Source organism: Cohaesibacter marisflavi (assembly GCF_963665895.2).
Taxonomy (GTDB): Bacteria; Pseudomonadota; Alphaproteobacteria; order Rhizobiales; family Cohaesibacteraceae; genus Cohaesibacter; species Cohaesibacter marisflavi.
On record NZ_OY762534.1, the window covers coordinates 2,641,166 to 2,698,836 of the forward strand.

Sequence of the window (57,671 nt, forward strand, 5' to 3'; positions counted from 1 at the left end):
AATTCGCCAAAGTCGACCACATATTTGGAGCCGTCCTGGCGGGTTGCCAGATAGCCCTTGCTGGCAGCCTCTTGATAAAGCGGAAAGTCTTCGAGCACATAGGGATTGATATAGCCAAGAAAGCGAATGCCCTCGCGCTTCAACGCATGGATCTTGCTGTCTAGCTCAGGGTATAGATCCGGATTCCACTGCCAGTCCCATTGCAGGCGTTTGCCAAAGGACGTGATCTTGACGCCCTGCCAATCCTGACACCATGCGCCAGCCACCTTGATGCCAGCGGCCTTGGCCTTGTGCAATTTCTCTAGAGTGGTTTCGGTGCCTCCCTGAATGCCCAGAATGACCCCGTCATGAACCCAGTCAGGCATCTCGGGCTGGGTGCCGAATAGACCGTAAATATTATGCACCAGAGCCGGAAAGCTCTGCTCGCAATCAAAGAGCAGATAGTCGGGAATGGCCCAGCACTGCAATTCATGAAAGTCTGAGTGACGGAAGTCGAAATCGGCATAGGCCGTGGTTTGCAGATGCACGAAATAGCGGTCGCTTGAAACAAAGGTCGGCTGCGGATAGTTGGTGTTGTAGTAATCGCCCCCTGCCCGGTCTTTGACATCAGCCTGCCAGGTGATGTAACTGGCCTTATTGCGCCCCACGCCGGGCTCGGACGTCCAGAGCGGAAAGTTGTGACCTCTGAGATTGAAATAGGTGAGCTGTTCGCCGCAGCCGTAAATCTTTTCATCTTTGCTGGCGTCAAGCCTGATCCAGACCCTGTTGAGGCCTTCCTTGGCATCATGAAACCCAATTTTAAGGCGGCCTTGCGGCGTTTCCTCGGCACAGAGCGTGATCTGGAGTTCCCCTTCATAGTGGAACTCAACACGAACAGCCTGTCCATCGCCTTTTATTACGAAACAGCGTAAGGCAATCCGTTCGCTCACATAATCCTTGATATCGAAATTGCCGCGATACATGTCATAGGTCGCGTTCCCAGTTCCAACGAAAAGAATGGGGGAGCTATGAGAATGTCGGAGCACGATCTGCTCTTTGTGCGAGAGTATAAAGCCGGTCTCGGATCTTTCGAATTTCATGTGATTGTCCCTCGATCTACTCTTGTCAATGCTGATGGCAATCAGAATTAAGAAGGGTAGACCGCTGTGCGGTGTTGAAAGAGTGGCTGTTTTTCAGATTTGGGAAGATGGAGGGGAAACACGCCCCCTCCAAGAGTGTCAAAGGCGACTATTTGGATGCCTTGGTGAAATCTTCGTCCAGCTTGGCTTCGCACGATTTGATTTCATTTTCAAAGCGATCCAGCCATTCCTTGCCGGGCTCACCGACTTGATCGATAAAGAAGTCTCTGACCGGGGCGGTCGCATCCTGGAAGGCTTTCTTTTCCTCAGCGGTCGGCGTGTAAACCGTGCCGCCAGCCTTACGGAAGGTTTCGTAAGCATCAAATTCCTTCCATTTGGGATAGACGCGCAGGAACTGGTTCTGTGCGGCAACACCATCAATGATAACGCGCTTGAGGTCATCGGGGAAGGATTCAAAGCGATCATTATTCATGACCCAAACACCGCCCATATAGGCGTGGCCGTCCAAAATAATGTAGTTCAGACTTTCCTCGAATTTCATGGTCGTTATATCGACGATGCCATTCTTGGTGCCGTCAACAACGCCGGTCGAGAGAGCGGTATAAACTTCCGGCCATGAGATCGGCGTCGGAGCACCTCCAAGGGATTTGACCAATTCCTGCTGGGTTGGCGCAGGAACTGTACGGATTTTCAGTCCTTTGACATCTTCAGGGGATTTGATCTGCTTGTTGGTGGTGGCAAAATTACGCCATCCGCCCGAGTTGGAAACCATCATCAGGCGCAAATTGTCGGTTTCCTCAAGCAAATTGTCGCGCACATCAGAGAGGAAATCTTCGTTATCATAAACGCACTCGGCCACTCGGTCGTTGGGTAGCATGTAGGGCAGATCAAACGCCCCAACAGGTGCCCAATAGTTGGCCAGTTCCGGAATGGTGGTCTGGAAATAATCAAAGATGCCAGACTGCACGCCAGAGAGGCATTCACGAGCAGTGCCGCAAAGCTGTCCACTTGGATAGATGTCGACTTCGATCGCACCGTTGGAATGGTTTTCGACGAAGTTCTTGAACACCAGAAGCGATTGATGATTGTAGCTATCGATATTGGTCACATGTGGGACCGTCAGTTTGTAGTCTGCGGCCTGCGCTGTGGCAGAAAGCAGACCGGCGGTCAGCAGGGACAGACCAAGTGCTTTGATATTCATATGTTACCTCCACTGGTAAACGTTTCGCCGACAGAGCTTCCTCTTTTCACTGCCGGCCTCCTCCATAAGCCCGCTCACATCATTCCAAGCAGTTTCGGCAAGCCAATAACGAGTGACGGGAAGAACGAAATCATGAAAATCACCACAGCTTCCGCTAAAAGGAACGGGATGATCGCTTTTGAAATTTTCTGCAATGGCACACCGGATACGCCGGAGGCCACGAAGAGCACCAGCCCCATCGGCGGTGTTGCCAGCCCGATGGACAGATTGACCACCATGACAACGCCGAAATGGATCGGGTCAATGCCCACATTGGTCATGATAGGAGCCAGAATAGGCGCAAAGATCAGGATCGCAGGTCCTGCATCCAGGAACATGCCAACAAAGAACAAGAAGATATTCATGATGAAGAACAACAGGTAGGGGTTGTCCGTCACCGAATAAAAGAATTTCGTGATATGTTCCGCCACACCGGACAGAGAAATCGCGGATGCAAAGCCGCTTGCCGCAGCCACGATGATCAGAATTGCGCCTGCATTGATACCGATGCGCACGAACATCGGGAATACATCCTTGAGCTTTAGGATGCGCATGATGAAGACCGACAGAATGAAGGCATAGAAGACAGCTACAGCTGCGGCTTCGGTTGGCGTGAAGATACCGCCATAAATACCACCTAAAATGATAACCGGGGTCAGCAATGGCAGGATTGCCGCCTTGAATGCAGCGCTGCGCTCGGCGCGCGGGGCGCGTTCGAACTGTTCAACGGCGGGATATTTCTGGATCTGCCAGCGATTGATGAGCATCAATGCAAAACAAAGGATCAAGCCGGGCACAATGCCAGACATGAACATGGCAGCAACCGAAGTGTTCATCACAAAGGCATAGATCAACATGATGCCACTGGGGGGGATTATAGTCCCCAGCACGGTCGCCGCTGCGGTAATGGCTGCTGCATAAGTCCGGTCGTACTTAAAGCGCTCCATTTCCGGAATCATCATGTTGCCGATAGCGGAAGTGGCGGCCACGGAAGAGCCCGTAAGAGCACCAAACAGGGTCGCGGAGATGATCACCACATGGCCGAGCCCCCCACGCATATGCTGCACCATCTTCTGCGAAAAACTAATGATGCGCGTGGTGATGCCACCATTGACCATGAACTCGCCTGCCAGCATGAAGAAGGGTAGCGCGAGAAGTAGGAAATTGTCCAAACCAGCATAGAGCCGCTGATAGAGTAGGTTCATGAACAGCACCTTGTCGGCTTGCAACAAGGCGATGGCCGGGGAGAGCCCGAGCGCAAAGAGAACTGGAACGCCGATAACCAGAAGGATCAGGAAATAAACGGCAAAGATCGGAGAAACCATAACTATTTTCCTCGTTTACGTCCTCGCCCGTCAGGCTTTGGGCGCATCATCGGCTGGTATGAAGTGAAAAAACTGGCGCAGCTCGGAAACGATTTTCTGCAATGCCGAAAGCAGCGTGATAGCCATGAGAAGAGGCGGCGCGATATAGATGACATTCATCTTTATCGGCAAGCTGTCTGCATGACTGGTGCCGCGCAGGAAGAAGTCGTAGCCAAACTTGATCCAGACCAGAAATGTGAGGATAGCGAGAATATGGATCACGACCATCAACAGATGCCGAATCCGCGTGCCATGCAAAGCATCGAGCAGGAAAGTCATGGCAATATTCTTGTCCTGCAGATAGATTAGCGGCAGGCACAGATAGGTCATGTAGATCATCAGAAAGCGCGAGGCTTCATCGGTCCAGCTCAATGGCATATTCAGGATATAGCGGAAAAGCACCTGTAGCAGCACAATGACGGTCATGATGACCAGCATGATGCCCCCGACCCAACTGCCGAACTTACCCAAAGGCGCATTGATGGCATTGAGGCCCTTTTCAATTGTTGCCAACATTATTTTCATTCCTGTTTGAAAAAATCCGTTCTGAAACGCATACCGACAGGGTTTGCCAGCATGCATTGGCAGTGTCAGGTCAGTTCAACCACTTCAATTCCAAGGCGTTTGGCAATCGCACGCAAAACCGGACGATGGTCGCCATAGGTCAGCGCAGTGTGGTGCTCAAGCCCTTCAGAGATCATACGATCAAGGAACTCCGCCACCGGAATATCCGGTTTGGCTGTTCCCGCTGTGCCTGAGAAGGCAAGCGGCGCTTTGATCATTTCGGCTCCGGCCAGAATGAGGCGCAGTTTTTCATGTCCCTGAGAGAAGCGGGCGACAGTGATGCGCCCGGGTTTGAGAGCAAATTCGGACAATAATGGCAATTTTCGGTTGGAATGGATCGTGCCTTGTACGGTCTGTTCTCTGTCGGCCATATCGATCGGAGCCTGCCCGCAATGCCAGAAAACGATGGTGTCGTCTTCAAGATTGACATCGACAAGGTCGGTATTGAAAACGCTGCCGCCAGAGGCATTTTGCAACACGACAGATGTCAACACGCCAAGCATGTCAGCTTCACAGCCTCCCGGCGTATGATCTTCATTGAGCAGAGCCAGCGCACCGCAGGCTGCACAGCCATATTCAGTAAAAAAGTCTGGCCAGCAGCGCACGGCCACACCCTTGTAACTCCTGTCATCAGCTTCCTGACGCAGCTTGGAATAGACCTTAAGGGTCTTGCGGGTTGCGTCCTGATCAAGCTCGGCAAGATTGGGGAAGTCCTTGGCGCGCCGTTCATAGGGAGCATCCGCGACAGAATCTGGTAGCTCTCTGACTTCGTTGATAAAATCAAGGATCGGGGTCTGATCTACTTCAACGCCGAATATCGCCTTGAGCTGTTCAGCGTTGAAATTGCAGGCATCAAATCCATCTGGATGATGCCCGACCAGCTTCATGCGTGCTCCCTGAAGATCATTGACCACTGCACCGGCACGCGCCAGCACCATGAGGCGGTCTCTTGCAGCGGCGCTATCGGGCGCATCATGGATATAATCGATGCTGAGATTGTTGCGACTCAATGCATGACTGGCCAGATTGACACCACAGAAAGAATTGAGGCGCAGACGACCACCGGTTCTCGCCTCAGGGAAGGACCACATGACCAGAAGCCCATCAACCTCCTTGCCCAGCTCAACCGTCATTGTAGCATCGGTGAATGTCACCTGTAGCAACAGCAGCATATCAAGCTTACGCTCTTTGAGGGCAGGCAGAGCGGCGAGTACAGCATCGGCATCAAATAGCAGTTCGGGCTTGCCAATCAGCTCAACATCCAGTTTTTCGAGATTTTTCCAAGCCTTGGCCAGAATTTCTTCTGCATAGGGAACATCAAAAGTCGGCCTGCCAAGAGCGACGACTCCGACGCATGGTCTTTCAACGGACATCTTATTCCTCCACAATTCTGATTTCCTCTCAGCAAGCGAAGCCTGGTCTTGACTTCGTCCTGCCGGATACCTCCATATCTGGAAATCAGAAATTTCGTTATCGATCACAATAAGGCGACAAACGATCATATACCATAGGTTATTATACGTATAAACGGCTATTTCACACAAAATAGATCAAATTTTGAAACATAAATGTTTATTATATTCCAATTATGATCAACTTTACCCTCTAAAAGGCAACCCAAAATGCTCTCCGACTTGAAAGCCGGCAGAGTATCGGGGCGCAGGAATATAATCCTGTGCTTGAGCGCCTGAACCGACAATGAATTCAGAAAAACTCAAAGCCTAACCGTAAATCAGGGGGGAGGAAGAGGGGAAGAGAAATCATCGGTGGTGAGGAAGGTGTGCGCCTGTCCCTCGCCGGTGCGCAGGATAAGTTGGCGGTATGCGTGATGGACGGTCAAATCTCGCTCCCCAGAGCCGGCAAGCCGACAACCCATATCCTCAAGCCCTCTATTGAAGGGCTGGATGGCACGGTTGAGAATAAACTCTTCTGCATGCGTCTTGCAAACCGCGTCGGGCTACAGGCTCCACATGTCATCAAATCGTCAGCAGGAAACACCGACTTAATTCTGGTGGAGCGCTATGACCGCGTTCAGCAAGCGGACGGCTCCATTGCCAAGCTGCATCAGGAAGACTTCTGTCAGGCTCTCAGCGTGCCGCCCGAACTCAAATATGAAGAAGAAGGTGGACCGGGGATCGCACAGTCGGCTGGTTTGATCCAGAAACACACGCGTCGCCCTGCCGCTGAAAGGCTCGCTTTCCAGCGGATGGTGATGTTTCATTATATGGTCGGCAACGCAGATGCACATGGCAAGAATTTCTCTTTGCTCTATCACGCCAGCACACCGGATCTAGCCCCCCTCTATGATGTGGTTTGCACCGCGGCCTATCCACGTCTCACCAAGAAACTAGCCATGCAGATCGGCGGGCGAGGTCTTGCCGACACGATCACACTTGAACAATGGTACACACTTGCTGCTCCAACCAAGGCCGCACAGAGAGTGCTCCGCACCGAGCTGGCCACAATGGCCAACAGGATCGAAGAAGAAGCCGATGCTCTGCTCGTCGAGCTGCAAGCCGAAGACCTGTTTCATCCGATGCTGAAGACCGTCAGGACAATCATTGGCACGCGCGTTAAGCTCGTGAGAAACCAACTCGAGAAGGCATGAAGAAGGCTCCGGCGGTTGCCGGAGCCTTCGTGATTTCATTCGCCACGGTGCCCATTGGGACGAGACCAGATCAGGATGCAGCTCTCACCATCTTCATCGTCGAAGAGGTTGGCATAGATGGGAGCTGTAAAGCTGGGATCATCCAGTTTGAGGCCAAGATAGTCGCGACCTTCGCTGGATTGCTTGGACTAGGCAGCCTCAATTTCTGCACGGCCGACTAGGACACGGTGGCTGGGAGCGTTTTCACCAGTTGCGCGAATGTCGGGAATGATGCGGACGCCTTTTGCCTGGACGCTGAGAGTGACGATTTCACCAGTGTATTCGTTGGTGCCGTTCTTCTTGAAGGTGCCGATGGTAGCCATTTTAAAACTCCATTTTGTTTCCGATCCCGCACCATGCGGTCTCGATGGCGATCAAAAGGCCGAAGACGATTGCCGCCGCATCCTTGCGATCGAAGCACAGCGGAGGATGGAAAGGAGTGGCTTTGTTGTTTCGCGAGGAATGTCGGCTCGACGAAGGGGAAGAAAGCCAATCAGAACCATTGCGGCCTAGGCAATCGAGGCGGCAGCCGATCTTCGGCCAGATCAGGCCAGATCAAGAGACCGTTTGAGGCGATCGGGAAATGTTGGGGTTTCGAGAAAGCGCGAAGCGAGGGCTCAATGAAAACTGTACAAAAGAAAGAAGGTTTTTACAGTTACAAAAACAGCAAACGTAAGGCCAATGACGGCATCGTACAATGCAACGCCTGTGCCGCATCAAATGAGCGGCCACTGGTAAGCTTAAAACTAATCGTGCTTCCCCTGCCGAAGCATTTGGAATGACGATTGGTTTTATCCGCATCTACAGTTAACAGTTATTCTATGGAGCAAATCTGGTATATAGCCTCAACAAATGCGTGGTAGTTGTTCTCCGACCAGCATATCAACAATCCGCCCGCCCCCAAACAACGTTTGCATGATGACGCGTTTCGGATGGTCCTTCACGGCACGTCCTATGATCGCCGATTGATGTCCCGCAGATGTAGCTTTCATGGCACTGAGCGCGGCTTCGGCTTCAGCTTCAGGCACAAACAGAACCAAGGTGCCCTCGTTAGCCAGATAGAGAGGGTCAAGCCCGAGAATTTCGGAAACACCACGCACCTCAGAATGAATCGGCAAAAGCTTTTCCTCGATCTCGATCCCGACACCAGCCTCTTGAGCGATTTCATTAAGAGATGAAGCAAGCCCACCTCTGGTCGCGTCTCGCGCCGCCCTAACATGGGGAGCAACCCGTAGCACCGCTTCCATGAGGCCATTGAGCGGTTGGCAATCACTGGCAATGGAAGCCGATAGGGCAAGATCGCCCCGCGCTGCCAAAATCGCAGCGCCATGGTCGCCAAGCCGATGATTGACAATGGCCACGTCACCCGCCTTGACTGAAGAAGCAAGCAATTCCCTTCCCGGAGGGATCACTCCAACCCCTGACGTATTGATAAAAACACCATCCCCCTTGCCTTTGTCGACCACCTTGGTATCACCCGTAACGATTGATACCCCGGCTTCTTCAGCGGTGCAGACCATGCTCTCAACGATGCGCACCAAGGTCGCAATATCAAAGCCTTCCTCAAGGATAAAGCCAGCCGATAACCAGAGAGGCAGAGCTCCGCCCACGGCTAGATCGTTGACCGTGCCGCACACCGAGATCTTACCGATATCACCACCGGGAAATTCCAACGGAGAAACGACAAAGCTGTCAGTGGTAAAGGCCAGTTGCGCGCCCGGCTCTAACAATGCAGGATGCTTAAGGCGGGCCTGATCCTCTCGGCTTTGCGGCTTGAAGCGTGCAGCAAAAATCTGGTCGATCAGATCATGCATGGCCTTGCCGCCACCACCATGCGCAAGAGATATCCGCCCCGCAGCAAGTTTACTCATCTCATTCATTCTGCACCCTCCGGCCTCATATCGGCATATTGATAATAGGCTGCACAAGCCCCTTCAGATGAAACCATCAGCGCCCCAAGAGGATGCTCCGGCGTACAGCCTTTGCCAAATTCCGGACAAACGAAAGGCTTCATTCGCCCCGTCATCACCGCACCACAGGCAAAGCTCTCCATATCCGGTTGATGCGGTTTGGACGATCCATAGCCGATGTCGAATTTACGCTCTGCGTCATAGGAGGCATAAGCTTTGCGAATGCGCAGGCCGGACTTGTCAATTTCGCCAAGACCGCGCCACTCAAAGGTCGGACGCGGTTCATAGACTTGTGAAATCGCAGCCAAAGAGGCCGGATTGCCTTCTGCAGGCACGATCCGTGCGTATTGGTTTTCGATTTCGGCACGCCCTTCGGCCAGCTGCCTGAGCACCATAAGTATCGACTGCAAGAGATCAAGCGGCTCGAACCCGGCCACCACCAGCGGCTTGCGATAATCACGCGCAATGAAATCATACGGACGTGTGCCAATAACCATGGAAACATGCCCCGGCCCTATAAAACCATCAAGCTTCATTTCCGGATCTTCCAGCAACAGCCTGAGAGGCGGGGTCACTGTTATATGATTGCAAAAAAGTGAAAAATTGGAGATCCCTTCCTCAGCCGCCTGCAAAATTGTCAAGGCCGTAGACGGCGTCGTCGTCTCAAAACCGAGACCGAAAAACACAACTTCCCGATCCGGATTGGTCCGCGCCAACTCCAGCGCATCGAGAGGGGAATAGACCATGCGCACATCTGCCCCTTCAGATTTCGCATCAAGAAGCGATTTCTTGCGTCCGGGCACCCGCATGGCATCACCAAAGCTGGTGAAGATCACTTCCGGCTTCATGGCGATCTCCACGCATTCATCCACCCTCTTCATGGGCAGCACACAGACAGGGCAGCCCGGCCCGTGAATGAATTCCAGCCCTTGAGGGGTGAGACGATCCAGCCCATAGCGGAAAATTGCATGGGTGTGTCCGCCACAGATTTCCATCAGGCGCACAGGTTCTTCTGCCGTAGCCCCAATCTCGTCAATGGTTTTGCAGATCGCGCCAAGAAGGCTCTTTGCTGCTGTTGGATCGCGAAATTCAGTCACATATTTCATTACGAAGGTCCCTGCCCCGACTGAGTTTCCGCCCCCAGCATGGTCTTTGTTTCTTCGATGCTTTCCAGCGTGTCGGATACCTCATCCAGCTCATGCAGAGCCTTGAGAGTCAGGGCGGCCTCTGCTTCGTCAATCAGGCTCATGGCGAACCCCACATGGATGAGCGTCCATTGACCAACAAGATCTTCCAGAGCGTTGTTTATCGCTACGCAAGTGACATTGACCTCGCGGCGTACGCCGGAAATATCCACCATCGCCAGTTTTCGTTCTGGATCAGTGATCCCAACGATCTGTCCAGGAATTCCCAAACACATCTCGCACCCTTTCTTCTCTCAAGTCAGCCTCGCCAGATCAGCGCAAGACTGAAGCCAAATTTCACCCACCCATCACGTTCAGGCTACGCGCCACACCAATAGCGGCCTGCCCCAAAGACAATCCCCCATCATTACAAGGCACCTTGCTGTGACTCAGAATATGAAGCCCCGCATTTGCCAGACGATCATGCAAGAGAGCAAACAGTGTCGCATTCTGGAAGCAGCCTCCGGACAAAGCGACGATATTGATCCTCTGCTGATGCGCCAATATCAATGTCAGCCTTGCCAAAGCTTCTGCCAACCCAAGATGGAAACGCGCAGACAGCAATCCCGAAGAAGCGCCTTTCAGTCTGTCTTCAAGCATGGCCTCTAGCGCCGGAGCAGGATCAAGCTGCAGCGGAGTTCCGGCCCGGATTACAAAAGGATAGGCAGCCCTCTCCTCAACTTTAAGACATTGGCGATCGATTGCCGCTTCAAACAGCATGGCCGCCTCGCCCTCAAAGCTCTGCCGCCCCCATGCAACGCCGCAAAGAGCAGCAGCAGCATCAAACAGGCGCCCACAGGAGGAACTCAATGGTGCGTTGATGCCCTTGCGCATCATTGCATCCAAGGTGGCCAAAGGTTGCGCACCGAAACGCTCTTCCAGGTCAAGGCCAGCAAAACGATCAGCAAATTGTGGCCACCCCATGCTGGAAACCACATGCGCATACGCATTACGCCAAGGTTCGCGCACGGCCGCTGCCCCGCCGGGCAATGGCACTGGTTTGAGATGAGCCAGACGCTGATAGCCCTGGTAATCAGCAAGGAGAACTTCACCACCCCATATGGTGCCATCATCTCCCAAGCCAGAGCCATCCAGAGCCAGCCCCAGAATTGGTCCATCTGCCAGTCTTACCCCATTCTCGGCCATACAGGACGCAATGTGCGCATGGTGATGCTGCACCTCCGTAACGGGCCGTCCCTTAGCAATCTCATAGCCAAATCGGGTGGAAAGATAATCAGGATGCGCATCAACAATAAGGTGCTCCGCATGATGGTGAAAAAGGGCGCTGAACAGAGCCAGATTGTGCCGTTGCTCTTCGTTGGTGGCCGCATCTTCCAAATCGCCCATATGCTGACTGAGGATTGCCTGTCCTTTTTGTGTAAAACAGAAAGTGTTTTTCAGTTCCGACCCCATCGCCAAGATGCAAGGATCCTGAGGAAAATCATCCGGCAGAGTTATGGCCTGCGGCGCATATCCCCGTGCCCTGCGCAGAATGCGAGCCTCACCCAAGTCTACCGCCACCACACTGTCGTCAATCCGGTTCGCGATCTCCCGATCATGCATCAGGGCGAAGTCGGCAATGGCCGAAAGCTTGTCTCGGATCTCCTGGTTGGTTGTGCATTGGGGATGCCCCGAGATATTGCCAGAAGTCATGATAAGTGGCTGATCCAGATGCTCGAACGTAAGATGGTACAGGGGCGTATGGGGCAACATGAAACCAAGGCGTGAAAGACCGGGAGCCACGGCCTCCGGCAATGTTTCCCCTTGTCCGTAGAGCAACAAAATAGGCGCAGCCGGGCTGGTGAGCACGGCTGTTTCCACAGTGGAAATAGCCACATACCGCCCAATGACCTTCAGATCCCGTGCCATCATCGCAAAGGCCTTGGCCTTGCGTCTCTTGCGCATACGCAGCGCTTCGACCGTTTTGGCGTTGGTCGCGTCACAGGCCAGATGCACGCCACCGAGCCCACGGATGGCTACGATATGACCCGCAAGAATCAGATCAGCCAGCAACCGAGGGCTATCATCGGCTTCGACCCGCGCTCCGCTTTTCAAATCTTCGACCCAGACCGTCGGGCCACAGTGTGGGCAGGCCACAGGCTGGGCATGAAAGCGTCGGTCAGCGGGGTTTGCGAATTCGCCCGCACAATCCTCGCACATGACAAAGGGCGCCATGGTGGTTCTGGCCCGATCATAGGGGCCGGATTGAACAATAGTGAAACGCGGTCCGCAGTTGGTGCAATTGTTGAAAGGATAGCGATAGCGACGATCAAAGGGATCCCGGATTTCATCGAGGCAATCCGGACAGGTTGCCATGTCTGGCGTAACCGCCAACTGCGTTACGCTTCCCTCCTGACTGTTCACGATTTCAAAGCTTTGAGGAGCGGCTCCCGACAGAGAATGCCGAGCAATGCTGTCGATTCGTGCAAGCCCGGGCAGATTGGCCTTGAGAATGGCCTCGAACCTTTCAGCCATCTCCCCCCAAACCCGAACCTCTACGCCTTCGCCTGTATTCTTAACATCGCCCGTCAAGCCACACTCACGCGCCAAGCGCCAGACAGTGGGCCGAAACCCCACCCCCTGCACCTGACCGCGAATGATGAGCGATAGTGCCAACATAACCAGCCTTCCTCCAACACCTCATAGCAAGGGCTCTAGGGCCCAAGCCTAACCAGCTACAGACATGTCCCTTTTCAATTCTTTGAGAAAATCGATCCACTCAGCCATTCCCTCTCCTGTGCGCGCCGACAGCATAAAGATACGGGCCTGCGGATTGACTTGGCGGATATTTGCGGAAATCCGCTCTTCATCAAAATCCACGTAAGGCGCAAGATCGATCTTGTTGACAATCACCACTTCTGAGGCACTGAACATGTAGGGATATTTCACCGGTTTATCGTCGCCCTCGGTTGTTGAAACAATCGCGATCTTCATATGCTCCCCCAGATCGAACATGGCAGGGCATACCAGATTGCCGACATTTTCGATCATTACGATCGAACCCGGTGCAGGATTTAGTTTTTTCGTCGCGGCGGCTATCATGTCTGCCTCCAGATGACAGCCGGCCCCTGTATTGATTTGCAGGGCGCTGGCTCCGGCAGCGCGTATCCTGTCAGCGTCATTGGTTGTCATCTGGTCGCCTTCGATCACTGTGAGTTCCACAGTGGGAGATAAGGCCTCGATGGTCTTTTCTAGCAATGTCGTCTTTCCCGCTCCTGGTGAACTAACCAGATTGAGCGCAAGCACACCGCGCCCTTCAAACCAGCCGCGATTGCGCTGGGCCAGACGATCATTTTCCATCAGAATTGCCTGCTCCACAGAGATGATACGTCCGCTGTGTTCATGACTATGGTCGTGGTCATGATGATGACTGTGACCATGAGCATTGTGCACATGATGATGGTGGTGATGGGTATGGTCGTGATGATGGTGATCATGATCTGACCGCAAAAGGGACGCTTCACCAGTTTCAGGATCAATCATTGAAACCGCAGAGTTCGGATCGGAACAGCCACAGGTGCCACACATATTCATATCCTTTCAAAGCTGAACCTGCGCCGCGAGCGAAAGGGCGCACGGAGGCAGTTTCGTCATGTCGCATGCCCTGCCTTAACAGATCGGTCAACAATCAAGGCCGATGTCACAACAGGCTTTCAGGTCTTGCCAGAAGTCTTTTCGAGATTTTTCGAGAAGGCTTGAGAAAGAGGTATCTATTTCTTGTCCAGAAGGGCTTTGAGCTTGCCAAGATCCCTGACGAGGAACTCTTTTGAGCCAAGCCTTTCAACATAACCATCGCGGATCAGTCCTGCGATGGCGGTTGAAACCGTTTGTCGGGTCACACCAAGGCGCATCGCGATTTCTTCACCATTCGACTGCATCTGAACCGAAATTCCGCGCGCGGTCGGGCGCCCGGATTTCTCGACGCGATCGACCACCATCCGCACAAGCCTGAACTTGACGCTGTGAAAGACCATGTCCTCTATCAGTTCGATGGACTTTCTGAGCAGATGCTCAACAACAGGAATGACGGACAGGGCAAACTCGGTACTCATGCCAAGCGCTGTTTCAAATTCCTTGTGGCGCAAAATATAAACTTCGCCTTCCGTCCTCATTTCCATTTGCAGGTGATCGCGCAAGATCATGGCGTCGCCCGGTCCAAGCGAAAAAAGGGTCAGTTCCTTGCCCTCAAAGGAAGTGAAACAACGCACTTCGCCCTTGACCACAATGAGCACAGCTTCCCCGCTATCATCCCGCTCGTCAGAAGCTGTGAGCAGCGCTCCGGCATGAGGTTTGCGTCGTGAAATAGGGCCGACAATATTATCCTTCTGCAAATCATCCAGAATTTCATGAGGATGGCGCGGAAGATCTTTTACGTTTCTTTGTTGGCTAAGAGGTGCAGGACTAACGACTTGACGGCGCCGCTCCGACGTAGCCTGCACCATGCGGGCGAAGAAAGTCTGACCATTCAACGTCTGCACGATGCATTCGTCTGCAGAAGCAGTTCGGTTGACACTGCCATGCTGCACTGAGAAAAGATCATTGAAGCGCAAACCACCAATAGCGCTCCATGGCAAACCGAGCAGGGTCATCGCAATCCGGTTGGCCCCCACAAGCTTGTCTCCCTCAAAGGCCAGTACGCCTTCATGCGGACTGCCCAGAAGACTGGGATTGTTGTGAATGATCATTCGTTCCCAGCTATCGCTGTTATACTGGAAAACATTACGTTCAATATGCGTGACGGCGCGCCCGAGCAAGGCCAGCAAATGATCATGGGGAACATTGGCCGGTGTACTGAGATCAAGAGTGCCGAGGATGCTGCCTTGCGGATTGAGTATAGGAATTGCAGAACAGCTCAGGACACCATTGGGATCAAGAAAATGCTCGGTCCCACAAATAGTCAAAGGACTTTCTTCCTGAATGGCTGTACCGATGGCATTGGTCCCCATCAGACGCTCGTTCCAGGACGCCCCCGGCATCAGGGCGAGACGATTGGCCGCCTGCATGAAAGTATCATTACCGACCCGCATGAGGATCTGACCCTCGGGATCCGTCAGGATCACCACCCCTTCCGACTGCCCGATGTCGCGGCGCAAGGCCTCCACTTCCCCCCAAGATGCTTGCACAAGGGACTCATTGCGCTCGATCAGGGCGCTAAGCTCCGCCCGCGTGGGGATTTCAACCTTGGCGGGCGTTTCCATGGCAACGCCATAGTCTGCACTGCGCCGCCAAGATTGAAGAATGGTTACGGGTATATTGCCCTCAACATTCCCGGTATCAAGAAAAAAGCGGCGCGCACGAGCCATTGCGACATCATAGGATCCCGCAATCGAGTTCATTTGAGCCAGGTTGAATTTTTGCGTGGACGAGGACGCGCGATAGTCATCGCCGTCTTTGTCGTCATTCCCGGTTGTCATCATTGAACAAATTCTATGCCTCCAGCAGAACCCTGGTCCGGTTCTGTCCTCCCATTAAAGTAAATTGTCTCTCAGCCGTCCCCGAGCGCTTTGATGTAAAACAATTGATGGCGTTCCTCTGCCTCTTAAGGGCCGTTTCACTTTATTTCTTTAGATAAGCCATCAGATCATTCAGACTTTTGATTACCCTCCCTTCCGTTATTTCTTCGACAACACAGGGAACCGGCAAAATCTCCCTCTCGATTTTACTGCGCTTGATCAGAAGTGCGGGCATAGTGAGCCTTTGAGCCGCACTCCAATCTTCCGGTCCATCCCCAACGAAAAGACACTCCCCGACAACAAGCGACACATGGCGACAAGCCATCAGCAACAGGTCTGGTCTTGGCTTTGATGACAGCGAGGGTGTCTTTCCAACAATCGCGTCCAGAAACGCAGACAACCCAAGCCTTTTGACAAGCGCTTCCGCATCCCGCTGGCATTTGTTGGTCACAACCACGACGCGATAGGCCTCCTCGGTGAGCCTTTGCAAAACCGGCACCACATCAGGATAAAGCCGAGCCATCTGCTCTTCCATCATGGGATAGTAAGCCAGATAGTGGTCAAGCTGGACCTTTTGCTCCTCTTCTTTGATCTTTTCTCCCAAATGCTCCGCAATGGTGCCGATAAGCCGGAATGCTCCCCCGCCCAGAAGCCTTGCTACCAGATCCTCCGACACTGGAGGGCGCCCAAAAGAAGCGCGAGCACAATTCACCGCCGCATGCACAGCAGGCAATGTATGAGCCAGGGTACCATCCAGATCGAACAGCACCGCCCTCGTTCTTGACCCGCCATTCTGCCGGACCGGAACTCTTTTGCTTTTGTGAGGGAGCAAAACTGCATCTACCTGTTTCAGGTCGAGAGACAGGTGACCAAGACCAGCCGCCTGCTTGAAAGCAGGTAGCCTCTGCAATTCATTCAAAATACTTTGTTCCAAGCCATCCTTTTGCACAGTCGCAATGGAAGCGACATTCAGTTGCAATATCGCCTGCCCTTTACCATCGCTTGCCAAAGAGGCGGCGTAGTCGGTGACACCATCTGTCGCGAAAAGCGCTTCATCCAATGCACCACGCGTCAGCCTTTCGCTCCCGGGAAGTTCAAGGGCCGTGAGCAACCGGTCATCGGGGCCATAAAGACGTCGGGTGACATTGCCGCACGTGCACGGCTCGTCAACCAATCGCCCCAGATCTCCAGTCCTGTAGCGGATCAGTGGCAGCACTTCTCGGCGGAGCGTGGTAATCGTTATTTCGCCATAGCCCCCTTCAGGCAGAACAGTGCCGGTAAGAGGATCCACGATTTCCAGATAAAGATCCGTTTCCCTCACATGCAATCCATCATGGCAAACACACTCCAGCGCCCCGCCATAGCCGGTTTCCGTCATGCCCCAATGATTGAAGACAGATGTGCCCCACATGGTTTCAAGACCGCGAATTATTGCTTCGCAGGCATGGTCAGCACTGATAAGGATCGCACGAGGATGGGGCACCAGACCACCATCAGATAGAGAAAGACGAGCAACGGCAAAGAAGGGGACCGGAAGACCGAACAGCACATCAGGCTGTTCGGCACGAAGCCAATCAAGCAAGGCGTCCGCAGAAGAAACATCGGGCGCCGTCAGCGGTGTGGCGTTGAGGCGTCGCGCCGCTTCGTATAGTCCCTGACCGATACTACCAGACCGGGTCGCAGGAAAGGCGATTCCGACACGATCTCCGGCGTGGGTAAACTGGCTCATGCCACGGTGGAAATAGTTAATGGTGTTTTCCAAATCCGCATCCGAGAAGGCTATGCGCTTGGGAGCCCCCGTAGTGCCCGAGCTTTCCAGCGTTACCATACGCGCAACCAGATTGCGGGGCGCAGCGATGAGGGGTGGATCATTGCGCGCTAGATCTTCCGGCCATGTAAAGGGCAGACCTTGAACATCTGCAAGGCTCTGCGGCAGCCCTTCCGGCCAGCGGGGAAACTGGCGATAGAAACCACTGTTGGCGCGAGCATGCTCGATCGTATCGCGAACATGGGCAAGTTGATAGGCATCGCGCTCTTCTCGGGTTTCAAAAGGACAGAAGCCACGCTCGCATTGCCCAAAAACCTCACTCTGCATGAAAGTCTTCAGCATCCCTCCTCCTTCCGGTAGAGCGAACGCCCTTCCCGATCCGTAAGATTGAATGCACAAAAAGGCACAGCCTTCTGGTCAGGCATCATGACATGAATGTAGCATTGGCGCAGACGCTCCAGATCTAGCGTCCATGCATCCTGAAAAACCATCGCCGACAGTCCCAACGTGCGGGCACGCCGCTTCAGCACGGCATCAAAAGCAACAAAAGAGGGATCGTCGGTATCATCTTCCTCACCTGCACAGCTCCACTGGTCAGCAACATAGCGACGCGCGCGCGCCACATCGGCACCAGGCACAGCTTCTTTCTGAGCATCAGGGCCAGGACAACAACTGGACTTGGCAGGCTCCGGCTCGTTCCCGGACGAACAGCGACATCCTTCTTGCTCATGCTCGATTTCTGTTTCCGGCGGCCGGACGAGCAGATCCTCTCCCGGCACACCACACCCACAGGACTGGCTGGCTGCCCCACCCGTATCTTCACCTGCCGAACAGCAGGATGACTGAGCAACCTGATCAGGGACCAAGCGCCCATCCTCCTCAACGACAAAGCGACCACTGAAGGAACAGAAAGGATTTTCCGCAGATCCCGGATGGAAATCATAAAGAGAAATCCTACCCTTCTCATGAGAGATCAGTGCATCCATGACTTCCGGCAGCGTGAAACGGGTCTCCGGACGGGGAGGCTCCGGTGTCCGGCCAAAATAGCTCACAGGTTGAAAATGCACTGCGCGAACAGTCGGCATATGGGCTTTGGCATAGTCAACGATTACGCCAATTTGATCGGTATTGACACCCGGCACGAGTGTCGGCACCAACACCACGCCAATATGCGCCTTTTCACAAGCAGCAATGGCATCTTCCTTGATGCGTGCCAACTTTGCACCGCGCATGGCTTTGTGAACAGTATCAGACACGCCATCAAATTGCAGGAAGACACAGTCTAAACCCGCATCGGCCAGTGCTCTGACATAATTAGGATCCTTTGAAAGCCTTAAACCGTTGGTGTTGAGCTGAACAAAAGAAAAGCCCTTTGAGCGGACAAGCGCTATGATTTCGGGCAAATCGTCACGCACCGTCGGCTCTCCTCCGGAAAGCTGGATATGCACTCTACCTCCGGCCCGTTCCATCAGTGTGTCAAGCCACTTGTTTATGGTATGCATAGACACATCTTTGCCTTCCCGCTCTGCCGAAGCAAAGCAGAAGGGGCAAGCGATATTGCAGCGAGACGTCACTTCGAGCAAAACACAACAGCTTTGCTGCTGGTGGTCAGAGCATATGCCGCAATCATGGGGACACCCCTTATCAACCGACGTCGCCGGATTGAGAATCTGCGACTGGTTCCGCGGAGCTTTGTCCCAAAGGAAGTAGCTTTTGAGACCACGCCAGATAGGCGTGCTTACCGTTCCATGTTCTGGGCAGCTTTTCTCAAGATAGACGGTGTCGCCCTCGGCATAGCGGATCGCAGAAACGGTTTTGAGACAATCCGGGCAAACGCTTTCTGTTGTGCCGAGAACCATACGACTGTCGGAATAGGTCATGATGCAGCCTCCAACATATTCCTGATTTCAATCGGCACACCGGGAACATCGCCCCCCAAAGTATTGATGGCAGCCACAATGGCAAGGGCATCGCTGAGCCGCTTGCGCACACCAGCCAACGCGTCCGGTTGATCGGCAAATCGCGTAAATGCCGGAGCGAAGCGCTGTTCAAGGCCAACGATTTCCTCCCCGGAGACAAGCTTGTCAGCGAGATAGACCAGTGCGATTTCATCAAGACGCTGATATCCATTTGCCAAGGCCATGTGTTGCCCAACTATGTTATGGAGCGCGGGAAATCCCCATTCGGCGAGCAATTCCGCTCCTAGAGAAGCGTGTTGAGGTCGGCCCTTTGCTATATCATGCAACACGGCTCCAGCCGTGATCAGGCCAATGTCCAGATCCTGCTTATGTTCGAGAAGTCCGCTTGCCAGTAAATTGGCCAATTTGGCGACAGCTTGCCCATGACGACGGACGGATTGTGGCGTTCCAGCCGCATCAAACAGGGCTTCACATTCACGCTCATCGGGCAAATGGTGGTTTTGGAGAGCCGCCAGCTGTTCGGCATGCTCTTCGGGATAGTCCATGTCCCTGAGGCAACCACTATCAAATACGGCGATTGTTTCCGACGCATGGCGCGACAGGATCGAGGCTGCCCCCCCCTCTTGTCCATCCCCAACCAGCAGACCTTCAAAGAGGCCCCTAGCGATGAAAGGCGGGTGACCGATTAGGCCATCAAAAACCGGATGAACCAATAAAGCATCAGCATGGCGTGCTTTTGCCATAACCCGCTTCAGAGTGGTCGGCCTGACCAGTGGAATATCAACTGGCATCAACAGACAGCCAGCAACCATTTGGGGCAAGGACGCAATGCCAGCCTTGATAGAACTGAACATGTCGCTCTCATAATCCCGATTATACACCGCTACCGCCCCGATACTCTCGACATGGGAACGGAGTTCCTTGGCTTTATGCCCGATCACGACATGAACAGGTTCGGCTCCGGCTTGGCGCGCCACCTGTACAACATGACTGAGCACAGTGCCATCTCCAAAGGGCAACAGCGGTTTGAAAGCCCCCATGCGTGACGAAAGCCCGGCGGACAGAATGACAGCCGCAATTGGCACCTCATGTTTGTTTCCCAATGCAGGCCTTTCAAGGGTATCGGTTTGCGCAAGACCCATCATGACAGGAACTCCAATGCGCCAGTATTCTCGCAAGTCTCACTTCCGCGTGGCGGGTGAGCGATATCGACGTCATAGCGGTTGAGTATTTCGTTGAGTTTCTGCCAGCTTTCAGCGATCAGAGCGGGGCAACGCCGGGCTTTCAAATTCATGTCAAACTGCATGATGTCGCTGCAATTACAACCGCCATACTCCTCTGTGCATCGATGCTTGAACCAACCACCGAACTCTTCAAGAATATCGACAAAGCGACTGTCTTCACTTTCATCCTCACCGGCCTTACCCGCCAGCATGCCAACAACGCAAGAACCGGCAGAAAGAATGCCGCACGTCATGCCCTGCCCCATGCCAACAGCAAGGCCAGACATGGCGCGAACGAGATCTGGATCCTGTCGACCTGCGGCTTCCAACGCCAGTATCATCATGATGTGACTGCATTTGAGATCGGCGAGCAGCAACTCAGCTACGCGAAAGGAGTCTTCTGTCATGTTATTGCCTCCTGACTGTTGGCCCGATTGGTATTCGCAGGACGATCAATGGGCTTGACCGCAATGGCCATATAGTATCCGGGCTTCAAGGCATGCATCTGGGCACTGGTTCGAGCATCTCCCCACAAGGCGTCAAGGGAACCAAACCGGAAAATGAAACGGGCCACAAAGTTGCGCAGACATTCAGATCTGTCCTCAAAATACAGCAGCTGAAAGCCTGCCGTTCCGATGGCCTTTCTCACTCTATCCGCCGATAAAAGGCGAATCGCCCTTTCATCCGATCCGGACATGTCCGGATTTCGGGCATATACATCGCACAAGGCTAGTTTGCCCCCTGCTCGTAAAACCCTGAACCATTCAGCCAGCGCGGCCCGGTGATCCGGCATGACTGTCAACACGCATTCAGATAGCACCCCGTCCATGGCTTCGTTATCAATCGGCATGGCTGCACCACTGCAGCAGAACAGATCCACGTTGGGGAACAGATTGCGGGCCATCGCGAGCGGGGCCGCATCCGTGTCGACACCCACCACATTCAATCCGCGGCGGATCATGACTCCCAGACTGCGCCCCTGCCCGCATCCCACATCGACCACATGATCTGCGATAGCAAAGCCAGCCCGATCAAGAAGCTCACCAGTCATCCGCAGCCCACCAGGGCTTATTGGTTCGCCATTTCTGTCCGTGACAAGACCATAGCCAAAGAGGCCCGCGCACCCACTGGCATGCTGACCAGCAGCCTGTCTGGTGACAGAATCCATTACGCCATGAGGGCCGTTGATCTTCATTTGTCCTCCAAAGCCTGTTCGACTTTCAACATGCGGCCATAAGCCAGATCTTCAGAAATATAGACAAAGCCGCATGTTGGGCAGACGGGAAGATCCACCGGAAAGGTCTGCCCCATATAGCTGGCAATGACCTTTCCCTGCTGGAGCGGAGTTTCGCATCTCGCACAGAGTAGATCGTCCAAATGCGGGGTCTCTTGTTCCTTGGGAGAAGTCATTTTTGCACCTCCACATCCATACGATGCCCATAGGCGCGGTGGATGAGCGCCCCCTCATCTGTGAGTTCATATTCCACCCAAGTGCTTACCGGCCCTGTGCGCAGAGTCGCGATCATATGCCCGCTTTTCCTGTCCTTCAGTTTCTGTCCTGATGTTTCCGCATGAGCCACGACCGCGCGCACTTCGTCATCGAGGATCAGCTTTCGCTCCATATCAACCCGGACGTCATCTGAAATTAGAATAGTCCACTCAGGATCTTGCTCTTGCATGCTTTCCCCCCATAGTTCACGCAGCAATCTGGCCTTCAAGCGGGCTCTATTGTCCCGGCGATTGGAGAACCCCGGGTCTGGACGGGCCGCCGGATCGGCTCCATCTTCAGATGGAAACAGGAAATCGAGCAGGTGTGCAGATCTCTTCCCCCGTCGGGCAAAATTGTCCCGACACATGGCACAATAGGCCAAATAATCCTCGGAAAGCTCTGCAGCTCTTTGATCAACAATGGCGTCCGCTACCTCACGATTGGCAAAGGATACTAAACCGCCATACCCGCAGCAGGTCGTCTTTTCCGGACCAGAAATCTCTCGTATCGTCAGCCCGGTATCTGCAGCTAGGGAGCGCACAGCAGCATGGATTTCTGTCTCGTGACGCCCAGTGCAGGGATCATGAATGGCAAACACGGTGCCATCCGGCACAGCCCTTGCCTTTGTTGGCAACGGGCTTTTCGCGAGCAAAGGCCAGAGCGACCGCACAGGAAGGTCTGGCATGGCCTTCTTGAACATGGACAGACAGGTCGAGCAAGCCGTGATGATCTCCGGCTTGCCACAGCTTTCCCAGCTTGCACGCAGATGTGCCAAAACTTCCTCATGCAGTGCTGTGCGTCCAGCCCAGTAGGCAGGCGCACCACAGCAATCCATCATCAACCCAACCCCTCCGGACAATATTTCTCCAAGATGCAGATAAAGCCCTTGCACCTGATCAGGAGCGGAAGCGGCCAACTGACAACCGGGGAAGAAAAGATAAGCACTTTTGTCATTGCCGGGTTGATGGCGCATAAAGGCAGAGCGATGAGACCGGCTGTCGGCCATATCGCGCAAGGCGAAGTCGTGATGGGAAGCGGGCATGTGGCCGCTATCAACCATCTCACGACGCGCTTCAAGACAGACATCCCCCATAGCCAGATCCGTGGGGCACACCGTCTCACACAAGCCACAGAGCGTGCAGCTGTCAATCATCCGGTTGGCCTTACGGTTGCCCATGACGATGCTGAGATTGTTATGGATCTCGCGCACCGCTCGTTTGGGATAGGTCTTGTAGTAGGCAAGATAAGCGCAGGCTTTTGTGCATTCTAGGCAATTACACGGAAAACACCGTTCCGCCTCTGCTATGGCTTCATCAGGGGTGTATCCAATTATGCTGTTTGCGGCCTCGACGGGAGGAACGGGCGGATGTGCATCGACATTGACATAAAGGCAAGAGGTTGCCGCAGCCGTGCTATCTCGATTTGCCGTCAAGGAAGCCCCTTGCAGGAACCTGTCTATGGAACCAGCGGCCCGCCTTCCATCATAGATGGACCGAACAGGTGAATAGACCTCGCCCAACGCGCCATGATAGCCGCCACCGAAGACTTTCGGATGGCTGGTCGCACGGCTTTCGGGATCGATCTCAATGCGCCCATTGTCACTCAGTCGGATGGTCGGAGCAAAGGCCGTTGCGACTCCGGGTCCAAGAGCAAGCAGAACGGCGTCATGGTCTTCGATCAGGCTTGCAAGACCCATCGGGCCCTCTCCGCCAGTCACCCTGCAGCGGCAACGGATATCAACCCCGAGCGAAGTGAGACTGCCCAGATCAAGAGCAATAGCAGAAGGCGGGAGAATGGCGGGGTCATAATCATGATGCAACCGTTCGAGCGGATGGGCGTCCGCTTCCAGAACGGTGATCCTTTGCCCCTTCATAGCCAGATCGAAGGCAGCCGTCAGCCCCGACAACCCTGCCCCCACGATGGCAATCTTTTTGGGTTTGGCAATTCTTTGTGCCTGCCGACGCAAAGTGGAACAGCTTTCCTCGACAAGGGTCCGCTCAATCTGGGAAATGCGCACCGCCCCACCGGCTTCTGCCCGACGGCACCTTTCTTCACATGGATGATCGCATATATGTCCGAGAATGGCAGGAAAAGGCACATAGCGGCAATAAAGCGCAAATGCTGCGGGAAAATCCCCTTGTTTCACCTTGGCTAACATTGACCTCACGTCGACGCGTAGGGGACAAGTCACCTCGCAAGCAGGAGGTTGTTCCTCAATGCATCTTGCTTCCAGAAGCTTTACCTGATCGCTATCCATTTTGATGCCCCGTTCATCTGTCTCTATTGCCGGGCCCGAAGAATCCGGTCCAGCCAGTTTGATGTCAGAGGTGCAGGGCCGGATAAGAGGCATACCCGGTCCCGCGCCCACCAGAAGCATGCATGGCATTGTAAAAGGAAATGCCATGCTGCTTCGTTTCGGGCTCAGGCCAGCTCTTTAGGGGCTTTTTCCCTTGCGGCCTTTGCTTCGAGTTCCGTTCGGATAATTTCCGGCAAAGCCGGAACACGAAAGATGCGAACACCACAAGCATTGTAGATGGCGTTCAGTATTGCCGGATGGGCAGCAGTCAAAGGTGCTTCCCCGACACCTGCAGCGCCGAATGGTCCGTCAGGACGCGGCGTTTCCAGATACAAGATCTCGATATCATCCGGGATATCCTTAGGATACGGAATACCGCAATCCATCAGATTGGTATGGAGCTCCAGATCCTCGAAATCTTCGGATAGGGCCAGCCCGATCCCCTGAGCCAGACCACCATAGATCTGGCCATCAACGGTTGCCTTGTTGATGATTGTGCCGACATCTACCGAGGTGGTGAACTTGACCACCTTGACTTCACCGGTTTCAACCTCCACTTCAACCTCAGGCATGAAGACTTCATACATGTAGACCGGGAAAGGATCGCCCTGACCGGTTTCAGACGAACAGTCTGTACAGGCCGCAGCCACCCAGTTGCCGTCATAGACAAGCGGAATGCCATCGGCGACCATTTCGTCATAGGTGCGATAGCTACCATCCTCTTTTCTCATTGCATTGAGTAGCATTTCTGCTGCAACACGGGTTGCGTTGCCCGTAAAGACATTGGAGCGACTACCACCAGCAGGACCTGAGTTCGGGCCATTGGTGTCATTCATCACCAGAGAAATCTGTTCTGGTGTAATGCCGGTAGGACGCAGGACTTCATGCGCCATGGTCAGCGTACCAAGGTCAGCCCCCTGTCCGTGATCTTCCCAGGCATTGTAGATGGTGACGCCATCCTCGGTCAGTTCCGCGCGGGCATTGGAGCTGTCCGGACCATCCAGACCGCAGCCATATATACCCAGAGCAACACCGACCCCACGTTTTACCTCATCGGTAGAAAGCTCTACGCAGCGTTTCTTGGCTTCTTCATATTTCGGCCGCAGCATATCAAACAACTGAGGCAGAACCAGAACCTCGGGTTTCTGACCGGTTGGTGTGGTCGAATTTTCGCTGTAGAGGTTTTTATAGCGGAACTCGAACGGATCCTCACCCATCTTTTCAGCCAGAATGTCAATGGCGGTTTCAGATGCCAGGAAGGCCTGAGGAGACCCATAGCCACGGAAGGCCGAGCCCCATGCATGGTTCGTTGCCACGGTAAGTCCCTTGCCGCGGATATTCTCCAGATGATAACCCGCCCCGGTAAACTGGGCCTGACGCAGGGTAACCAGATCGCCAAACTCGGAATAAGGGCCGTGATCAAGCCACCAGTCGGTTTCCATGGCGGTTAGCTTGCCATTGTCGTCACAGCCCAATTTGATATTGATGTTAACCGGGCTGCGTTTACCTGTATATGTGATGTTCTGGTACTGGTCATACACCAAGGATACAGGCTTGCCGGTAGCTAGAGCTGCCGCTCCCAGAAGGGCCTCCATGGTGGGAGAGAATTTATATCCGAAGGTACCCCCGGTCGGGTTCTGGATCAGGCGCAGTTTTTCCGGCTCAAGACCAAGCCCCGGACAGATCATGGCATGATGCAGATGCACGCCTATGGATTTTGACAGGATGGTTAGAACGCCATCTTCATCCACATAGGCTTCACCGCAATCCGGCTCCAGATGCAGATGCGGCTGGCGGCTGCAATAGGTGGTAATATCGACAAGAGCGGAAGAGCTAGCCAGCAGCGGTTTGGTGTCTTCGCCTTTGACAACACCCTGCTCATAATAGGCGTTTGGTGTGCCCGGATGGATTTCAATGGCATCCGGAGCCAAAGCAGCAAAGCCAGACATATAGGCTGGCAGGGCCTCGACATCGACTTTCACCATTTTGGCCGCTGCACGCGCATGGTCTTCGGTATCAGCCGCCACAATGGCGATAGCGTCACCGAACTGGAAGATTTTATCCTTGCAAAGGATCGGACGATCCCATCCGTCACCCTTGTTATCGGGGAAGGTGATAAGCCCTGTGATGGCGTTACGCCCCTTGACGTCTTTCCAGGTAATGACCTTTTCGACACCCGGCATGGCTTCTGCTTCAGCAGTGTAGATGCCTTTGATCAAGCCATGAGGAATTTCGGCCTGGACCAGAGCCAGACGCAACGTACCTTCAGGCATCCGCAGGGCAATATCCGCACCGAAGTCCCATGTACCGGTTACCTTGGCTTCTGCCGATGGGCGGATATGGGAGGTCCCCAGAATGGAGCCGTCTTCCTTGGGCTTCGGCATAATCTGGGCAACGGTCTTTTCGCCACGCATGACGGCTGCAGCATCCATGACTGCATCAACAAGCGGCTTGTAGCCTGTGCAACGACAAAGGTTACGGTTGCGGTTGAACCATTTGCGCACTTCTTCCCGCGTCGGATTGATGTTCTTTTCCAACAAGGCCTTTGACGACATGATAAAGCCAGACGTGCAGATACCACACTGGGCGCCACCATGGGTCATCCATGCAATCTGGATCGGATGCAGGTTCCCCGGAGTGCCAACGCCTTCGATGGTCGTAATTCTGGCACCTTCGCGCACATCGCCGATTTTCTTGTTACAAGACCGGATTGGCTTGTCATCAATGATAACGGTACACGAACCGCATTGCCCATCATCACAGCAGACCTTGCAGCCGGTCAGCATCATCTGCTTGCGCAATACATCAGCAAGAGAGGCCTGTGGTTCGGCAACGACCCAGCGGTCCACTCCGTTGACGTTCAGTTGTATTCTCTTCATCACTCTTCTCCTAATCCTGCGGCTGGAAGCCTCCATCCGCCTGCTGATTCCCGAGTTCTAGGCACTGGCGTGCGCTAGCTCCTCCCCATCTTCGGCCCCTGAATTGGTCGTTAGGTACAAATCACCTATGGTCCTCGCTTGTCCGACCAATCCTTCAGCGCCCCGGACATGAGCAATCATTTGGGCAACCACCGAAACGGCGATTTCCTCGGGGTTGTCGGCACCGATATCCAATCCCACCGGTGCGTGAACTCGACTAAGCTGTTCGGCTGAGATTCCGGCCTCCAGCAATTTGCTATTGATCGTGCGGATCTTGCGCTTGGAGCCAATCATGCCGATGTAGCTCGCTGGCGTTTTGACCGCCCAGGCCAGTACGTCCTTGTCGCAAATATGTCCCCGCGTCGCGATGAAGATGATCGAGCTTGCATTCGGCTCAAGCTCCTCCATCCTTTCTTGCCATGATCCCGCCAGCGTTCGCTCGGCAAAGGGGAACCGTTTTTCATTGGCAAATTCAGCCCGGTCATCGATCACGACAACCTTGTAGCCGACGCGATGAGCCAGCTCGGCTGTTACCAGCCCCACATGTCCGCCTCCGAACATGTAGAGAGTTACTGCGGGCAGAAAGGGTTCGACGAAAATGTCAAGGCTCCCCCCGCAAACCATGCCGCTGTCCATCAGGGGATTGTCATGCAGGTTGAAAGAAATCATTTCCGACTTCCCATCCTCCATGGCCTTTATGGCCGCTTCGATGATCTTTCCTTCTGCCAGCCCCCCCCCCAACGGTTCCCACGATCGTGCGATCGGCGCAAACAAGCATTTTTGCTTTGTCCGACGCGGGAATGGATCCGTTTGTAGTGACGATCGACGCCAGGGCACATGGACGCCCAGCCTCATTCTCCCTGATCAATTCCTTGAACACCTTCATTGTTTTTGCCTTTCAAAATGGCCAGATGCTTCCCTCTAGGCCTGCCTCCAACTGGTTTTTCTGAGCCAACCACCAGAAGAAAGAAAACACACGGTTTCTCCTCCTTGACAGCCAGTCCAGCGAAGGCAGGTCTTCAGGAGACATCAAACGTGATAGACGGCACCCGACTGGCAGACTTCGACGCATTGCGGCTCATCGAAATCGCCTTCGCATTCCTTGCATTTGCTGGCGTTTATGGAATAGAGCTTGCCTTTGCGGGTGATGGCCTTGTTCGGGCATTCATCGATGCATGCACCACAGGCTTCACAGATGTCCTGATCGATTGCATAAGCCATTTTTTTCTCCTCTCAGTTATCTTTGGCTGAACCGACCTGCCGGTCCGCCGCTATGGGGGACACCCCGACCAAAATTTGGGCCGGAATGTGCCTGATCACTATTTCCCGCCGTGTCCTCCCTTGCTGTTGCAAGATGTAGCGGGGCATGCCTCAACGTTCCGTGCAGGAAATGCACGGGTCGATGCTATTCACGATGATTGCGATGTCGGCGACTTTGGCTTCCTTCAACATGAAGGTCAGAGCATCCCAGTTGGGATAGCTCGGAACGCGCCATTTCAGCCGCTCCGGTTCCGGTTCGTCATTTGTTTTCAGGTAGTAAACCAACTCGCCCCGAGGAGCCTCGGTGCGGGCGATCGCCTGCCCAGGCGGAATATAGGGATCACCGCCATCGTTGATCGGTCCATCAGGCAGATGATCGAGGCATACCCGCAGAATCTCGATCGAATTGATGGCTTCCTGAAGGCGGATCATGGCCCGCGACCAAACATCACAGCCATCCAGCACAGGAACCTCAACCGGCAGACGATCATAGACATGATAGGGCGCAGCCGTTCGCACGTCATACTGGATGTCGCTAGCCCGGGCCACCGGACCGACAACGCCGCAAGCAATCGCATCTTCGTGGGTGAGAATGCCAATCCCTCTGGTCCTGCGCAAAATGGAACCGTTGGTGCGGTAAGTCTTCTCCAGTTCGCGGACATCGGGTTCGATCTTGTCCAATGCAGTCCGCATGAAGGCAATGGCCTCGTCATCCATGTCGCATCGGGTACCACCGAGGCAGTGAGCCCCAAGATCCATGCGATTGCCATAAACTGCTTCCTTGAGGTCCTGAGCCACTTCGCGCACCTGCATGGCATGCATGAACAGGGCTTCAAAGCCGACGAGATGAGCTAGAATGCCCACATTGAACAGATGGGAAGCTACACGTTTGACCTCACCGGCGATAACACGCAGATATTGCGCCCGTTCCGGCACATCCACCGCACCGATGGTCTCAGCCGCCATGGCGAGGGCCTCGGGGTGGCTGTTGGAACAGAGCGAGCAGATACGCTCCGTCAGGATCATATTCTGCAGCAGAGTACGTTTGGTCGCCAGATACTCCACACCGCGATGTACATGACCAGCGTTGAGTTCAACATTTTCGATCGTCTCTCCCTTGACCGAAACACGAAAATACATAGGTTCTTCAAGCGCCACATGCAGGGGCCCAACGGGGATTTTATAGCTGCTGGCAACAGTATGCTCTGTCATGCTCATGCCTCCTTGGCTGCGGCCATGACCCGTGCCCATAACTCATCGGACGTGGACGCATTTGCCATCTGGGAGAAAGGGATCAACCGGTCGAGAACAGCCCCTTCGATGCTTTCGTCAAGGAACAGCCGTCTCGGATCGGGATGATTGGTAATGGTGACGGAATAGATCTCCATAATCTCCCGTTCTGGCCAATCGGCCGAGCGGAACAAGGGCGTGAGGGAGGCTATGGAACCGCCAGCGGGGAGAAAAGCGACGACATTCACATAGTCTCCACCCACGTCGAAGTGATAGACCAGCTCGTAGGAGGTGCCGTCTTGTGGCGTGCCCCCAAAACTCATGGGCTGCTCAAGCTCATTGGTTTCACCCGCAGCTGATTCATCCTCTTCGTCATCATTGTCGTCCTCCTCTTCTTCTGGAGCAGGAGGTTTGTTTGCCGAAACCATGGCCAGCCGGGCATGATAGCGTCGCAGGCATTCGCCCACGGATGTGAGATCATTCCTGTCGGCAAGTTCGCACCACATCACCGAAACGCCATGGGCGTCGGTCGTGGTGGTCAGGTTCACACCCTTTGGCGCGGCAGCGCTCAGACTGGTTTCAAAATTTTCAGGAAAACGTGTCATGACCGGCTCTTTCTTTCTCTGAGATATTTGCCTCGGCATTTCGGACAGAGCGAACGGAACTCGGCGACTTCTGCTTCGCTGAAGCCTTTGATCTTGTTAGCCGGAGCGGCGGTATAAAGAGCTGGCTTGCCACAGCTTGGGCATTCGTGACTTGGAATGACTCCATGTTCGACCATGCTGAATTTGTCTTGCTGGACATGAGCCAGATGCCAGTCCTGTGTTTGGTGAATGGCATTCGTCGGGCAGTGAAACTCGCAGTTGCCACAGAATACGCAGCTGTCATGCCAGCAATCGAATTCCAGACCATTGGCGGTCTTGGTGAAGCGAATGGCGCCTGCCGGGCAGACCTTTTCGCATTTGCGGCAACCTTCACAGGTTTCAGCATCAAACTCGATCTTGCCACGGAAGCGGTTGGCAGTTGGCGCAGGCTCAAAGGGGAACGGGTCTGTGAAGGGCCCCTTTGCCAGATTATGCGCAAATAATTGCAGAAAATTCATATCTCTAACCCTCCTCACATCCGCTCACGCCATATCTCGATTGCCTTGGCAACACCTTCAATGATGGCTTGAGGGCGTGGCGGGCAGCCGGGAACATTGACGTCGACGGGGAAATACTGGTCGATTGGAGCTTTCACAGAATAGCTCTCGCGGAAGATGCCTCCAGAGATTGGGCACACGCCAACCGCCACCGTGACCTTGGGATCAGGGATCTCGTTGAAAACCACCATTGCGGCGTCCATCACCTTGGTTGTCAGCGGTCCGGAAATCAGCACGATGTCAGCATGGCGTGGAGAGCCGCAATATTGGCATCCGAGCCGTTCGATATCGTAACGCGGAATAAGAGCCGTCGTGGCCATCTCCACATCACAGCCGTTGCAGGAGCCAGCATTGATCCGATAGATCCATGGGGACTTTGTTGCAATCGACTTGAAGTCTGGGATCATATTCATCTCGTCTATCTCCTACTCTCAGGCCACGACCATGACGGTGACAACACTCGCGACAGCAAGCAGCAGAGGCCATTTCAGGAAGAAACTGAACGCCTGATCAATCCGCATGCGCCCCATGGACAGACGCACGATGGTGACGCCGATTTCCATAAGCACGGCCAGTTGCACCAGCCAGCCAATAAGGCCCCAGATGCCGTCGAAGGGCAGCGGCATGAAGAGAGCGATGCCGAGGCTGAGAACGACCACCGCTTTAAGCGCAGACATGACCTTGAACAGCCCCAGCGCCGGCCCCGAATATTCAAGCAGCGGCCCTTCGAGTACTTCAGTTTCAGCTTCGGGGATGTCGAAGGGGATGATCCCCAGGTTAGCCGGAAAAAACAGGGCAAAGGCTGCAAGCGCTGGCCACATCACCGGGTCAAGCAGGAACATGCCATGGCTGCGCTGATAGGCAATGATGTCGACAAGCGAGAAGGTGATGACACCGCCCTGTCCCATGCCCGTGCGCAGGGCAACGGCCAACACCGCCAGCACAATCGGAGCCTCATAGGCGAGCATCAGCGTCATCTCTCGCGAGAAGCCAAGCGCCCCGTAGGGAGAAGTTGAAGCCGACCCTGCAATCATCAGCACGATGGCAGGAACCATCAGCAGGTAGAGCAGCACGATCAGGTTGCCCAGCATCGGATCAGGACTATAGAGCCCGGAAACCGGCACCAGAGCCACTGCTACCAGCATGGAGACGACACCGGCGAGCGGAGCTCCCAGAAAAACTGGCTGGCTTGCTGTGGCAGGCACCATCGTCCGTTTGAAGCTGAGCTTGACCAGATCAAAAAAGGGTTGTGCGAGAGGCGGCCCAATCCGCCCCTGAAGCCGGGCTGCGACACGCCGATCGAGGCCCTTGAGCGACAATCCCAATACCAGAGCGAACAGGCCGCCGGGGAACAGGAATACCGCAAGAAGAATACCGAGTTGCGTAGACATGGTTGTTCCCTTCCTTACGCTTGAGGTTCTGAGCCAAGGCCCTTGGGCATCAGCCCATGGATGGCGTTGTCCGGAGTTTCAAAGAGGCTGTTGGCACCAAGGCGCGTCTGACCACCCGACAGATCGCCAACGCCGCAGACATGGGCGTTGGAGCGGACCACGCCACTCTTGCGCCCAAGCCGCAACCAAGGCAGCAGAATGAGGCCAAAGACCAGAACCAAGATGGAAAGCAGCACAGGGCTCCAGCCATCCGTTCCCGGCAGAGGACCCGTCAACGTGGCGGCAATCGGGGTCATGCCAAGGTCGTCCATGATCGCGGCAATCGGCACCAGAGCGAGGCCGGGAAAGAGACCGAGAGCCAGACTACCAAGGGTCAGAACACCCATTGGAACAAGCATGGCAACGGGAGCTTCCTCAGCGTCTTCAGCCCGCGGGTTCGGTGTTCCCATGAAGGCGGCATGGGCGAATTTGAGCACAGCAGCCAGTGTGAACAGACTGCCGATCATTGCCATGACACCAAGCAGCCAATGGCCAGACTGGAAGGATGCTTCAAAGATCATCCATTTCGAGCTGAAGCCATTAAGAGGCGGCACCCCGGCAAGAGACAAACCGGCAAAGAGGAACATACCGAAGGTCATGGGCATCTTGCGGCCAAGCCCACCCAGCTCATCCAGCATGGTGGCGTGACTGCGCACCATAATCGCACCAGCGACAAGGAACAGTGTATCCTTGAGCAGCATGTGATTGACGAAATGCAGCAACCCGCCAGCAACTCCGAGCGTTGTACCAAGGGAAAGCGCCAGTAGCACATAGCCAAGCTGAGAGACGGTGGAATAGATCAGCACCATCTTGATACTGTTCTGGATAACCGCCATCACACCCGCATAGACAATGGTGATGCCTGCAATGATCGAGATGGCATAAAGCAGGACCGGCTGCCCGGCGACCGTTCCACCGAGTTTGGCAAAGACGGCTACACCTCCGAAAGCGACAAACAGCTTCAGCACACCCCACGGACCGCTTTTCAGCAGAACCGCCGAAATGTAGCCTGATACAGGGGTGGGCGCTGCGGCCGGATGCATCTGACAGTCAATGCGCACCGGCAACTGAGCTGCTTTCATAACCATGCCGAGGAAGACCAACACGATAGCTGGCGCAATCGTGGCGACCGGCAGGGCAGCAAGCGCGTTACCCAAAGCGGCCAGGAGGAAAGTGCCGCTTTGGGCAGCGACCATCGTGACGCCAAGGAACAGGAGGGACGCGCCGATGGTGTTGAACAGGAAGTATTTGAACCCTTCTCTACGAGCGACTGCCGTTTCCTCATGGACGATTGCGACCCAAAGAGCCCAGGCACTCATCAACTCCCAGAAAGCGAAGAAATTAAATAGATCAGCAGCTGCGGTCATGCCCAACAAACCAGCGATCATCACCAGAAAGGCGGCATAGAAGCGCGGCTGGGCATGACTGTGAGCGAGATAGACTGTGGTATGGAGCATGTTAAGTGCCCCGACCCCTGCGATAAGAAGCGCAAAGTAGAAAGAAAGCAGGTCATAACGATCCGCCTCATATTGGATGGCGGCAATGGCCAGCAGCAGCGTGACGACTGCCAGACGACCAGCCCATACCACCGAGAAACGCCCGGTGAACAGCACCAGAATGGCACCAATCATGACCAACCCTGCCGAAAGCGGCCATTGCATGACCAGATCAGGCACCATGGCCGGAACGAGACCAGCATTCGCCGCCAGTTGATTGCCAATCGGCATAATCAGATTGAGCTGATAGGTCGGCATCAGACCGCCAAAGAGGATGGCAGCAGCCAAAAGCCCCATGGCCAACAACATGGTGGCAGGCGCTTCTTTAACCTCGCAGATCGCTGCGGATGCAGGATGATAAAACAGAACGCTGATGACACGGGTATAGTAAACTACGCCGATGATACCACCTAAGAGAAGGATCACAGCAACCGCATACTGTCCGGCTTCCGCCGCAGCGTAGATCATTAGGAATTTCGATATGAAACCGGAGAAAGGCGGCAGCCCCATGAGGGCAACGCTACCAAGCGCATAAACTCCGGCGGTGATCGGCATCTTCTTGCCCAGCCCTGCCAAATCACTGATCTGGCGTAGTCCGGTGCGCATCATGAAAGCGCCCGCCGAATAGAAGAGAAGGGTTTTCATGACCGCATGATTGAGGACATGGAGCAGAGCGGCGTCCGTTGCCAGCGCTGTGCCGATTCCCAAAATTGCCGTGATTTCCCCCACCTGCGCCAATGTCGAAAAGGCAAGCATCCGCTTGAGTTCTTTCTCGAACAAAGCGCGGATCTCACCATAGAGCAAAGTGAAGCAACCAAGCACAATGAGCACGGTTTGCAGATCGATTCCATTGCCTGCAGCGCGAGCAATGCTTGATACACCAAACACACCGAACAGGATTTTGACAATTCCGAACAGACCGGCCTTGGTCAGGATGCCCGACAATGGACCGGAGACCGATGAAGGGGCTTGAGGATGCGCCAGGGGCAACCAGGCATGGAAAGGAACCATACCGGCTTTCACCGCAAAGCCGAGGAAAACTGCACCCGTAATGACCAGAGCGGCGACAGGGGCAACACCAGCGAAGCCTTCAGCTAGAGCGCTGAATTCAAATGAACCTATTTCTGCGTGGGCAACCAGCATACCGTAATGCATGAGATAAGCACCACCGGCACACATCACAAAATAGACCAAACCGGCTTTCAACGCCTTCTGCGTTTGTTCGTGAATGACGAGGAAGTAGGACGTCCAGGTCATCAGTTCCCAATAGACATAGAAGTTGCCGAACTCATGCGCCGTGGTTAGCCCCAACATCGACCCGAGCATCAAGAAGGTGAAGAAGTAGTAACGGTTGACCCATTCCTGCTTTGCCAGATAGCCAATCGAATAGATAACCATGATTGCGATGATTCCGGCAAACAGCAGTGCAAACAATTTTGAGGTCGGATCAAGCGTTACATCCAGAGCAACCATGGCCACGCTGGCAATCGCAAGTGCCACGGCGGACAAATCGCGCAATCGGGCGGAAACACGCCCCAGCAGGAAAATTACGAAACCACCGATATAGGGTACCAGCACAAGCAACGCCCAAGGTGATTCAAACTCCGGTAGTCCCTCCAGACCTGCATAGCCAGCAAGGCTGGCTGCCCAATGTTCAACCGGGGCAGGAAAGACGCTGATCAGCGCAGCAGCAACGCTCAGCAGGCTTGCCAAAGGCATCGCCAGCGAGGGCGCTGGACGTAGCAGGATGCGGTGTCCTGATTTCTCAAAACAGATTTTTTGAATGAGGATCAGATAATAAACCGCAGCAATGATCGAAGCGAGAGTTCCAACTGCCGCAATGGCCCACTGCCCCTGCTCGATCGCCGCATAAAGAATGAGAAATTTGGAAAAGGATCCCTTGAACGGCGACAACCCCATGACTGAGAACATGCCAAAACCAAACAGGGTAGCAGCGAAAGGCATCCGTCGACCACTGCCTGCCAGATCTCTCAGCCAGATCGAAGCCGTCCGGCGGATAAGGTACCAGCCACTCACCAATACCAGCCCACGCATGACGAGTTGATAGGTAATATGCATATAGGCTCCGGTCTCACCGGCAGAACCACCGATACCGAATCCGATCAGAACATAACCGATTTCTGCGATTGTCGAGACGATGAAAACACGGACAGGATTCTTAAGGCTCAGCAGAGCCCCTATCTCGCCGCACAATAGAAAAATGGCCCCCATCCAGGCCAGACTCATCGGGTCCAGGGTCGTCATTATTTTGGTCCTCCACTCAGGAGACCGGCTTTTCGGCGCGGGTCAGCAGCCATACCGGTTCCCCTTTTGGAGACCAATGTGCGCGTGCCAAACCAAGCGGTCTGTCACACGGACGACAAAGCAAAAAAAATATTTTGTAAGGTACCCGACAGTCAGTTTTTAAGCTACGGGCGCCAAACATATATTCAATAAAAAACTACTTTTTACTGTTCTTCACCGCATCTGTATATCATTGAATACGCTTTGACTTTCAGTCTAAAACGCAACTATCTTCAACCAACATTCAAAATGAATCAAAGTATGCTTTGATAAACTAAAGGACTATTTTATGCACGAGCTATCTCTCTGCCAAAGCCTCATTCAACTTACAGAACGGATAGCGAATTCTTATAACGCCTCCAAAGTTATTGGCGTTACTGTGGAAATGGGAACCGCCGTAGCCATCGAGGAGGATACATTCCGGTTTTGCTTTGATGCGGTTGCGAACGACACGATTGCAGATGGCTCGAAGCTGACAATTGAATGGATAAGGCTGAAGTTGCAATGCCAGCTTTGTGGCAACAGCTACCATCCCACGTCACCGGTCATACCTGAACCCTGCCCTCAGTGTGGGTCGTTTGATACGAAATGCCTGTCTGGCCGCGAATTTACCGTCAAGCATATTGAAGTGGAGGAGAAAGCAAAGGAAATCGAGCTTCATTAATGCAAACCGGCAGGCGCCAGGCCCTCAGGTGTCAACTTTAAAGACAAAACGGTGTTGGGAGGCATCGAAATGAAGTCGACAAAGAAACCACCCCGCTCTCGTGATCTGAACGATTCCTTCGGACGCACGATCGATTATCTCCGCCTTTCTGTAACGGATCGATGCGATTTCCGCTGCTTTTACTGCATCGGAGACAAAGTCACCTTTCTGCCCAAACCAGATGTACTCAGCCTTGAAGAGTTGGACAGACTCTGCAGCCTGTTTATCGATCAAGGTGTCAGAAAGCTGAGATTAACCGGCGGAGAACCTCTTGTACGCAGAGGCATCCTGACGCTCATCAGCGACCTCTCACGTCATCTCGAAAGCGGACGCCTTAGAGAAATAACACTAACAACCAATGGCTCCCAACTTGCCAAGATGGCCACGGCATTGGCCAACCTTGGAGTAATGCGCATCAACATATCGCTTGATACCTTGAGGGCTGAGCGCTTCACGCGGATCACAGGCAAGCCCCGCTTTGCACAAGTGCTCGATGGCATCGAAACTGCTTTGAAAGCCGGGATAAAACTCAAGGTCAACACCGTAGCCCTCAAAGGTGTCAATGATGATGAATTTGATGACCTCATCCGCTTTTGCCACGAGCGAGAAATGGATCTTACAATCATTGAGACCATGCCCATGGGGGGGCTGCTCTTGGAACGGCCAGATGTCTATCTGCCTCTCAGCGAAGTACAGGAACAGCTCACGGACAGATGGTCGCTGATAAAAACCGATCACCGCTCTAGCGGACCGGCCAGCTACTTTACCGTGGGAGAAACCGGTGGGCGGGTCGGTTTCATCGCCCCCATGACACATAATTTCTGCGACAGCTGCAACCGGGTACGCCTGAGTTGCACAGGCATTCTCTATACATGCCTCGGCCGCAATAATGCCACCAACCTGCGCACGCCCCTACGCACATCCCAAGACGATGCCCCCATTATCAAGACTATCCGCAAAGCCATCGCCAATAAGCCCGAGGGACACGATTTCAACATCAAAAAAGACCGGAATTATCCCGTGCTAGAGCGCCAGATGTCAGTCACGGGGGGCTAGGCCTGTCCATGCCAGTTTCCCTGACCGAGAAATAATCCCAATCGCCAGCCACGCAACCCAGCTCCGCAGGACATACCACAATGAACGAAACAGTCGCCTCTCTATTCGAACAAAGCCAGTTCCATATGGCGGATATCACCAGAAAAGCCCCCAGCTTCCGACGCGCGATAGCCACAGGGCGCATTTTTGTGGGGTCCGTCGGCTTCGCCCGCATCAAGGATCGGACATTGCCCAAGGGCGATGCCTTGAAACTGGCAGAGATTGCTGGCGTGCAAGGGGCGAAGCTGGCTTGGCAACAAATCCCTATGTGCCACCCACTCCTTCTGGATCATGTTGCCGTGCTTCCCGAATTGGATAAAGAGAGTCAAAGCATTATCGTCTATGCCAGCGTAGCAACCACAGCCAAGACCGGCGTTGAAATGGAAGCCATGGCAGCCGTCAATGCGGCATTGCTGACAATCTATGACTTGACAAAACCCGTTAACCCGGCTCTTACGATCACCCAAGCCCGCCTTGTCATGAAAGAAGGCGGCAAGCGCGGCGTTTGGATACACCCCGATGGTGTGCCCCCGGCGCTTCAGTCGCTAATACCGAAGGAAGGGTCCCTACCGCTTGAGGGCCGAACAGCCGCAGTCATAACCCTGAGCGACAGGGCCTATGCGGGAAGCTATGAAGACTATTCCGGCCCAGCCCTTGCATCCCGACTGGAACAGGCCGGATGCCAGGTATCATCCCGCAGCATCTTGCCTGATGACGCAGACCTGCTTGAAAAGGCAATCAAGGCCTTGGTCGGAACGGTCCATCTCATCATGACAACAGGCGGCACCGGCGTCGCACCGAGAGATGTTACCCCGCAAGTCATATCAAGGATTGGCGGCATTGCGGTCCCCGGTCTTGGCGAGCTCTTGCGCAGCAGCGCGGCGGTCCATGTCCCAACCTCTTGGCTCAGTCGATCGACGGCCGTAATCCTTGAAAAAACATTGATCATAGCCCTGCCCGGCAGCCTTGGCGGCGTAAATGACGGCATGAAGGCGCTCTCCCCTCTTCTGCCCCACGCGCTTGATCTGATTGACAATAAAAAGCCAGCCCATACCCATGATCACTCTCATGAGTACGGTCATAATATTATGGAGGAAAGCAAATGATTTCCTATAGCGAAGCCCTCAAGCGGCTTTTGCATTGCGCCCCGCTCCCCACCACAAGCCTGCCCATTCAGCAAGCATGTGGCTTTGTTACTGCTGAGCGCATTACCAGTCCCCAGAGCGTTCCGCCTTTCACAAATTCCAGTATGGACGGTTTCGCCATCCGCTCCGAGGAATTGGCCACAGCAACCCCAAATACTCCTGTCATTCTGCCAATTGTCGGATCGACAGCAGCAGGAGAAAGCCCGGCAAACGCCAAAGGGGGCACATGGGAGATCATGACCGGCGCAGCTCTACCGCAAGGGTATGATGCCGTCGTCAAGATCGAGGATGTGGAATGTGTCGGAGACCGGGTGCGGTTCACCGCACCAATTGGCAAGGGCGAGAATGTCCGCCTTGCTGGCCAGGATTTCAATTTGGGCGATGTCGTTGTCTCTTCTGGCGACATCATCAGTCCTGCTCAGATCATGGCGCTTGCTGCCGTAGGGCAAAAAAATGTGACAGTCCATCGTAAACCTTCCATCACCCTTCTCAATACAGGCAAGGAGCTGGTTCAGAATACGGACATACCACTGAAGCCGGGACAGATCCGCGATGCAAGCGGCCCTTATCTGATGACAATGCTCGAAGCGCTCGGATATGGCGCCAACTATGGCGGGCTAGTTCCTGACGATGACAAGCTCTTCCGCGCCCGTTTGGAAGACATATTGGCAGAAGGTGCTGCGGATGTAGTCATTTCCACCGGAGCAGTTTCTGCTGGCAAATTTGATTTCATCCCCGACATTTTGCGTACCCTTGGAGCCGAGATCGTTTTTCATAAGGTCACCAATCGCCCCGGCAAACCAGTACTCTACGCGCGCTTTGCCAACGGCATTCATTATCTCGGCCTTCCGGGTAATCCGGTTTCCACCGCCGTCGGGTCGCGATTCTTCGCCCTGCCGCTCTTTCGTCACTTGCAGGCTTTGCCCGAAGAAAAGCCCTTGATGGCCAGACTCCTGACGCAGACGCGCAAAGTTCAGGGTCTGCGTTTCTTTTGCAAAGCCCACGCTTCTGTATCCGAGGACCAATCCTTGCAAGTGGAAGTATTCGATGGTCAGGAATCTTTCAGAATCAAACCGATGCTTCAGGCCAACTGCTGGGCAGTCTTTGACGAAGACAGAAGCGAGATTGCTCCTGGAGAAACAGTCGCCATCTATCCGCTCATGCCAGACAGATGGATGCTGCGCCCCCTTTACGCATGAGGACACAATCTATGAACATTACCATCCAATGCTTCGGTGCCTTTCGCCCCTTCGGTGAGGCGCTTTTAATTTCCGTTTCCCATGGAGCAACCGTTGCTGACTTACACGGCTTGTTCCTCAAAAAGCTGAAAGAAATCGATCCCTCCTTCGACAATCCAATATTGATAGACAATAGTCGCTTCGCAACGGAAACCACGCTTCTGGCCTCCTCGACCCTACTTGAAGAGGGTATGCAGCTAGCCGTCATTCCCCCTGTATCCGGAGGTTAGAAATGAACAACATTCTCGTAGATATCTGCTCCATAGACCAGCAACCGCCCGATGCTTTGCAAGCTCTCACCTTTGTAGCCCGCGCCCCGAATGGAGCCGAAAGCCTGTTCGTCGGTTCCGTACGCGAGACCAACAAAGGAAAAGAGGTTCTTGGTATCAGTTATGACGTCTTCGACCCGCTGGCCAAACAATCCTTCCTCGAAATTTGCAAGGAAGCCCAGTCGCATTGGGGAACGGACCTTTGCCTTTATGTGGCCCATGCCAAAGGCCGTGTGGATGTCTGCGGGACCAGCATCGTTATCGCAGTAGGTTCTCCCCATCGCGATGCCGCCTTTGAAGCCTGCCGCTATGTCATTGACCAGATCAAGCATCGCTCTCCAGTCTGGAAACTGGAGCATTATGCCGATGGTGACAGTGACTGGGTTCAAGGCAATGCGATCAGTGCCAATGCACATAGTGGGAAAGACGATTGCGACTCAACCACCAAGGGAGGAGCCCGTGAAGCTGCGCATTGATGGCCAGCAGGTCCATTTCAGGATCGACAAGAGCGAGCTGACACGCCTTTGTCTGGGCGCATCCCTAAACCAGTGCATCCACTTTCCGAATGGGCGAGGTTTGACGGTCAGTGTCCTGACAGGACGTTCGACATCCCCGATGCAACTGATTTTCGACAATGACGTCATGCAACTGCTCGTCGACAGGGGCTCTGCCTATGACTTGCTCAAGGCTTTGCCCCGTAAGGAAGGAATAGCGACCCATCAACCCTTCAATTCAGATCAGCGCATGGAAATCATCCTAGATGTTGACTTGCGGCTTCAGAACTATCCGGGAAAAGACCATGAATGGGCTTGAAACACAGCGCTACAATAGAAATATCCTGCTCCCAGAGATCGGAACAGCAGGACAGGAAGCACTCTTGGCCTCTCGCGTGCTCGTTGTTGGAGCCGGCGGTCTAGGGTCACCTCTCCTCTTGTATCTCGCTGCTGCTGGGATTGGACATCTGGGTGTTATCGATGATGATTTGGTCAGCCTGTCCAATCTGCAAAGACAAATCTTGCACGCAACGGAAGACCTCGACAGGCCTAAGGTGACCAGCGCTCTGGAAACACTGTCATCGCTGAACCCGGGCATCCATGTCACGCCTTACAATGAACGACTGACAGAACAGAACGTCCACCCATTGGCACATCAATATGATCTGGTTGTTGTCGCTTGCGACAATTTCGAAGCGCGAACCATCGTTAATGCCGCCTGCATGCACCAGAAAAAGCCGATGCTCACTGCCGCCGTTTCAGGATTCTCTGGTCAAATTTATACCTTCAAGCCCTATCTTGGCAGCGCATGCTATCGATGTATCTATCCCAACCTTCCCACATCAAACCTCGTACCCCCATTAGCCTCCAATGCCTTTGAAGATGGCATTCTCGGCAGCGTAGCAGGCGTATTGGGAAGCTGGCTTTCAACGGAAGTCGTAAAGGAATTGCTGAATATAGGAGAGAGCCTAGCTGGCCAGATTCTAATTTTGGATGTATTGCGCAATAACTTCCGCAAATTGCACATTCCGAGAGATCCTGTATGCTCTTTCTGCAGGAAATCACAAACGGACTGAATGCCCAGCAATATCCAAAACTGGGCCCAACGAATACCATCGAGAATTGGAAGGCTTTTGCTATTGTCAAATCAGCAAACTCAATTCTCCGCAACCACAAGAAGAGCCTGTCGTACAAATTATATTCTTTTCTGAGAGCAGTTGGTGCGATCACTATATCACTTCGAAATCCTATTCTAAAATAATCGCAAAGTAATAATCAGTGCATGAAGAAATATGAAGTCCCACCATATTCCCTTTTAGCTGACGAGATCAGCTAATCTGAAACCATTTGCTAACGCCCACATATCACAAAGACGACCTAAAACTGCCGTTCGTCGGGGCTCCATCCCAGAAGCCTACTTCCCCATTCCGAACATTCGATTGAAGCGCAAATATTTTTAACCGGTCGAGATCAGCAGAGCGAACCTTTAAGACCTTCGTTGCGGTATCGAAATTTTATGGTGGCAGGGTGATCTTCGGGCAAAACTGGCGGATTGCTGACATTTCCGGCTGATGCGAGATCTGTGGTGCCTCCGGTCAAAGCCGCCATTCATGGGGGTTGCAATTGGATAGCGCAGCATGAAATCAGGCCAAACCCACTTATAAAAAAGATATAATCTGTTCAGATGAACCGAGCCACTTCTGCACACCCTATACGAGGATCTCCCAACCACGGATAACAACAAATCCCCTGTTCGGCTGATCTGATTGGAGCGTGCCGACAAAGAGCCTGCGATTCATCCATGCCCAACGACCCTCTGGAGCCAGCACATGAATTCTGGAGGCGGCATAGCGTTTAGGTTGCGCCTCAGTGTCCATCACGACCTCGTTCTCGATCCCCAGAACCGTTCCGTCTTCAACCTGCATTTCGTATGTCGCACTGAGCTGCTTGACACCATCGGCACGCAACAATTGCCGGTCTGCACCGCGCGGTAACACGATGCCTTTGAGATCAGGATGCTCTGCCCCTCCTCGAAACAAGCCACCAGTGATCGGAATGATGAAGCGTTGCCCAAGAGGCGTAGTCCCCAAGTTCTCGCGGGGTGCGACAGTAACGACAGCTTCCCAGGTGAGCCTCATATCAGGTTTTTGAACGCCATGCTCTGAGAGAGCCCCCAAAAGAGTTTCATCTGACAGCATCTTAGTCTCTCGCTTATTCGTTCGTGGCTTTCCTCTCACGCCAGAGGGGCAAGGCAGGTAAGGATGTTTTTGCTGCTTTCCAGCGCACTGCAGGCTGAAGAGATTTCCGCCTGCCGAGCAGATAGCTTCGCCCAAGTCAGACAATCGGAAAGCTTTGCCTCTTTTTGACCGGCGTTAAGCGCTTTGGAGCCGTTGCCGACAAGATCGTGTTGAACGTGCTGCAAGATCTTGCCATCTGCAAGCGTGACCGTAATTTTGTTGGGCATGTTAGGGCCTTCAGGCCCCATTGGCACTGCTACTCGCCGGACTTTTTCAAAATGAGTTCTGAGGGGCGTTGAAGCCAGCGCCTCCGCCGTGAAGTCGAACAGGGAGAGTGACCCTTTTTGTACCATCAGCAGAACGGGATAGCTCAGACTGAAGCGCGCTTCTGCTTCTGTTTTGGGCGCATCATAGCGTAGATTACGTGCCAGCATATCCGGCAGTTCGACTGATATTTCGGCGATATCTTCCAGTCCAAAGCCATGGGCATTGATCATGGTTTCAATACCGTCAAGCGCTCGATGAGAGGCCGCGCAACACGGAAATCGTTTGACCATCAGGCCGGTATCCAACAGTGCCCACCGCATGCCCAAACCGTCGATATCGAAGTCTTTGCCATTGCCATTGTAAAGCTCGGCAAAGCTCCATGGACCCGTTGCGAATGCCTCTTTTGCGCCGAGCCCGGATTTGGCAAGCATGGCTGCGGTCACAGCAGCGCGAGCGGCCAGACCAGCATGGGTTGGTTTGGCCTGACTGCCGAATTGAAGTTTGGACCCCGCCGCCTGCGAAAAGGCAAGGCTCATGGCATGTGCGATGCCTTCGGATCCGGCTCCCATAAGCCAGGCACATGCACCAGCGGCACCAATTGTGCCCAGAGTTGACGTTGCGTGCCAGCCTGCTCGATAGTGATCGGGATGCATGACGTGACCGATGCGTGCCTGCAGCTCGATGCCAATGATGTAGGCGGTAAGCAGATGCTTTCCGGCAACAGGCTCAAGACCGGAGGCCATTGCCAGAAGGGAAGGAACCAGTACCGCGCTGGCATGCGCCATAGAGGGTGCAAAATTATCATCAAAATCAAGAGCATGCGCCGCAGTTCCATTGACGAGCGCGGCGCCTGCCATGCTGAGCGAACGCCCCATGCCCCAAAGGGCTGCATGTCCTGCACCATGAGAAAGCTCGGCAGCTTTTGCGACCGCGCGGGTTGCTTCATCTTCACGCCCGGCCAAAGCGCAAGCCAACGTGTCAGCCATAGCGTCAGACGCCCGTTCCATAAGAGCGGAGTCGTCGATTGCCTCAATCCCTGCAGCCCAAACAGAGAGGGCAACGATCCCATTCAATTCACTTTGATCCGTTGACATCTCAGCCCAACTCCACTTGCACGAGGTTCAGCCAATAGGAAACACCAAACGGAATGATTTCATCATTGAAATCGAATTTGGGCGTATGAACAAAGGCGGATTCTTCGCCGTTGCCCAGACAAATATAAGCGCCTGCGCATTTCTCAAGCATGAAGGCGAAATCCTCGCTCGCTCCTACGCGCTCGGCCTCGGGGTTTACGCTGTCAGCTCCCACAGAGGCCGTGGCAGCTGCAACCGCCTTGATCGTTTCCGCCTTGTGATTGACCAGAGAGGGATAACGACGGATGAAATTATAGTCCGCAGCGCAATTCTGCATTTGAGCCGCACTCTGCGCCAATTCGCCAATGCGCAACTCAACCAGATCGCGGGTTTCAGGTTTGAAGGTACGAGCCGTTCCGCGAACAAATACATCGGCGGGAATAATGTTCGGACTCATGGCATCGCCTGCACTGATGTGTCCGACACTGATGACAGCAGAATCAAAGCTTTCGACATTTCGGGCTGCAATTGTCGAGAGAGAAGTCAAAAAGGTTCCCAGTGCCATGGTCGGATCGGTACCTTTGTGTGGCATGGCACCATGTCCACCCGTGCCGCGCAAATGCAATTCCCAAGTGTCACCGGCTGACATCATCGGACCAGAGCGGATGAAAAATTCACCAGACTTGGTCTTGGGCATATTGTGCATCCCGTAGACTGCATCACATGGGAACAGGTCGAACAGGCCTTCCTCGATCATCACGCGACCGCCGCCGACGCCTTCTTCTCCGGGCTGGAAGATGAAATGCACAGTTCCTGCGAAATCCGGATTTTGCGCAAGCTTCTCGGCTGCTCCCAGAAGCATTGCCGTGTGACCATCATGTCCGCACGCATGCATCTTGCCAGGAACGTTTGAGCTGTAGCTTTTGTCGGTTTCTTCAGTGATAAACAACGCGTCCATATCAGCGCGCAAGCCGATCGTCCGTTCACCAGCAAGACGCCCCTTAAGGGTGCCTACAACACCAGTTTTGGCAAGACCGCGATGAATCTGAAGGCCGAGATTCTCAAGAAATTCAGCGACCAGATCGGAAGTTTTGACTTCCTCGAAGGCAGTTTCAGGGTGGCTGTGAATCTGTTGACGAATGGACGTAATGCGAGAAAGGAAATCTTTGTCGGCAGCAAGAGTCGTTGCTTCAATCTGTTTCATGGGGAGTGCTTTTGTCATTCAGATCAGTTCGTATTGGAAGCTCTGCGAGCGTGGAGAAGGTGCGTGCCAAGCCGTGAAACAGGGTGACCACTATGAAGATGGGCACACTGATAGCCACGAAAATCAAAGGCATCGGAATAGTTTCTGCCACCATCGTTGTGTTACGCGAAAGAAAGCCACGCGTGAAATTGGCTCCGGGTCCGAAAAAGCAGTACCAGAGAATGGGTGTCAGAAAGACAAGAACCGCGATTGCACGGACAAGTGCAGTTGCAAGCCGTAGCCAGCGAGGAAATGTCTCGGGAATTTTGGACAAAGACGGGTCAAAATTCTCATGAAACGAAGCACTGGCACCAAGCAGTCCCACCCACACCATTGCATAGCGTGCCATTTCTTCTGTCCATGCTGGCGGAGAGGCAAAGCCATAGCGTGCAATGACCTGCAAGCAGATCATTGCAACCATGAGGACAAGGAACAGGCAAGCGAAGGCCATCGTTATGCGGTTTATACGCAGACTGATGCCATTCAATCTTTTAGAGAGTGACACTAGCATGGTTTTACCCTTTCCGAGTTAGGCTACCTGTTCATCATATTTTATTTGAGGGCTGTCTGGATCTTTTCGATGACGTCTTTGTCACCAACTTCTGTCCAGATCGCTGTTGCGGCCTCCACGAACTTCTCGCGTTCGCCTGGTTCCAACGGATTGACGCTTACGCCAAGATCCGCCAGCTGATTGATTGCAGCGGCTCCATATTCGGCCGACCATGCGCGGTTGGCAGCAAGGGCTTTATCATACGCCTCATCTACCCAGCCGCGTTCTTCGTCGGTCAATGCATCATACCAATCTTTTGACATCAGGATTACACGAGCAACCGGCATAGCATCAAGCGGAGTGAACTGCTTTAGCATGTCCGTATGACGCGCCTTGATCGCGGAAGAGGGTGGGTTGAAATAACCTTGTGCTACTCCGGTCTGAAGGGCGTTTGGCACTTCTGCAAAGCTCACAATTGTGCCTTTGGCTCCCCAGCTTTCAAAAAACTTGATCTGATCGCCGTTCTGGGCACGCAGACGCACGCCTTTCAGGTCAGACATCTTGGTGGCCGGAATGTCAGTCGTGAAGATGCCAACAAGACCGCCGCGCATATTGAAGCCCGGGACGCGAACGCCATATTTGGCAGCATCTTCATTGATTGATTCAAGAATGCTCGATTTTGCAATGACATCATCCCATTGCTTTTCACTCTGGAATAGGAAAGGCAGATAAAGCGAAGGGGCGCTCTTTGACATCTTGAACAGCACTGCCGGGCTACCCAGATCGATTTCAATGAGGCCCTGGCTTGTCTGGTCGAGGCGCTCGTCTTCCTTACCAAGAGTTCCGTTTGGATGGATTGTTACGTCCACGCCGTGTTCTGCGATCGTATCCTTGAAAGTCTTGGCAAAGACATATTCGCCGTCGACGCTGGCGTCTTCAGGGCCTGCAAAAGCTATATTGATCGGATCCATAGCAAGTGATGGACCGGCAAGGAAGACTGACAGGGCAACAGAGGCCAAAAGTGTTTTGAATTTCATGGATTGGTTCCTTAGTCTGGACAGGTTTTTTGTTTGGATTTTTCTGGGAAATTAGGTCAGCAACCCAAGGTAACGCGGGAGCGCGAGGGTCAGCTCTGGTATAAAGATCAGTGCTCCAAGCAAAATCAGTTCTGCGACCAGGAATGGGAAGACGCCTCGTACAAGACGCCAATAGTCCATCTTCAGAACCGTTGCGAGAATAAGCAGCACTCCGCCCAATGGTGGTGTTAAAAGTCCCACGGTGAGATTGAAGCCGATCAGGATGCCCATGTGGGTAGGATCAACGCCGAGCAGGATCGCTGGTGGAATGAGCAAGGGGCCCAAAAGAGCGAGCGCAGCCTTCACATCCATCAACATACCGGCAAAAAGAAAGATCACGTTGAGCATGAGCAGATATTGGGTCTTGCTGAGGTCCATCTCCTTGATGAGAGCGACCAACGCCTGAGGCAGTCGCTCAATGGACATGAGATACCCAAAGGTGGCGATAGCAACCAGAATAATGAAGACAGCACCGGTCAGCACAGCGGTACGTTCAAGAGCGATGAGAATATCATGGGGTTTTAGGCGACCATAATACCAGCCAACGAGAATGGCCGTTACTGATGCCAGACCGGCAGCTTCAGCCGGCGTCATAAAACCCATCAGAATCCCACTCATGATAATTACCGGCAAAGACAGTGCGGGAAGTGCGTCTAACAGCGCAGGAAAGAAGCGCGGAATTTCAGCTCCTCGTCCACCCGGATGGTCGTAACGATGGGCGAGAATGGCGTTGATGACCATAAGAACGGCAGCAAGCAGCACCCCCGGAACGATGCCGCCTGCAAACAGAGCAACAACCGAAGTATTCATCAGTGCGCCATAAAAAATGAGAATCACAGATGGGGGAATGATCGGGCCAATGATTGATGAGGCCGCAGTGACCGCGGCGGCATAATCCTTATCATACCCCTGCTTTTCCATTTCCGGGACCAGAGTGTTGCCTAAAGCTGCGGCATCTGCCGTCGCAGAACCAGAGACTCCAGCAAAGAACACGGATGTCATGATATTTACATGTCCTAGACCGCCCTTGAAGCGCCCCATAATCGACATTGAAAATTTGATCAGGGCTTCGGTTACGCCACCTCTGTTCATCAATTCACCTGTCAGAATGAACAGTGGCATCGCTAGAAAAGCGAAGACATTGAGCTGCCCCATCACACGCTGTGGCAACGCGGCGAGAAAGCGCGCGTGATCTTCCGTTACGAAAGCAATGACCGATGCACTTCCCACGAAATAGGCAATGCCCGCGCCTGACATGATGGCTGCGAATAAAAACAACAGAGGAATGATTGGCATGCTGCTTGTCTCCTTTACACCATCTAAAGAAGCAAGCGGAATGTGAAGTCAAACTTTATATTTGCTGCATGTGATAGCAATTTGCTATATAGTAAATTGTAATGGTAAGCCTTTTTTCGCTTTCGATGTCAGTGGATTTGAATAATTTTTGAGCAAATACAACTTTGCACAATGTTTGACCAAATTATGTCTCTATCAAAATCGGAATGTACCTTCAGTGAAACGCTCTCTAAACTATCAACGTATCAAGATCTTTCGCGTCATTTATGAGGTTGGAAGCATCCGTCAGGCCGCCCGAAGACTTGGACTATCTCAGCCGACGGTGAGCCGACATATCGCTGTGCTTGAAGACGAGTTGGGCTTTGCACTGTTTGCAAGGGAGAAGGGACGAACGGAACCTACATGGGAAGCTCAGCGCTTTTATTCAGAAACCACCGGCCTCATTGAGGGCATAGAAAGAGTAGAGAATAATGTCGAGGCTATCCGTGTCGGTGAAGGGGAGGCTTTGCGCATCATGTCGGCGACTTCAGTGGCCTTTGAACTTCTACCGAAGGCGCTTGAAATTTGGCGGCGAAAGGTTCCAAGAACGGAAGTTACAGTTGATAGCGGTCGGGCCATCGAGCAAATCAGAGCCATCCGCTCGGGGTTTATTGATGTGGGGTTGGCCGGCTCAGTTCAGCCACAAGCAGGACTGCGCATTACCACACTGCGAGAAGAAAAACTGGTTGCGATTATGCCATCTACGCACCCCTTGGCGAGTAGAGAGTTCGTCGATCTTGAAGATTTCGCTATCTATCCAAGTGTTTTGCTCAGCCCGCATGCCCCTATTGGTCACACAGTCATGCAAGCGTTCGAGCGGGCCAATGTGACGCCAAACAAGATCATGACTTCCTTTGCCCCATCCTTTGCCATCGGTTTGGTCAAAGCACTTAAGTGCATCAGTATTGTCGATTCCTTGGTTTACAGGGCATTGGCCAATGAACACGTTACGGCCCGTCCGGTTTCAACCAAGCTGTGCTTCGATATGGTTTTTATCGAAAATGAAAATACCCCCCAACGGAGAATTGTAGAAGCGTTCAAAGATGCAATGAAAGAAGCGATGGGATAAGTCTCTCCAAATCTCACTTCCGTACTATCGAATGCCTTCTGGGTTTACTATGTACATCATAGCTTGAAAGATTCGGGTCTGCATTCGCAATGGTGCCCGCGGCACGCTTCTTCAATGTCGTCGATCTGGTCAATAAACTGGATAATGAAGCAAGGGCTGATCGACAAGGGCGTACCGCCGATTTGATCTCTCGTCTCGACTTCCTGATCCTGGATGAGCTGGGCTATCTGAATTGCCCCTAGAATTGTAGACACCTTGTCCCCTAAAAGAGCTATTGTCAATTCTGGTGTTTGAAGCTTTTCAAGCAGCGGCCTTTTGTTGGTTTGACGGCTTGATGCCGTTGACGAAGTCGACGCCTTCAATGACGTCAGCGAGATGAGCGAAGCCACGAAGCTTTCGCCAGTTTTTCTCGGCGCATTGGCCGAGTTTGAACATCATATGCAGCATACCTTCTCTGCTCAGGCTTCCCTTTGTTCGCTTGGTGCGATGGCGGATGGTGGCAAAAGCGCTCTCAATCGGATTTGATGTGCGGATACTCTGCCAATGCTGAGCGGGAAAGTCGAAGAATGTCAGGAGTTCTGAGCGATCCTTGATCAAGCATTCAACTGCCCTGGGGTATTTGGCCTCATAGCTTTCGATGAACAGGTCAAAAGAGAGATTGGCATCCTCACGGGTCTCTGCCTGCCAAATATCATGCAGCATTTTCTTGGCCTTGGGCTGGGATCGCTTGGGCAGATAATTGAGCACGTTTGCCGTTTTATGGACCCAACAGCGTTGCTGACGGGTGGATGGAAATATCTCTTCCAGCGCCGCCCAGAATCCCATGGCTCCGTCGCCGATGGCCAATTTCGGTGCCTTGAGGCCATGCTTTTGAAGGCCCAGCAGAACCTCTCGCCAGCTCTGGGTGGATTCGCGGACGCCATCGTCGATAGCCAGAAAATGCTTTTCACCTCGCGAGTTCACCCCGATCACCACCAGGGCACAGAGCCGGTCATCAGTGCCACGCAGGCCGCTGTAAATGCCGTCCGCCCAGATGTAGACCCATTCATCACGGCTGATGTCAGCTTTGCGCCAATCCTCATACTCTGCCGCCCATTGTTTCTTCAGCCGAGATATTGTCTTGGCAGAGAACCCGGTCGCGTCCGGCCCGAGAAGTGCCTTCAGAGCGTCCTCCATCTCACCGGTCGATATGCCCTTGAGATACAGCCAGGGCAAGGCTGCCTCGATAGACTTGGACTTGCGGACATATGGCGGAACAAGGGCTGATGCGAAGCGAGACATCTTCAACTACATCGAAATGTTCTACAATCCAAAACGCAAACACGCTACAAACGGAATGCTCTCGCCTGTCGAATACGAGAGACAAAAGATTTGAAGCCCCAAGGTGTCTACAATTCTAGGGGCAATTCAAAACTAGGTATTGGGATTCATTTAGAAGTCCCGATACGGGCAAGGCCGTCGGTAAAGTGTATCATGGCCAATCAATGGACTCTTACTATGATTCAAAGGTTGATAAGGCGATGGGCGAAAGCGCCGCAATAGTTGCTATCAAGAGCCTCCCCGGACAAGAATATGATTTGAAGGCATCATACCCTGGGCATAAGGGGAAATCTTATCATGGCTTTATGTTAGATGGAAAATACACAACTCTAAGAGAAGCTGGAAACATGTTGGCGGGACAAAATGCAGCAACTCATGGGAAGTCATTTACAGACTTTCAGAAGAGTGCTGGTCGCTTGCATGAAACAAATTATTTTGGTTGGGCATGGCGTGAGTTCACAGGAAAAACTATGGGGCCTCCGCCTAACTACGGAGAGATCGATCATCAACGAACTCGAAGCGAGTATGGGTATATAAAAGGCTATCTGCAACTACATCCACAACAACCTTTACTTCCGTGATATGAATATGAAGAAAACAAATTTTTTGCTATCTTTAGTTGCGGCGACTCTTGCGACGATTTGGTTTTTCTCTTATTCGTACAGAGAAGAAATTTCAATAATTCTGGACATCTTCCTTGAAGGCAATACTAGAGAAAATATTATTTGCTCTTCAAAAAAATCTAACTGCGTGAAGAAAGTATCGGTTAGAAATGGTATAGGGTCTAACTATACAACTGAGGTTTATGTATTTTTTAATCGTCTAGATAGTTTTTCGGCTGGATCCTTGCCTGAGAATTGCATTATTTTCGAGCCAGAAACCTTTGTTGAAATTAAGTGGGTGACTGAAGATACGATTGATGTGAGTTATGAGGGTGGTGATTATCAAATAATTGGAAAAATTCCAAATTCTGTAACTATCAATTTTTTAAAACAAGGATAGATATGATATATGGTCGCTATTGAGACATCTATTTTCAACGGCGAAAATTTCCAGATTATCCAATAGGTCTCCTTCACGTGGCCTTTTCTGTTTCTGAATAACCAACGGTCTTCGTACAAGCATATTTTGAAAAGCCGACATTCAAAAATTTTGCAGCATCATTCACAATGGGCTCGAAGCGGACTGATGCGGTGCATCGTCGCCCGATCAGAACCATCAATGTGGATTTCCCACCTCCCGAGCAGCCTGACAAGATCACATGTTGCATCATGCTAATTCTTTTCCTTTCCTGCTGAGTGTACTGCCGATCCGATTTGCCGCCTTTTTTGCGCTGCAGTGCGCCCCCTATCGGAGCGCTCTTGCCCAATGGCACATACAGGTTCTTTCTGGCTCAGAAGCCGTCAGAGACAACCAACCGGAGCCAAGCGAGACATGAGCCAACCAGATCGCATTATTCGCCTTAAGACCGTTCTCGATAGAACGGGCCTGTCCCGATCAACCATCTATCGGAAGATGGCCGAAGGGACCTTTCCTGCACAGATCAAGATCAGCATCCATGGCACAGGATGGCGAGAGTCAGAGGTCAATCGTTGGATTGCCAATCCTGCAAGATGGCGAGCTGGTACCGCGCCTGACGCGTCTGGCAAGGAGGTTTTATGATAACCACCAATCAGCGGCGCCGTATTAACAACCTATTTGCCGCCTTATCACGCAGCTCATCCAGATAGTCACTCCACCACTGATGCATTCGGACGCGCTCTTCCCAGTAGCGACCACGATTGTAGATACCGCAAATGCTGTTTGCATCTTCATGAGCGAGAGAGCGTTCTATAGCATCAGGACTCCAAAGACCGCTCTCGTTAAGAAGCGTTGAAGCCGTCGTTCTAAATCCGTGCGCCGTCACCTCGCCCTGTGCATAGCCAATACGTCTCAGTGCCTGATTGACCGTATTCTCGCTCATTGGACGCTTAGTCGTATGGTAGGCAGGAAAGACAAAGCCCTTGGGGCCTGTCATCGGCATAAGTTGTTTAAGATATGCGATGACCTGTTTTGACAAAGGCGTCTGGTGAGGACGCCGCATTTTCATGCGCTCCGCAGGGATTTTCCAGATAGCAGCATCAAGATCGAACTCAGACCAATGCGCCTTTCTGAATTCTCCAGGACGCGCCATAATGTGTGGGACTATCTGCAAGGCAATCCGCGAGATGGGATTGCCTGGATAGTTATCGATTGCCAGAAGCAGATCGCCAACGCCGTCTGGCTCTATGATAGCCGCATAGTGCGTCACCTTTGGCCTAATCAAAGCGCCTCGAAGAACGACTGTAGGATCTTCCTCTGCCCTCCCCGTCGCCACGGCGTAGCGAAAAACACAACTGGCGAAGGAGCGGCAACGCATAACCGTTTCATACTTTCCGTGCGCCTCGAGCCGCTTCAGAACAGCGAGAATATCAAGAGGCTTTAGTTCAGTTACAGGTCGTTCATCGATCAGTGCAAACTGCCGAATAAGCCAATTGGATTTCTCAATCGTTTTGGGCGACCTTCCTTCAGCAATCTGCTTTTTAATATATTCTCGACCGATATCGCCGAAAGTGTTTGAGGCTGCGAACGCTGCAACGAGCTTTTCGCGCTTGCGCTCAGCAAGCGGATCCTCTCCGGCATCAAGCCTTTTTCGTGCTTCATTTCTTTTGTCACGCGCCTCGGCAAGGCTCACATCGGGATAGCTTCCAAGGGAAAGGCGTTTTTGCTTCTTCATGAAGCGATATTTATATCGCCAAAGCCTTGCTCCACTCGGGGAGACTTCAAGATAGAGCCCGAGACCACCGGTACATTGATAAGCCTTGTCTCTGGGGCGAAGTTGTCGAATTTGAAGATCTGTCAGTGCCACAGCAATTCTCCCTGGTTCAGGAGCGATCAGGTGGCATGAAACCCTAAAATTGGGGCCATCAATGAATTCATGAAAAATTTTGGCCCCAAATATGGCACCAAATATGGCCCCAGACGGGTCGGATCTGGTGAAATCGCCTGACACACTCCGAGAAATCTGAGACCTAAAAATCCCATAATTCCAAGGACTTGTCGATATAAGTGGGACGGGCTGGGAAAAAATGATGGTGCCCGGAGGCGGATTCGAACCACCGACACGCGGATTTTCAATCCGCTGCTCTACCAACTGAGCTATCCGGGCATTTGCTTTATCATTTCGCTTTGAAAAAGCTATCTGACAGAAGCGCTTGCTTGGGTTATCAAAGCAACCCTGCAATTTGTTTCGGCGTTATAGAAGGTTCATATAGCCCTGTCCAGTGCGCTTTTGATGTTTTCTACAGGGCTTCGCATTTTTTTTCATCTGGTGAGGAAAAGTTTCAAAAATAAGCCCGAAATCCCGCCAGAAATTAGACACATGCCCACAAAGGCGATGACTATCTCCTTGTTTTGTCGCTCAAAAAGGAAAAACAGCAAGCCCTTAATCCTGCAGATCGAAATCGCTCTCATCAGGATCATCCTCTTCGCTTGCTGGAATAGCGTAGACACCAGTCAGCCAGCGGCTGAGATCGACCTGTTTACAGCGATCCGAGCAGAAGGGATAGTTTTCTTTTGTTGAGGGCTTGGAGCAGATCGGACAGGGACGAGATCGACGCATACCGGTCACCTTGCCGCCTGCTGCCGCCTTTTCATCTTCCGGTTTCTTTGTCATGCTTGCTTCATCCTCGATACGCATCAAGAGGCGTGCGCCTTCAGACTGGTCGCCTTATTCAACGCCGCCCAACCATTTCAGCCGCAGGGGATAGCCCTCGCCGATCAGCAGATTTGCCGTCTCGTGCAGCGGCAGCCCGACAACCGAACTGTAAGATCCGACAAGATTGACCACGAAGGTTCCGGCGATGCCCTGAATGGCATAGCCGCCCGCCTTGCCTCGCCATTCGCCCGAAGCGATATAGGGGTCAATATCATGGTTGAGGCGCTTAAAACGCACTTTGGTGGTGACAACCTTGGTGCGCGTTTTTCCCTTCGGAGTGATGAGGGAAATGCCTGAAAAGACTTTATGGGTCCGCCCTGAAAGCAGGGTGAGACACTGGGAGGCCTCTTCTGCCAATTCTGTCTTTGGCAAGATGCGACGTCCCACGGCGACGACGGTATCGGCAGCGAGGTAATAGCACCCTGCTAGATCCGGATCATCCTTGCAGGCCTTGTAAACCGCTTCGGCTTTTGCCTCAGCAAGACGTTTAGCCAGCGCGCGCGGCTGTTCGTTCTTTTGCGGTGTTTCGTCCAGATCTGCTGGTTTGAGCGCATAGGGCTCAATGCCGATCTGCTGCAACAGTTGCAAACGGCGTGGTGAGGCAGACGCCAGAACAAGGCGATGAGAATCAGTCATAACGCTATCAGTATTCATAGGGCTTGAGCGCAACGGGCAGCTCGGCCCCTATGCGCATCAGGCATTTACACAATGACAGATGGACCTGCCCCAAGGGGCCGGCCTGAACGCAAGGAAAAGACCTTTGCGCCATTTTCACCGCCTTCAATCAGTCGTTGGCCACCCCGTGGCGGGGGAATGACAGGCCAAACAGAACAGAAGCGCGCTGCGGATACCTTCCCGCTTGCGCTGAGCTCTTATTTGAAGCGATAGGTAATACGACCCTTGGTCAGGTCATATGGAGTCATTTCCACCTGAACCTTGTCGCCAGCCAGCACGCGAATACGGTTTTTACGCATACGCCCTGCCGTATGAGCCACGATTTCATGGTCATTTTCCAGTTTCACGCGGAAAGTGGCGTTTGGCAGCAATTCGGTTACAACACCTGGAAATTCCAATACTTCTTCTTTCGCCATAAGCGTAATTCAATCCTTTTAGGTTGTTTTTCTGTTAGAAAAGACTATGCGCAACAACAACGCATAATCCTCATCTTTGTTTCACCTTTGCCCGATTTGGCCACATTGGGTACATGCCCTTGTGGCTTCTGGCAAGAGGAGCGAGACGGTAAGGCCACCAATGCGTGAGCGCCTTGCGCCCGAATTGGCTACAATCCCCATCCATCCCGCAGATTTGCTTGATAATTGACTTTAGCATGAATCCGCTTGCATCCATGCAAGAATTCGACCCGATGCATTCCGTTCTTATCAATGAGATTGCGCGCAATCTAGTCCAAAGCGGATTTGAGTGCAATCGCTTCACGCATTTTTCGCGAAATCTGCCGTTAGAGCGGCAGAAAGTCTCATCTGTTCTTCAGCAGACCTTCATGAATTCTTTGTCCAACAGAGCCGTCAGGACCCCTTCCCCCGCTCCCCGGTGCGTCACGCCTTGATGTCGGTGATCCACTCGAAGCGATCCTTGAGCTTGACGATGAGGCCATCGCGCACTGCACGATAGGAATCCATGATCTGCTCGCGTGAGCCTGTCACCAGAGCAGGATCCATGGTCGGCCAATATTCCGTTTCAACCGCATGCCCACGGCTCCATTCAAGCGCCCTGTGGTGGGCTTCCGGTGCCAGAGAGACGATCAGGTCGAAATAGCTGTCTTCCAGATCATCAAAGCAGCTGGGTTCATGTTCGGATATATCCAGACCGATTTCTTCCATAACAGCCGCAGCAAAAGGGTCGGGCTTGCCGCAGCGCACACCGACAGACTGCACATAGAAGGTGCCGGGGAAAAGGTGTTTGGCAAGGGCTGCCGCCATCGGCGAGCGAATGGCATTCATGCCGCAAGCAAACAATATGGAGTCGGGGCGAAGATCGGGCCCAATGAGACCAAGAACCATGCTACCCCCGCCAATGCAATGCGCAGATCAGCGTAAATAGGCGCCGCGCGGTGGCAAAGTCCGTTTCGATCTTCCCATCGAGACGGGCTTGCAGGATCTGGGATCCCTCATTGTGCAATCCACGACGTCCCATATCTATGGCTTCGATCTTACTCGGCGTGGCGGTTTTTATGGCTTCATAATAGCTATCGCAGATCAGGAAATAATCCTTGATGATGCGGCGAAATGGGGTCAAGGAGAGAATATGCGTGGCAATCTGGTCGCCATTCTCAAGCTTGATATCCATCACCAGTTTCCGCTCGATCATAGAAAGATCAAGCCTGTAGGGCCCGCCCTCGTCATGACCGACGGGGTGGAAATTATTTTCCTCGACAAGATCGTAAATGGCAACAGAGCGCTCATGCTCGATATCGGGAGTGGCCGGTTGAATGGATGTCGGGTCCAGCACGATCATGCAAAGGGAAAACGGTCCCTGACCGGTATCCTGAGCATTCATTTCGCAAGACTTGACGCCCTGCTGCTGATCGGAGGTCTGCATATGATCAACCTCCTCTTCCCGTTCAGCCATTTTGCACCATGCGTTATTTTCCCGAGCATTCGGCAGGCATGTTTGCCCAACTTGGCTGCTGGAGTCAAACTTTCTGCTTAAGGGGTAGCACGAAATTCGAGCTTTCCGGCCAGTTATTCCATGTTCAATCGTTTAGCAACAGAGCGGGCATGCGCTTCCAGCCCTTCCTGACGGGCAAGGGTCACGGCCGCTGGGCCGATCTGGCGCAGATTCTCCACGTTGCATTCAAGCACGGATGTACGCTTGACGAAATCAAGCGTGGAGAGGCCGGACGAGAAGCGAGCCGAGCGCGCCGTTGGCAAGACATGGTTGGAGCCACCGACATAATCGCCCACTGCTTCCGGCGTATAATGGCCAACAAACACTGCGCCTGCATTGCG

The 57,671-nt window shown here is 53.2% G+C and carries 54 protein-coding genes, 1 tRNA gene and 4 pseudogenes (2 of these 59 running past the window's edge); 15 read left to right on the plus strand and 44 right to left on the minus strand.

Features of this window, described 5'->3' with window-relative positions:
* The 5 genes from ACKPCT_RS13040 to ACKPCT_RS13060 form a co-directional block, all read right to left on the minus strand.
* Positions 1–1,079, minus strand: partial view of an alpha-glucosidase gene (locus ACKPCT_RS13040; protein ID WP_407652410.1) — the 5' portion only. Its footprint begins 943 nt before the window's first position; the window shows 1,079 of its 2,022 coding nt (coding positions 1–1,079); it begins with the start codon at positions 1,077–1,079; the stop codon falls past the left edge of the window.
* A gap of 148 nt (positions 1,080–1,227) precedes the next feature.
* Positions 1,228–2,280: a TRAP transporter substrate-binding protein gene (locus ACKPCT_RS13045; protein ID WP_319567100.1), complete on the minus strand. Its 1,053-nt coding sequence runs from the start codon at positions 2,278–2,280 to the stop codon at positions 1,228–1,230.
* A 74-nt stretch (positions 2,281–2,354) separates the two neighbouring features.
* Positions 2,355–3,644 carry a TRAP transporter large permease gene (locus ACKPCT_RS13050; RefSeq protein ID WP_090075404.1) on the minus strand — a complete coding sequence of 430 codons (1,290 nt, stop codon included), beginning with the start codon at positions 3,642–3,644 and terminating at the stop codon, positions 2,355–2,357.
* Between the two features lie 30 nt (positions 3,645–3,674).
* Positions 3,675–4,199, minus strand: a complete 525-nt coding sequence (locus ACKPCT_RS13055) for a TRAP transporter small permease (protein ID WP_319567101.1) — start codon at positions 4,197–4,199, stop codon at positions 3,675–3,677.
* A gap of 74 nt (positions 4,200–4,273) precedes the next feature.
* Positions 4,274–5,620, minus strand: a complete 1,347-nt coding sequence (locus ACKPCT_RS13060) for an L-fucose/L-arabinose isomerase family protein (protein WP_319567102.1) — start codon at positions 5,618–5,620, stop codon at positions 4,274–4,276.
* A gap of 407 nt (positions 5,621–6,027) precedes the next feature.
* On the opposite strand from ACKPCT_RS13060, the gene ACKPCT_RS13065 reads away from it, so the two are divergent.
* A complete protein-coding gene (locus ACKPCT_RS13065; protein WP_319567103.1) occupies positions 6,028–6,855 on the plus strand; it encodes a HipA domain-containing protein in 828 nt (275 codons plus the stop codon).
* A 35-nt stretch (positions 6,856–6,890) separates the two neighbouring features.
* On the opposite strand, the pseudogene ACKPCT_RS13070 reads toward ACKPCT_RS13065, so the two are convergent.
* From ACKPCT_RS13070 to ACKPCT_RS13185, 24 genes and pseudogenes are all read right to left on the minus strand, one after another.
* Positions 6,891–7,217, minus strand: a pseudogene (locus ACKPCT_RS13070) (DUF736 domain-containing protein).
* Between the two features lie 522 nt (positions 7,218–7,739).
* Complete coding sequence (gene hypE, locus ACKPCT_RS13075) at positions 7,740–8,774, minus strand: hydrogenase expression/formation protein HypE (protein ID WP_319567104.1); 1,035 nt, start codon at positions 8,772–8,774, stop codon at positions 7,740–7,742.
* Positions 8,771–9,910 (minus strand): hydrogenase formation protein HypD, encoded by a 1,140-nt coding sequence (hypD, locus tag ACKPCT_RS13080; protein ID WP_319567105.1) that lies wholly within the window; start codon positions 9,908–9,910, stop codon positions 8,771–8,773. The genes hypE and hypD overlap by 4 nt, the downstream gene beginning before the upstream one ends.
* The gene (locus tag ACKPCT_RS13085) at positions 9,910–10,224 is read right to left on the minus strand and encodes a HypC/HybG/HupF family hydrogenase formation chaperone (protein WP_090075398.1); all 315 of its coding nucleotides are present in this window, start codon (positions 10,222–10,224) and stop codon (positions 9,910–9,912) included. Before ACKPCT_RS13085 ends, hypD begins: the two co-directional genes overlap by 1 nt.
* 61 nt (positions 10,225–10,285) lie before the next feature.
* The gene (gene hypF / locus ACKPCT_RS13090; RefSeq protein WP_319567106.1) at positions 10,286–12,607 is read right to left on the minus strand and encodes a carbamoyltransferase HypF; all 2,322 of its coding nucleotides are present in this window, start codon (positions 12,605–12,607) and stop codon (positions 10,286–10,288) included.
* Between the two features lie 48 nt (positions 12,608–12,655).
* Entirely contained in the window at positions 12,656–13,516 is an 861-nt protein-coding gene (gene hypB, locus ACKPCT_RS13095; protein WP_319567107.1) for a hydrogenase nickel incorporation protein HypB, read from the minus strand.
* A 182-nt stretch (positions 13,517–13,698) separates the two neighbouring features.
* Entirely contained in the window at positions 13,699–15,405 is a 1,707-nt protein-coding gene (locus tag ACKPCT_RS13100) for a GAF domain-containing protein (RefSeq protein ID WP_090075395.1), read from the minus strand.
* A gap of 139 nt (positions 15,406–15,544) precedes the next feature.
* Positions 15,545–17,551 carry a DVU_1553 family AMP-dependent CoA ligase gene (locus ACKPCT_RS13105; protein WP_319567108.1) on the minus strand — a complete coding sequence of 669 codons (2,007 nt, stop codon included), beginning with the start codon at positions 17,549–17,551 and terminating at the stop codon, positions 15,545–15,547.
* Positions 17,545–19,089, minus strand: a complete 1,545-nt coding sequence (gene trsS / locus ACKPCT_RS13110; RefSeq protein WP_319567109.1) for a radical SAM (seleno)protein TrsS — start codon at positions 19,087–19,089, stop codon at positions 17,545–17,547. The genes ACKPCT_RS13105 and trsS overlap by 7 nt, the downstream gene beginning before the upstream one ends.
* On the minus strand, positions 19,086–20,273 hold the full coding sequence (locus ACKPCT_RS13115) for a DVU_1551 family NTP transferase (protein WP_319567110.1): 1,188 nt from the start codon (positions 20,271–20,273) through the stop codon (positions 19,086–19,088). The genes trsS and ACKPCT_RS13115 overlap by 4 nt, the downstream gene beginning before the upstream one ends.
* Complete coding sequence (locus ACKPCT_RS13120) at positions 20,270–20,758, minus strand: DVU_1555 family C-GCAxxG-C-C protein (RefSeq protein ID WP_319567111.1); 489 nt, start codon at positions 20,756–20,758, stop codon at positions 20,270–20,272. Before ACKPCT_RS13120 ends, ACKPCT_RS13115 begins: the two co-directional genes overlap by 4 nt.
* On the minus strand, positions 20,755–21,546 hold the full coding sequence (trsM, locus tag ACKPCT_RS13125; protein ID WP_319567112.1) for a DVU_1556 family methyltransferase: 792 nt from the start codon (positions 21,544–21,546) through the stop codon (positions 20,755–20,757). Before trsM ends, ACKPCT_RS13120 begins: the two co-directional genes overlap by 4 nt.
* Positions 21,543–21,761 (minus strand): DVU_1557 family redox protein, encoded by a 219-nt coding sequence (locus ACKPCT_RS13130; RefSeq protein ID WP_090075390.1) that lies wholly within the window; start codon positions 21,759–21,761, stop codon positions 21,543–21,545. Before ACKPCT_RS13130 ends, trsM begins: the two co-directional genes overlap by 4 nt.
* Complete coding sequence (locus ACKPCT_RS13135) at positions 21,758–24,244, minus strand: pyridine nucleotide-disulfide oxidoreductase/dicluster-binding protein (protein ID WP_319567113.1); 2,487 nt, start codon at positions 24,242–24,244, stop codon at positions 21,758–21,760. Before ACKPCT_RS13135 ends, ACKPCT_RS13130 begins: the two co-directional genes overlap by 4 nt.
* Positions 24,245–24,261: 17 nt before the next feature.
* The gene (locus ACKPCT_RS13140) at positions 24,262–27,015 is read right to left on the minus strand and encodes a molybdopterin-dependent aldehyde oxidoreductase (protein WP_319567114.1); all 2,754 of its coding nucleotides are present in this window, start codon (positions 27,013–27,015) and stop codon (positions 24,262–24,264) included.
* Between the two features lie 57 nt (positions 27,016–27,072).
* A complete protein-coding gene (locus ACKPCT_RS13145) occupies positions 27,073–27,723 on the minus strand; it encodes an XdhC family protein (RefSeq protein WP_319567115.1) in 651 nt (216 codons plus the stop codon).
* Positions 27,701–27,940 carry an XdhC family protein gene (locus ACKPCT_RS13150; protein ID WP_407652411.1) on the minus strand — a complete coding sequence of 80 codons (240 nt, stop codon included), beginning with the start codon at positions 27,938–27,940 and terminating at the stop codon, positions 27,701–27,703. Before ACKPCT_RS13150 ends, ACKPCT_RS13145 begins: the two co-directional genes overlap by 23 nt.
* A gap of 143 nt (positions 27,941–28,083) precedes the next feature.
* A complete protein-coding gene (locus ACKPCT_RS13155; protein WP_090075386.1) occupies positions 28,084–28,275 on the minus strand; it encodes a 4Fe-4S binding protein in 192 nt (63 codons plus the stop codon).
* A 150-nt stretch (positions 28,276–28,425) separates the two neighbouring features.
* Positions 28,426–29,526 carry a hydrogenase large subunit gene (locus tag ACKPCT_RS13160; RefSeq protein ID WP_319567116.1) on the minus strand — a complete coding sequence of 367 codons (1,101 nt, stop codon included), beginning with the start codon at positions 29,524–29,526 and terminating at the stop codon, positions 28,426–28,428.
* 2 nt (positions 29,527–29,528) lie between these two features.
* The gene (locus ACKPCT_RS13165) at positions 29,529–30,149 is read right to left on the minus strand and encodes an NADH-quinone oxidoreductase subunit C (RefSeq protein ID WP_319567117.1); all 621 of its coding nucleotides are present in this window, start codon (positions 30,147–30,149) and stop codon (positions 29,529–29,531) included.
* A complete protein-coding gene (locus tag ACKPCT_RS13170; protein WP_319567118.1) occupies positions 30,146–30,646 on the minus strand; it encodes a 4Fe-4S dicluster domain-containing protein in 501 nt (166 codons plus the stop codon). Before ACKPCT_RS13170 ends, ACKPCT_RS13165 begins: the two co-directional genes overlap by 4 nt.
* 14 nt (positions 30,647–30,660) lie before the next feature.
* On the minus strand, positions 30,661–31,098 hold the full coding sequence (locus tag ACKPCT_RS13175) for an NADH-quinone oxidoreductase subunit B family protein (protein WP_175528211.1): 438 nt from the start codon (positions 31,096–31,098) through the stop codon (positions 30,661–30,663).
* An 18-nt stretch (positions 31,099–31,116) separates the two neighbouring features.
* Positions 31,117–32,076 (minus strand): respiratory chain complex I subunit 1 family protein, encoded by a 960-nt coding sequence (locus ACKPCT_RS13180; protein WP_319567119.1) that lies wholly within the window; start codon positions 32,074–32,076, stop codon positions 31,117–31,119.
* Between the two features lie 14 nt (positions 32,077–32,090).
* Positions 32,091–35,876, minus strand: coding sequence for a proton-conducting transporter transmembrane domain-containing protein (locus tag ACKPCT_RS13185; RefSeq protein WP_319567120.1), 3,786 nt, complete (start codon positions 35,874–35,876; stop codon positions 32,091–32,093).
* Positions 35,877–36,204: 328 nt separating this feature from the next.
* Between ACKPCT_RS13185 and hypA the strand changes: the two genes are divergently transcribed.
* From hypA to ACKPCT_RS13225, 8 genes are all read left to right on the plus strand, one after another.
* Positions 36,205–36,579, plus strand: a complete 375-nt coding sequence (hypA, locus tag ACKPCT_RS13190) for a hydrogenase maturation nickel metallochaperone HypA (protein ID WP_090075379.1) — start codon at positions 36,205–36,207, stop codon at positions 36,577–36,579.
* A gap of 69 nt (positions 36,580–36,648) precedes the next feature.
* A complete protein-coding gene (moaA, locus tag ACKPCT_RS13195; protein ID WP_090075436.1) occupies positions 36,649–37,674 on the plus strand; it encodes a GTP 3',8-cyclase MoaA in 1,026 nt (341 codons plus the stop codon).
* Between the two features lie 80 nt (positions 37,675–37,754).
* The gene (moaCB, locus tag ACKPCT_RS13200; RefSeq protein ID WP_319567121.1) at positions 37,755–38,819 is read left to right on the plus strand and encodes a bifunctional molybdenum cofactor biosynthesis protein MoaC/MoaB; all 1,065 of its coding nucleotides are present in this window, start codon (positions 37,755–37,757) and stop codon (positions 38,817–38,819) included.
* Positions 38,816–40,057: a molybdopterin molybdotransferase MoeA gene (locus tag ACKPCT_RS13205; RefSeq protein WP_319567122.1), complete on the plus strand. Its 1,242-nt coding sequence runs from the start codon at positions 38,816–38,818 to the stop codon at positions 40,055–40,057. The genes moaCB and ACKPCT_RS13205 overlap by 4 nt, the downstream gene beginning before the upstream one ends.
* A gap of 11 nt (positions 40,058–40,068) precedes the next feature.
* On the plus strand, positions 40,069–40,326 hold the full coding sequence (locus tag ACKPCT_RS13210) for a MoaD/ThiS family protein (protein WP_090075376.1): 258 nt from the start codon (positions 40,069–40,071) through the stop codon (positions 40,324–40,326).
* A 2-nt stretch (positions 40,327–40,328) separates the two neighbouring features.
* Positions 40,329–40,841 (plus strand): molybdopterin synthase catalytic subunit, encoded by a 513-nt coding sequence (locus tag ACKPCT_RS13215; protein WP_090075375.1) that lies wholly within the window; start codon positions 40,329–40,331, stop codon positions 40,839–40,841.
* Positions 40,825–41,178: a DUF7009 family protein gene (locus ACKPCT_RS13220; protein ID WP_319567123.1), complete on the plus strand. Its 354-nt coding sequence runs from the start codon at positions 40,825–40,827 to the stop codon at positions 41,176–41,178. Before ACKPCT_RS13215 ends, ACKPCT_RS13220 begins: the two co-directional genes overlap by 17 nt.
* On the plus strand, positions 41,165–41,935 hold the full coding sequence (locus ACKPCT_RS13225; RefSeq protein WP_319567124.1) for a HesA/MoeB/ThiF family protein: 771 nt from the start codon (positions 41,165–41,167) through the stop codon (positions 41,933–41,935). Before ACKPCT_RS13220 ends, ACKPCT_RS13225 begins: the two co-directional genes overlap by 14 nt.
* A gap of 633 nt (positions 41,936–42,568) precedes the next feature.
* Here the strand turns inward: ACKPCT_RS13225 and ACKPCT_RS13230 are convergent.
* Genes ACKPCT_RS13230 through ACKPCT_RS13255 form a run of 6 tightly spaced genes read right to left on the minus strand, consistent with a single transcriptional unit; the run spans position 42,569 to position 48,541 of the window.
* A complete protein-coding gene (locus ACKPCT_RS13230; RefSeq protein ID WP_090075372.1) occupies positions 42,569–43,057 on the minus strand; it encodes a DUF3237 family protein in 489 nt (162 codons plus the stop codon).
* Between the two features lie 35 nt (positions 43,058–43,092).
* The gene (locus ACKPCT_RS13235) at positions 43,093–44,457 is read right to left on the minus strand and encodes an MmgE/PrpD family protein (RefSeq protein ID WP_319567125.1); all 1,365 of its coding nucleotides are present in this window, start codon (positions 44,455–44,457) and stop codon (positions 43,093–43,095) included.
* A gap of 1 nt (position 44,458) precedes the next feature.
* Entirely contained in the window at positions 44,459–45,640 is a 1,182-nt protein-coding gene (locus ACKPCT_RS13240) for a M20 aminoacylase family protein (RefSeq protein ID WP_319567126.1), read from the minus strand.
* Positions 45,627–46,190 (minus strand): TRAP transporter small permease, encoded by a 564-nt coding sequence (locus tag ACKPCT_RS13245; RefSeq protein WP_210186846.1) that lies wholly within the window; start codon positions 46,188–46,190, stop codon positions 45,627–45,629. Before ACKPCT_RS13245 ends, ACKPCT_RS13240 begins: the two co-directional genes overlap by 14 nt.
* A 41-nt stretch (positions 46,191–46,231) precedes the next feature.
* On the minus strand, positions 46,232–47,206 hold the full coding sequence (locus ACKPCT_RS13250) for a TRAP transporter substrate-binding protein (RefSeq protein WP_319567127.1): 975 nt from the start codon (positions 47,204–47,206) through the stop codon (positions 46,232–46,234).
* Between the two features lie 51 nt (positions 47,207–47,257).
* Positions 47,258–48,541 (minus strand): TRAP transporter large permease, encoded by a 1,284-nt coding sequence (locus tag ACKPCT_RS13255; RefSeq protein WP_319567128.1) that lies wholly within the window; start codon positions 48,539–48,541, stop codon positions 47,258–47,260.
* Positions 48,542–48,758: 217 nt separating this feature from the next.
* Between ACKPCT_RS13255 and ACKPCT_RS13260 the strand changes: the two genes are divergently transcribed.
* Positions 48,759–49,649: a LysR family transcriptional regulator gene (locus ACKPCT_RS13260; protein WP_175528210.1), complete on the plus strand. Its 891-nt coding sequence runs from the start codon at positions 48,759–48,761 to the stop codon at positions 49,647–49,649.
* 73 nt (positions 49,650–49,722) lie between these two features.
* A pseudogene (locus ACKPCT_RS13265) lies at positions 49,723–49,879 on the plus strand (ATP-binding protein); the annotation flags it as partial.
* Between the two features lie 70 nt (positions 49,880–49,949).
* On the opposite strand, the pseudogene ACKPCT_RS13270 reads toward ACKPCT_RS13265, so the two are convergent.
* Positions 49,950–50,921 (minus strand): annotated as a pseudogene (locus ACKPCT_RS13270) (IS256 family transposase); the annotation flags it as partial.
* On the opposite strand from ACKPCT_RS13270, the pseudogene ACKPCT_RS13275 reads away from it, so the two are divergent.
* The 4 genes and pseudogenes from ACKPCT_RS13275 to ACKPCT_RS13290 form a co-directional block, all read left to right on the plus strand.
* Positions 50,905–51,024 (plus strand): annotated as a pseudogene (locus tag ACKPCT_RS13275) (IS3 family transposase); the annotation flags it as partial. The pseudogenes ACKPCT_RS13270 and ACKPCT_RS13275 sit on opposite strands and share 17 nt — an antisense overlap.
* 109 nt (positions 51,025–51,133) lie before the next feature.
* Entirely contained in the window at positions 51,134–51,550 is a 417-nt protein-coding gene (locus ACKPCT_RS13280) for a hypothetical protein (protein ID WP_319567129.1), read from the plus strand.
* A 7-nt stretch (positions 51,551–51,557) separates the two neighbouring features.
* Entirely contained in the window at positions 51,558–51,971 is a 414-nt protein-coding gene (locus tag ACKPCT_RS13285) for a hypothetical protein (RefSeq protein ID WP_139229215.1), read from the plus strand.
* A 432-nt stretch (positions 51,972–52,403) separates the two neighbouring features.
* Positions 52,404–52,631, plus strand: a complete 228-nt coding sequence (locus tag ACKPCT_RS13290) for a helix-turn-helix transcriptional regulator (RefSeq protein WP_090070285.1) — start codon at positions 52,404–52,406, stop codon at positions 52,629–52,631.
* A gap of 10 nt (positions 52,632–52,641) precedes the next feature.
* Here ACKPCT_RS13290 and ACKPCT_RS13295 read toward each other — a convergent pair whose 3' ends face one another.
* The 8 genes from ACKPCT_RS13295 to hisD form a co-directional block, all read right to left on the minus strand.
* Entirely contained in the window at positions 52,642–53,856 is a 1,215-nt protein-coding gene (locus ACKPCT_RS13295; protein ID WP_319567130.1) for a tyrosine-type recombinase/integrase, read from the minus strand.
* A 224-nt stretch (positions 53,857–54,080) separates the two neighbouring features.
* A tRNA-Phe gene (locus tag ACKPCT_RS13300) sits at positions 54,081–54,156 on the minus strand.
* 276 nt (positions 54,157–54,432) lie between these two features.
* Entirely contained in the window at positions 54,433–54,663 is a 231-nt protein-coding gene (gene yacG, locus ACKPCT_RS13305) for a DNA gyrase inhibitor YacG (RefSeq protein ID WP_090070458.1), read from the minus strand.
* Between the two features lie 54 nt (positions 54,664–54,717).
* Positions 54,718–55,341, minus strand: coding sequence for a Maf-like protein (locus ACKPCT_RS13310; RefSeq protein WP_090070281.1), 624 nt, complete (start codon positions 55,339–55,341; stop codon positions 54,718–54,720).
* Positions 55,342–55,577: 236 nt separating this feature from the next.
* Positions 55,578–55,796: a translation initiation factor IF-1 gene (gene infA / locus ACKPCT_RS13315; protein ID WP_090070279.1), complete on the minus strand. Its 219-nt coding sequence runs from the start codon at positions 55,794–55,796 to the stop codon at positions 55,578–55,580.
* A gap of 462 nt (positions 55,797–56,258) precedes the next feature.
* Positions 56,259–56,723 carry an arsenate-mycothiol transferase ArsC gene (locus ACKPCT_RS13320; RefSeq protein WP_090070277.1) on the minus strand — a complete coding sequence of 155 codons (465 nt, stop codon included), beginning with the start codon at positions 56,721–56,723 and terminating at the stop codon, positions 56,259–56,261.
* Between the two features lies 1 nt (position 56,724).
* On the minus strand, positions 56,725–57,177 hold the full coding sequence (locus ACKPCT_RS13325; protein WP_407652488.1) for a UPF0262 family protein: 453 nt from the start codon (positions 57,175–57,177) through the stop codon (positions 56,725–56,727).
* A gap of 227 nt (positions 57,178–57,404) precedes the next feature.
* A protein-coding gene (hisD, locus tag ACKPCT_RS13330) for a histidinol dehydrogenase (RefSeq protein WP_319567131.1) crosses the window boundary here: on the minus strand, positions 57,405–57,671 show its 3' portion. 1,029 nt of this gene lie beyond the right edge of the window; the window shows 267 of its 1,296 coding nt (coding positions 1,030–1,296); its start codon lies beyond the right edge, outside the window — the gene reads right to left on this strand; its stop codon occupies positions 57,405–57,407.

Bases quoted from the DNA above. Each gene is read 5' to 3' on its own strand.
- ACKPCT_RS13100 (WP_090075395.1), bottom strand. From the start codon at position 15,405: ATGATGACAACCGGGAATGACGACAAAGACGGCGATGACTATCGCGCG.
- ACKPCT_RS13255 (WP_319567128.1), bottom strand. From the start codon at position 48,541: ATGCCAATCATTCCTCTGTTGTTTTTATTCGCAGCCATCATGTCAGGC.
- ACKPCT_RS13250 (WP_319567127.1), bottom strand. From the start codon at position 47,206: ATGAAATTCAAAACACTTTTGGCCTCTGTTGCCCTGTCAGTCTTCCTT.
- ACKPCT_RS13155 (WP_090075386.1), bottom strand. From the start codon at position 28,275: ATGGCTTATGCAATCGATCAGGACATCTGTGAAGCCTGTGGTGCATGC.
- ACKPCT_RS13050 (WP_090075404.1), bottom strand. From the start codon at position 3,644: ATGGTTTCTCCGATCTTTGCCGTTTATTTCCTGATCCTTCTGGTTATC.
- ACKPCT_RS13160 (WP_319567116.1), bottom strand. From the start codon at position 29,526: ATGACAGAGCATACTGTTGCCAGCAGCTATAAAATCCCCGTTGGGCCC.
- ACKPCT_RS13120 (WP_319567111.1), bottom strand. From the start codon at position 20,758: ATGACAGAAGACTCCTTTCGCGTAGCTGAGTTGCTGCTCGCCGATCTC.
- ACKPCT_RS13150 (WP_407652411.1), bottom strand. From the start codon at position 27,940: ATGAAGGTGTTCAAGGAATTGATCAGGGAGAATGAGGCTGGGCGTCCA.
- ACKPCT_RS13240 (WP_319567126.1), bottom strand. From the start codon at position 45,640: ATGAAACAGATTGAAGCAACGACTCTTGCTGCCGACAAAGATTTCCTT.
- ACKPCT_RS13225 (WP_319567124.1), top strand. From the start codon at position 41,165: ATGAATGGGCTTGAAACACAGCGCTACAATAGAAATATCCTGCTCCCA.
- ACKPCT_RS13055 (WP_319567101.1), bottom strand. From the start codon at position 4,199: ATGTTGGCAACAATTGAAAAGGGCCTCAATGCCATCAATGCGCCTTTG.
- trsM (WP_319567112.1), bottom strand. From the start codon at position 21,546: ATGAAGATCAACGGCCCTCATGGCGTAATGGATTCTGTCACCAGACAG.
- ACKPCT_RS13235 (WP_319567125.1), bottom strand. From the start codon at position 44,457: ATGTCAACGGATCAAAGTGAATTGAATGGGATCGTTGCCCTCTCTGTT.
- ACKPCT_RS13130 (WP_090075390.1), bottom strand. From the start codon at position 21,761: ATGACTTCTCCCAAGGAACAAGAGACCCCGCATTTGGACGATCTACTC.
- ACKPCT_RS13045 (WP_319567100.1), bottom strand. From the start codon at position 2,280: ATGAATATCAAAGCACTTGGTCTGTCCCTGCTGACCGCCGGTCTGCTT.
- ACKPCT_RS13145 (WP_319567115.1), bottom strand. From the start codon at position 27,723: ATGATTTCTTTCAACCTGCATGACAATCCCCTGATGGACAGCGGCATG.
- hypB (WP_319567107.1), bottom strand. From the start codon at position 13,516: ATGTGTGGCACCTGTGGCTGTTCCGATCCGAACTCTGCGGTTTCAATG.
- ACKPCT_RS13210 (WP_090075376.1), top strand. From the start codon at position 40,069: ATGAACATTACCATCCAATGCTTCGGTGCCTTTCGCCCCTTCGGTGAG.
- ACKPCT_RS13185 (WP_319567120.1), bottom strand. From the start codon at position 35,876: ATGACGACCCTGGACCCGATGAGTCTGGCCTGGATGGGGGCCATTTTT.
- ACKPCT_RS13310 (WP_090070281.1), bottom strand. From the start codon at position 55,341: ATGACTGATTCTCATCGCCTTGTTCTGGCGTCTGCCTCACCACGCCGT.
- ACKPCT_RS13085 (WP_090075398.1), bottom strand. From the start codon at position 10,224: ATGTGTTTGGGAATTCCTGGACAGATCGTTGGGATCACTGATCCAGAA.
- ACKPCT_RS13285 (WP_139229215.1), top strand. From the start codon at position 51,558: ATGAAGAAAACAAATTTTTTGCTATCTTTAGTTGCGGCGACTCTTGCG.
- ACKPCT_RS13115 (WP_319567110.1), bottom strand. From the start codon at position 20,273: ATGATGGGTCTTGCGCAAACCGATACCCTTGAAAGGCCTGCATTGGGA.
- ACKPCT_RS13105 (WP_319567108.1), bottom strand. From the start codon at position 17,551: ATGCTGAAGACTTTCATGCAGAGTGAGGTTTTTGGGCAATGCGAGCGT.
- ACKPCT_RS13290 (WP_090070285.1), top strand. From the start codon at position 52,404: ATGAGCCAACCAGATCGCATTATTCGCCTTAAGACCGTTCTCGATAGA.
- moaA (WP_090075436.1), top strand. From the start codon at position 36,649: ATGAAGTCGACAAAGAAACCACCCCGCTCTCGTGATCTGAACGATTCC.
- trsS (WP_319567109.1), bottom strand. From the start codon at position 19,089: ATGACCTATTCCGACAGTCGTATGGTTCTCGGCACAACAGAAAGCGTT.
- ACKPCT_RS13245 (WP_210186846.1), bottom strand. From the start codon at position 46,190: ATGCTAGTGTCACTCTCTAAAAGATTGAATGGCATCAGTCTGCGTATA.
- hypE (WP_319567104.1), bottom strand. From the start codon at position 8,774: ATGAATGAGATGAGTAAACTTGCTGCGGGGCGGATATCTCTTGCGCAT.
- ACKPCT_RS13180 (WP_319567119.1), bottom strand. From the start codon at position 32,076: ATGTCTACGCAACTCGGTATTCTTCTTGCGGTATTCCTGTTCCCCGGC.
- ACKPCT_RS13230 (WP_090075372.1), bottom strand. From the start codon at position 43,057: ATGCTGTCAGATGAAACTCTTTTGGGGGCTCTCTCAGAGCATGGCGTT.
- ACKPCT_RS13165 (WP_319567117.1), bottom strand. From the start codon at position 30,149: ATGACACGTTTTCCTGAAAATTTTGAAACCAGTCTGAGCGCTGCCGCG.
- hypD (WP_319567105.1), bottom strand. From the start codon at position 9,910: ATGAAATATGTGACTGAATTTCGCGATCCAACAGCAGCAAAGAGCCTT.
- ACKPCT_RS13325 (WP_407652488.1), bottom strand. From the start codon at position 57,177: ATGATCGTGCTGGACCCGACATCCATTCAACCGGCCACTCCCGATATC.
- yacG (WP_090070458.1), bottom strand. From the start codon at position 54,663: ATGACAAAGAAACCGGAAGATGAAAAGGCGGCAGCAGGCGGCAAGGTG.
- moaCB (WP_319567121.1), top strand. From the start codon at position 37,755: ATGAACGAAACAGTCGCCTCTCTATTCGAACAAAGCCAGTTCCATATG.
- ACKPCT_RS13205 (WP_319567122.1), top strand. From the start codon at position 38,816: ATGATTTCCTATAGCGAAGCCCTCAAGCGGCTTTTGCATTGCGCCCCG.
- hypF (WP_319567106.1), bottom strand. From the start codon at position 12,607: ATGTTGGCACTATCGCTCATCATTCGCGGTCAGGTGCAGGGGGTGGGG.
- ACKPCT_RS13140 (WP_319567114.1), bottom strand. From the start codon at position 27,015: ATGAAGAGAATACAACTGAACGTCAACGGAGTGGACCGCTGGGTCGTT.
- hypA (WP_090075379.1), top strand. From the start codon at position 36,205: ATGCACGAGCTATCTCTCTGCCAAAGCCTCATTCAACTTACAGAACGG.
- ACKPCT_RS13280 (WP_319567129.1), top strand. From the start codon at position 51,134: ATGGACTCTTACTATGATTCAAAGGTTGATAAGGCGATGGGCGAAAGC.
- ACKPCT_RS13175 (WP_175528211.1), bottom strand. From the start codon at position 31,098: ATGAATATGATCCCAGACTTCAAGTCGATTGCAACAAAGTCCCCATGG.
- ACKPCT_RS13320 (WP_090070277.1), bottom strand. From the start codon at position 56,723: ATGGTTCTTGGTCTCATTGGGCCCGATCTTCGCCCCGACTCCATATTG.
- infA (WP_090070279.1), bottom strand. From the start codon at position 55,796: ATGGCGAAAGAAGAAGTATTGGAATTTCCAGGTGTTGTAACCGAATTG.
- ACKPCT_RS13215 (WP_090075375.1), top strand. From the start codon at position 40,329: ATGAACAACATTCTCGTAGATATCTGCTCCATAGACCAGCAACCGCCC.
- ACKPCT_RS13170 (WP_319567118.1), bottom strand. From the start codon at position 30,646: ATGAATTTTCTGCAATTATTTGCGCATAATCTGGCAAAGGGGCCCTTC.
- ACKPCT_RS13135 (WP_319567113.1), bottom strand. From the start codon at position 24,244: ATGGCATTTCCTTTTACAATGCCATGCATGCTTCTGGTGGGCGCGGGA.
- ACKPCT_RS13060 (WP_319567102.1), bottom strand. From the start codon at position 5,620: ATGTCCGTTGAAAGACCATGCGTCGGAGTCGTCGCTCTTGGCAGGCCG.